The organism is Acidimicrobiia bacterium, from assembly GCA_035651955.1.
Classification (GTDB): Bacteria; Actinomycetota; Acidimicrobiia; order IMCC26256; family JAMXLJ01; genus JAMXLJ01.
In genome coordinates, this window is sequence record DASRES010000023.1 from 1 (window position 1) to 48,708 (window position 48,708).

Consider the following 48,708-nt stretch of genomic DNA (forward strand, 5'->3'; position numbering starts at 1 on the left):
ATGTTTCCGCTCCTGGCGCCTTCGGCGCCGGGTGATCCCCGTGGTCGCGCTCGCTGCTCGCGCGGGACACCCGGCTCGCCGGCGCTCGCTACTCCCGGGGCCACGCTCCCGCTCGCCTACCGGCGAGCTCGCTCAGCTCTACGGCGCCGGGACCTCGATGACGGTGGCGGAACCCATGCCGCCGCCCGCGCACATGCTCGCGACGCCGTACCCGCCGCCCCGACGCCGCAGCTCGTACAGCAGGGTGACGATCATGCGCGCGCCCGTGCACGCGACCGGGTGCCCGAGGCTGCACCCGCTGCCCGACACGTTGACGATCTCGTGCGGGAACCCGAGGATCCGGCTCGACGCGACGGCCATCGACGCGAACGCCTCGTTGATCTCGACAAGCTTCATGTCCTCGGTCGTCAGACCGGCGCGCTGCAACGCCTTCGGGATCGAGTGCACCGGCCCGAACCCGGTCTCCGCGGGCGGCACGCCTGCCGACGCCCACGAGCGGATGATCGCGAGCGGCTCCAGACCGTTCTCCTGCGCATAGTCGCCGTCGACGATGACCATCGCCGCGCTGCCGTCGTTGATCCCCGATGCGTTCCCGGCGGTGATGCTGAACCCCTCGATCTCGGGGTGTAGCGGCTTCAGCGACGCGAGCTTCTCCATCGTGGTGTCGCGGCGCGGGTGCTCGTCCACCTGGAAGATGACCGTGTCGCCGTCCCGGCGCGGCACCTCGATCGGGAAGACCTCTTCCTCGAAACGGCCCTCGTCGATCGCGCGCACGGCCCGCATGTGGGACTCGTACGCCCAGTGGTCCATCTCCTCGCGCGTGACGTTGGCCTTCTGCGCCGCGTTCCAGCCGACCGTGATCGACATGTCGAACGCGGGCGCGTCGGGCGTCTCGGGGTGCGACGGCGACATCCACTGGTGCATCTCACCCGTCGCCGGGTCGCGCAGCAACGAGGTCGGCGACGTCGAGAGCGACGCAGTTCCGCCCGCGACGACGACGCGGTCCATCCCGGCGCGGATGCTCGCGGCCGCACCCTGCACGGCGGTCATGCCGGATGCGCAGTGCCGGTTCAACGCCACGCCCGGCACGTTGGGGATCCCGAGGTCGACGGCGACGTAGCGAGCGATGTCGCCTCCGCCCTGGAGCGACTCGCCGAGTTGGATGTCGTCGACCTCGTCGGCCGGGATGCCCGACCGCTTCAGCGCCTCGTCGACGGCGTACTTGCCGAGGTCGAACGCGCTGACGTCCACGAGCGTTCCCTTGCGCGCGGTGCCGATCGCAGTGCGCGCGGCGGAGACGATGACGGCGTCGCCCATGGACGTGCTCCTTCGGAGAGATCGCAACGGACGGTCGGCGATCGTACCTGACGCTCACGTCACGGAGCCGGGCCGGAATCCGAGCCGTGGCCGACCCGCGAGCCCGGGTACGAATGGTGGGGTGACCGACAACCCGCGCCCGCGTGTCGTCGTGGTCGGCGCCGGCTTCGCCGGCCTCGCCGTGGTGAAGCGACTCATGCGCTTCGACGTCGACGTCGTGATCTTCGACCGGCACAACTACAACACGTTCCAGCCGCTGCTCTACCAGGTCGCGACCGCCGGTCTCGACGCCGGCGACGTCGCCCATCACATCCGCGGGATCGTGCGCGACCACCCACGTGCCGAGCTGCTCGTGGAGACCGTCACCGGGATCGACGCGGCCGGCAAGCGCGTCCACCTGCAGAGCGGCGAGTCGATGTCGTACGACGCGCTCGTCATCACGACGGGCGCGCGCACGAACTACTTCGGTGTCGACGGCGCGCACGAGCATGCGCTCCCGCTGTACACGCTCCCGGACGCGATTCGTCTGCGGAACCACGTCCTGTCGTGCTTCGAGGAGGCCGAGGCGCAGCCGTCACTCGTGGACGAGGGCGCGTTGACGTTCGTCGTCGTCGGTGGCGGCGCAACGGGCGTCGAGACCGCCGGCGCGATGAGCGAACTGTTCTCGAAGGTGATGCGGCACGACTTCCGGCGCATCGACGTCCGGCGTGCGCGCGTCGTCGTCGTCGAGATGGCCGACTCGCTGCTCGGGACCTTCCGCGCCCGCTCGCGTGAGCACGCGCGCACGCAGTTGCTCGACCGCGGCGTCGAGCTGCGCCTCGGCGAGCAGGTGACCGCGGTCGAACGGCACCGCGTCCTCCTCGCGTCGGGTCACGTGATCCCGACCCACACCGTCGTGTGGGCGGCGGGCGTGCAGGCGAGCGAGCTCGCGGGCTGGATCGGGTTCGAGCAGACGAAGGGCGGACGCATCACCGTCGAACCGGACCTGTCGGTGCCGGGCCATCCCGACGTCTTCGTCGCGGGTGATCTCGCGGCGGCGAAGGGCGACCACGGCGACCTGCTGCCCCAGGTCGCGCAGGTCGCGATGCAGGAAGGTCATCACGCCGCCCGCATGGTGATGCGCCGGATCGACGGGGAGCAGACGCGTCCGTTCCGCTACCGCGACCCGGGGAGCATGGCGACGATCGGCCGCCGCGCGGCCGTCGCGGACCTCCCGTTCGGGATCACGCTGACGGGCGGCGTGGCGTGGCTCGCCTGGCTGTTCTTGCACCTGCTCTACATCGTCGGCTTCCGCCGGCGCACCGAGGTGCTGCTCCGGTGGGCGTGGAACTACACGCGTTGGGAGTGGGGACCGCTGCTGATCCTGCGCCCGAGCCCCGACCCGGACGTGTCCGCGCTCGCGCCGGCGGCGGAGCCGAGCGCGGAGCCCACATCCGGAGCGCTTTGACGCTGACACGCGTGTCAGGCATCCTGCACGCGCCATGGCCGTCACCGACCCCGGTTTCCTGCTCGTCGACCAGTTGCGCTTCATGGCCGCGCGCCACGGCGACGAGCCCGCGTACCGCGACCTCGCGACCGACCGGGCGCTCACGTTCTCGGAGTGGGACGCCGAGTCGAACCGCGTCGCGCGCGGGCTCCAGCGCTTCGGTGTCGCGAAGGGCGACCGCGTGTCGGTGTACCTCCCGAACGAAGAGGTGCTGCGCTGGATCGTGGTGTACGCGGCAGTCCACAAGGCGGGCGCCGTCGCCGTGCCCACGAACACGCGGCTGTCGGAGCAGGAGCTCGTCAACATCCTCGGCCATGCCGAGGTCCGCGCGATCGTGACCTGCGACGCGCTGCTCGACACCGCGGTCGCCGTCCGTGATGCGCTGGCGAGCCCGCCGGTCGTCGTGAGCGCCGGGAGCTCGACCGCGCCGGACGTCGTCCCTTTCGACGACGTGCTGGGCGACGACCCGAGCTTCGTGCAGGTGCCGGTCGGCGAGGAGGACCTCGCCGACATCATGTACACGTCGGGCACCACCGGCCTGCCGAAGGGTGTCGCGGTCCGTCACCGAAACGTCGCGATGATCCCGAACAGCGAGCCGGTGTGGAGCGCGGCCGGTTGGTTGCACGGCGCGCCGCTGTTCACGTTCGCCGGCATCTCGTTCATCTACAACCCGATGAAGATGGGCCTCGTCGGCCTGTACCTGCCGCGCTTCGACGCCGGCCGCTGGCTCGAGATCGTCGAGCGCGACCGGCCGATGATGGCGTTCCTCGTCCCCGCGATGGCCGAGCTCCTCGTCGCGCACCCCGAGTTCGCGACGCGGGACCTGTCGAGCCTCGTCGCCGTGTCGGTCGGCAGCGCGCCGCTCGCACCGGCGACGCTGCTCGCGCTCCAGGAGCGCCTGCCGAACGCGGGCGTGTCGAACTCCTACGGCATGACCGAGGCCGGCCCCGCGTTCATCGTGATGCCCAAGGAGGAGGTCACGCGCCGCGTCGGATCGGTCGGCAAGCCGCTCCCTCCGATGGAGCTGAAGATCGTCGACGAGCACGATCACGAGGTACCGACCGGCACCGTCGGCGAGCTCCTCACCCGTCTCCCGGGCCGTCAGCGGGAGTACTACAAGGACGACGCCGCGACGTCCGCGACCTGGACGGTGGACGGGTGGTTGCGGAGCGGTGACCTCGCGTACGTCGACGACGATGGGTTCCTCTACATCGTCGGCCGCAAGAAGGACGTGATCATCCGGGGCGGCAACAACATCTACGCGACGGACGTCGAGGCGATCGTGCTCGAGCACCCGGACGTGCGCGAGGTCGCGGTGGTCGGCGTTCCGCACGCCGTGCTCGGTGAGGACGTCGCCGCGTACGTCGTGCTGCGCGACGGGGCCACGTGCGCGCCCGACGACATCAAGGAGTTCTGCGCGACGCGCCTCGCGGACTACAAGCGTCCGCGGCACGTGACGATCGTCGACGAGCTCCCGCGCAACGCGACCGGCAAGGTCATGAAGCACGTCCTGAGGGAACGAGTAGCGTCGCCCGCCGGCTGACCGAGACAGGAGACGAACGTTCGTGGCACTGACCGAGCTGAAGGGCCAGCAGACCGGTACGCAGCGCGTCGTCATCGAGCGCGGTCCCGTGCGCGTGTTCGCCGAGGCGCTCGGCGACTCGGACGCGGTGTACCGGCAGGACCACGCTCCGGTCCCGCCGACGTACCCGTTCGTCATGTCGTACTGGGGCTCGCTGGGCGAGGGCGGTGCCGCGGGCCTGCCGATCGAGAAGCTGCGCGGTCCCGGGCGGGCGATCCTGCACGGCGAGCAGGAGTTCGAGTACCTGAGCTGGCCGCACGTCGGAGACGTCCTCGAGGGCACGACGACGATCACCGACGTGTACGAGAAGGACCGCGGTGAGGGCCGGAAGATGGAGTTCTACGTCACCGAGACGGCGTGGAAGAACGTCGAGACGGGTGAGCCCGTCGTGAAGACGCGCTTCACGATGCTGATCATGGTGCGGCCGCAGAAGTAGCAACCCCATGTGCGTGGTCGCGGGCGTCGACGGATGCCGCGGCGGCTGGGTCGGCGTCGTCCTCGCCGACGACGGAACGGTGCGCGACGCGCGCGTCGCTCACACGTTCGACGCGTTGACGGCCGCGTTCGGACGGGTCGACGTCGTCGGCGTCGACATGCCCGTCGGGTTGGTGGAGACCGGCGTGCGGGAGTGCGAGCGCCTCGCGCGCAGGCTGCTCGCCGCACGCGCCTCGACCGTTTTCCCGATGCCACCCCGGGGCGCGCTGGCGGCCCCGACCCACGCGCAGGCCGTTGCGCGCTGTCGTGAGCTCGGCGTACCCGGCGTGTCGGCACAGGGCTACGCGCTCCGTCGGAAGGTGTTCGAGGTCGAGCAGGTCGCGGCCGCGTCGCGCGCCGTACCGGTCGTCGAGATCCATCCCGAGCTCTCGTTCCGAGCGATGACCGGGGACGTGCTGCCGAGCAAGCGGAGCGCGGACGGGATCGCACGCCGCGAGGAGGCGCTGCGGCGTCACGGCATCGCGGTTCCCGGCGTGCGAGGTGCCGAGCGGGACGACGTGCTCGACGCGGCCGCGGTCGCGTGGAGCGCGTCGCGCTACGCGCATGGTGAGGCCGTCTCGCTCCCCGACCCGCCCCAGCGGGGGCCGGGCGGCGAGGCGATCGCGATCTGGTACTAGCGCGACGTGTCGGCGCGAAGGAGGAACGCGACGTTGCCGCCGAAGAACGCGGGATCGTCGGCCGGTGCGCCGGCGCGCGGGCACATCGCCCGGTAGTCCTCGAGCGGCGTCGCGGTCCCCTCGCCGTGCGGGTAGTCGCTGCACGCCATGAAGATGTCCCCGGCGCGCTCGCGCAGGAGGTCGGGTCGCTCGTACGCGAACGCGGCGATGCGCGCCTGCCGGCGGATGTACGCGCTCGGCGGCTCGTCGAGCTCGGTGAGCGGCCGGCCGTTCTGGCGGCGGTGGAAGTCGAACGTCCCGTCCAGGCTGGGCAGGAAGTGCGCGGCCCACGACGCGGACAGCTCCATCACCCCGATGCGCAGATCGGGATGGCGGGCAAGCACACCGTGGATCGCGAGGTCGGCGAGCGCGAGCGCGGCCGGGACCCAGATGAACGCGGTCTGCAACACCGGGTCGACCGGGTCGAAGTCACCCTCGTACCACGGCTCCGCGAACGGCCGGTCGAAGTTCGAGACGTGGAAGACGGGCGTGATCCCGTGCTCGACGAACGACGCCCACGCGCGATCGAGATCGGGATGGTGCAGCGGCTTCCCGTCGACGAGCGCGGGACCGAGCATCGCGAGGCGCACACCGCCGGCATCCAGCGCGCGGAGCTGCGCGGCGAGCCAGTCGAGGTCGCGCAGCGTCACGTGCGCGACGGGATGGAGCCGGCCGCGCCCCTGTTGCGCGACGTCGATCGCCCACGAGTTCCACGCCGCCATGTTCGTCGTCAACGCGTGCAGGTCTCGCTCGACCGCGCGCTCCCAGACGAGTCCCGCGTTGGGGAACAGCACCGCCGCGTCGAGCCCGAGGGCGTCGAGCCGGGCGATGCGCGCATCGGGGTCGTGGTAGTCGGCGGGCGCGTCGTCGTAGTTCACGTCGGCACGCTCGCCGGCCCGGTTCGCGGCCCGGCCCGCGCCGGTACCGTCGACGTCGCCCGGCCGGAACACCTCGGCCGGATAGATCCGTCGGCCGCGCCACGTGACCCAGCCGAACCCGAGGTCGTCGTCGACGATGCGGACGCAGTCGTCGCGATCGCGCGCCGGCGACCGTTCGGCCCACAGCTCGCGCGCCTCGAACAGGTGCTGGTCGGCGTCGATCACCGTCGTCATCGCGGCACCTCCCCCGTGACGTCCGCCCTCGTTCGCGATTGTGACACCGGTGTCACGTGCGCGCGACCATGCGCCGCCGTGAAGCCGTTCACCGAGGGCTCGTACCGCCGCCGCATCCGGCTCGTCGCGCCGGACGACGGCACGGTCGACGGCGAGCTCGAGGACGACTTCCACCACTTCGGCGTGCTCCTGCGTCACGACGGCGCGAACGTCGTCGCCGTCGACGGCCGCGCCATCCGATGGCCGTGGACGACCTGCCCGGACGCCGTCGGCCCGTTGCACGCGCTCGAAGGCATGCCGCTCTCGCGACGCTGCACCGCGATCGCGTCGTACGCCGAGCCGCGCGCCAACTGCACGCACCTGTTCGACCTCGCCGGCTTGTGCGTGACGCACGCGGCGCGTGGTGGGGCGGAGCGCGTCTACGACGCCGAGATCCCGCGGCCCGTCGACGGCCGGTCGCGCGTCCGGCTGTGGCGCGACGGCGACCTTGTCCTGGACTGGCAGCTGGTCGACGGGCGCGTCGTCGACGCGCCGCCGTACTCCGACGTCCCGTGGGGCGGCGGGTTCATGCGCTGGGCGGACGAGACGCTCGATCCCGAGACCGCCGAGGCGGCGATCGTGCTGCGCCGCGCGTGCACGATCGGGTCGGGTCGAGGCATGGACCTCGACCGCATCGACCGCGCTTCGGAGCTCGAGAAGCTCATGGCCGGTGTGTGCTACACGATGCAGCCGCAGCAGATCCGCGTCGCGCTGCGCAACAAGGACAGCATGCGCGACTTCGCCGACCACCCGGAACGCCTGCTCGCGAGCGGGGAGTCAGCGGGGTAGCTCGACGAGGTCCGCGAAGCGGCGCATCCCGTCGATCGCCTCCCGCGACCGTCGCCACGGCGACACGATCATCCGTGTCACGCCCGCGTCCTCCCAGCGCTCGACGTCGTCACGCGAGGTGACGGGTCCGCCGAGGCAGATCTCCAACGGCTCGCCGGCGCGGCCGTGCTCCTCGCGCAGCTCGTGGAGCCGCGCGATGGGTCGCTTCGCGGACTGGAGCGTGTGCGCCATCCCGATCCAGCCGTCGGCGATGCGCGCCGCGCGCCGCAGCGCGGCGTCGCTCTCACCGCCGATCAGCAACGGCGGGTGCGGTCGCTGGACCGGCTTCGGTTGGAACGCGACCGGGGCGAAGTCGAAGAACTCGCCGTGGTGCTCGATGACGTCGTCGTCCCAGAGCCGCTTGCACACGGTGATGGCCTCGTCGAGACGGCGGCCGCGCGACGGGAAGTCGAGCCCGGCCGCCTCCCACTCCTCCTCGAGCCAGCCCGCGCCGATCCCGACCTCGGCCCGGCCGTCGGACACGACGTCGAGCGTCGTGATCGCCCGTGCCGCGACGAACGGGTGCCGCAACGCGAGGTTGTAGACGTGTGTGCCGAGCCGGACGCGCTCCGTCTTGCCCGCGAGGAAGCTGAGGTACGCGAAGCAGTCGAACACCGGCGTCGTCGGCGGGACCGGCGGGACGTCCTCGCCCGGGTGCGGCGAGCGGCTCATCTGCATCGGGAAGACGAGGTGCTCCGGGAGCCAGACCGACTCGTAGCCGAGCCGTTCGGCCTCGAGCGTGGCGTCGACGAAGAACGCAGGGTTGAGCGCGCCGAGCGCGACGCCGAACTTCACCTGACCGTCCTCACGTCGTGTACGAGCCGTCGTCCGCCCGGTGCCATCCCGCCGCCGCTAGGTTGCCGCCGTCGACGTGGAGTGTCGTGCCGGTGACGAACGACGACAGGTCACCCGCGAGGTACACGATCGCCGCCGCGACGTCGTCGACATGGCCGGCGCGCGGCAGCGGCGTGTGGACGGGGACGTCGCCGATGCCGGGCGTTGGGATCACGTCGGGCGCCACGGCGTTGACGCGGATGTTGCGCGACCCGAGCTCGAGCGCGAGCGACTTCGTGAGATTGGCCACCGCAGCCTTCATCGCGCTGTACACGGCGAACCCGGGCGCGGCGCGGTGCGCCTCGATGGAGGTGACGTTGACGATGGAGCCTTGGCGCCCGTCGCGGGCCATGTGCGGGACGGCCGCGCGCACGAAGTTCGTGACGCTCAGGAAGTTCTCGCGCACGAGCGCGTCCTGACCCTTGTCGTTGACGTCGACGAAGTCCGCACGGAAGCCACCACCCGCGTTGTTCACGAGGACGTCGACGCCGTTGCCGAGCCCGTCGACGAACGCACGCACCGCGTCGGTGTCGCGCACGTCGAGCACTTCGCTGTGCGCACGCCGCCCGCTCTGCTCGATCTCCTTCGCCGCGGTGGCCAGGTTGTCGGCGTCGCGGTCGCAGATCGCGACGTCCGCACCGAAGCGGGCGAGCGCGAGGGCCGTCGCGCGACCGATGCCGACGGCCGCGCCCGTGACGACCGCGACGCGGTCCGTCAGCAACGCGGTCTCGGGGGTGAGCGGCGCGCGCTCCGGCGGCGTCATGGTCGGCGGAGGCTAGCGGGACGTACGCTGACGGTCACGTCAGGTACGCGCGGAGGCGCGCGCGAGGCGCGCGGGGAGGATGGTCGCCGTGGGCTACGAGATCGAGGGCAAGCACGTGCTCGTCACGGGCGCGTCGACCGGCATCGGCGCCGCGCTCGCCGAGGGCTTCGCGCGTCGCGGCGCAGTGGTCGGCATCTGCGCGCGCCGGTCCGACCGTCTCGCCGGCGTGCTGGACCAGTTGCAGCAGGTGTCGCCGTCGTCGCGGTCGTGGACCGTCGACCTGTCCGACCTCGACGGCATCGCGACGTTCGCTCGGCGCGCGAGCGACGAGCTCGGCGGCATCGACGTATTGGTCAACAACGCCGGCGCGCCGAAGCGCCGGCGCGTGCAGGAGCTGACGCCCGAGGTCGTCGAGTCGATCATGGCGCTCAACTACTTCTCACCCGTCCGCCTGACGCTCGCGCTCCTCCCCGACCTGCTCTCGCGCGGTGGCCGGATCGTGAACATCGGGTCGATCGCGGCGCGTCTCGGCCCGCCCGGCGAGGCCGCGTACGCGGCGACGAAGGCCGCGTTGACCGCGTGGTCGGAATCGATGGCGGTGGACCTCGCCGACACCGGGGTCGGCGTGCACGTGATCGCGCCGGCGGTCATCGACACCGAGCTGTTCCACCTGCCCGACAACGACCCCGCGATGACGGAGGGTGTCGAGGCGCTCCCCGTCGACGCGATCGTCGACCCCGTCCTCGAGCTCGTCGAGACGGGTGGCTTCGAGCGCTACGTGCCCGAGTACTTCGCCGACATCGTCGTCGGCAAGTTCCAGAACCCGCAGGGCTTCATGGAAGGCACGATCGAGTTCGCGAAGCAACGCCACGGCTGAGCATCGTCCATGCGTCGTTGAATGTTGCTCTACGACGACGAGCGACGCATGGACCTCAGGCCGCGCCCTGTAGCAGGGCTCGGACCGCGCGGCACGCGTCGGCAGCCCCGGCGCGCAGGGCCGGTCCCGTCACGGAGATGACGTGCCAGCCGAGGGCCGCCATGCGGTTGCGACGCTCGAGATCACGGGCATGCTTCGCGCGTCCGCCGTGGTGCAGGTAGCTGTCGTACTCGAGAGCGACGCGGGCATGCGGGTACGCGGCATCCACACGAGCAACGAAGGTCCCCGATCGGTCGCGGATCTCTTGCTGCAGGACCGGCCGGGGCAGGTTCGCAGCAACGAGCGCGTCGACTAAGAGCGTCTCGCGGACGCTCTCCGAGAGGTCGGCATCGGGGTGGCGCGCCGCGAGGAACGCGCGAAGGTGAGCAGTCCCAGCCCGGCCACGACCACCCAACTCCGCCACGCGCGTCCACAGTGCATCGAACGTCACGAGGTCGCGACGCAGCGCTTCGTCGACGGCGATGTCCAATGTGGAGGGGTGGAGAACCGCGGCGGCGTCGACCAAGGTCCGCGCCGGAGTGGTCACCGGGATCCCGTCGACACCGGTCACGTCATCCGCTGAGAGCACGGTCGTCTCGTGAACGACGACGCCGTCGTGGCGCGCCCGTCGCCAGCGCGGCGTCACGATCTCGGGGACGTTCCTCCGACCACCCGGTAGGTTCATGAGCGCGAGCGCCGAGCGATGCGATGCAGCAGCGCGAAACCCACCGGCCCAGCACGCGGCGAGGAGGTCACCCTTCCAGAGTCTCGGCGCTCCTGCGACCCGGTACGCATTGTCGTGCACGGACTGCCATCGCCCCGACTCGAGCCGCTCGCGTCGCTCGGCCTCGGTGAAGCGCAGCTCCGTCACGTCCCGCAGACTGAAGATCCCGTATTGCCGCTCGGCGCGCCGCGCCAACTCCGCATACTTGCGCATGTGGCAAGCACATCACGGAGGTGTGACACCCAACGTCCATGCGTCGCTCGACGTTGCGCTACGACGACGAGCGACGCATGAACGATGAACCTCAGTCGAAGAGGTCGGGTTGCTCCCGCGTGATCTTGGCGTAGAGCGGCTGGAAGCTGAACCAGCCCGCGACGTGTGAGCCGACCTGGGTCGAGGTCAGCTTGGCGTGGTCCGGGTCGATCAGCACCGGCTTCCCCGCGGCCTCCGCGAGCAGCTGGGCCTGGCACGAGCGTTCCATCGTGATGAACCACCACACGGCCTCGTCGACGGAATGCCCGACCGTCAGCAGCCCGTGGTTCCGCAGGATGACGGCCTTGCTGTCGCCCAGCGCGGCGGCGATCCGCTTGCCCTCCTCGACGTCGAGCACGACGCCCGTGTAGTCGTCGAACACCTCGTGGTCGTCGTAGAACGCGCAGACGTCCTGGGTGATCGGGTCGAGCTTGCGGCCGAGCGCCGACCACGACTTCCCGTAGATCGAGTGCGAGTGCGCGGCCGCCATGACGTCCGGACGGGCCGCGTGCACCTGCGAGTGGATCGCGAACGCAGCCGTGTTCACGCTCGCGTTCCCCTCGACGACCTCGCCGCGGTCGTTGACCAGGATCAGGTCCGACACGCGGATGTGGCTGAAGCTCATCCCGAACGGGTTGACCCAGAAGTGGTCGGTGAGCTCGGGATCGCGCGCGGTGATGTGACCGGCCACGCCCTCGTCGAACCCGAACCGCCCGAAGAGCCGGAACCCGGCTGCGAGCCGCTGCTTGCGGTGCAGCCGCTCCTCCTCGACCGAGTCGAACTTCGGCAGGTACCCGCCCTGGATCAGCTCGCGGACCTCGACATCGCTCTGTGCCATGCCCATCAGTCTACGACCGCGCCCGCCGCCGCCCGCTCCGCCGCGGCGACGAGTCGGCGGCGCTCCGCGGCCGTGTTCGCGGGCAAGCGCTGCCACTCGTCCCGCACCTTCAGGTCGGCGAAGAGCCGGTCCCCGTCGACGTGGAAGTGCAGGAACCCGCTGCCGCGCCGGTAGAACGACCCGACCGTGCGCTCGCGCAGGCCCCGGATCGCGCGCAACGACGCGAGCAGGTCCTCGTGCGCCACGAGGTCGTCGGCGCGCGCGTGCCGCACGATGGCCGTCCGGGCGCTCGCGCTACTCGGCGGGCAGTCCGATCGTCTTCGTCTCCAGGTACTCCTCGAAGCCCTCGACACCGTGCTCGCGGCCCACGCCGCTCTGGCGGTAGCCGCCGAACGGCGAGTCGGGCCCGAACCACGCGCCGCCGTTCACCGAGACGGTTCCCGTCCGCATGCGCCGTGCGACGGCCATCGCGCGCTCCTCGGACGCCGAGCTGACCGAGCCGGACAACCCGTACGTAGAGTGGTTCGCGATGCGCACGGCGTCGTCGTCGTCCTCGAACGGGATCACGACGAGCACGGGGCCGAAGATCTCCTCCTGCGCGATCGTCATGTCGGGCTTCACGTCGACGAAGACCGTCGGCTCGACGTAGTAGCCCTTCTCGAAGCGGTCGGACCGCTTCCCGCCGACGAGCAGCCGCGCGCCCTCGGCCTTCCCCTTCTCGATGTAGCCGAGCACCCGTTCCATCTGCCGCTTGTTGATCAGCGGACCCTGGATGTTCGCCATGTCGTTCGGGTCGCCGTACGCCACGTTCTCGAACGACGTCTTCAGGAGCTCGACGCCCTCCTCGTAGCGCGAGCGCGGGAGCAGCATCCGTGTGGTGATCGCGCAGCCCTGCCCGGCGTGCACGCAGATCATCGAGCCCATGCCGACGGTCGACGCGAAGTCGGCGTCGTCGAGGATGATGTTCGCCGACTTCCCGCCGAGCTCGAGGAACACCTTCTTCACGGTGTCGGCGCCGTTGCGCATGATGCGCTTCCCGGTGGCGGTCGAGCCCGTGAAGCTGATCATGTCGACGCGCGGATCCGTCGTCAGCACCTCACCGACGGCGGCCGGGTCGCCCGACGTCACGACGTTCAGCACGCCGGGCGGGATGTCCGTCTGCTCGAGCGCGACCTTGCCGATGAACGTCGCGCTCCACGGCGTGTCGGGCGCGGGCTTCAGCACGACCGTGTTGCCCGCCGCGAGCGCGGGGCCGAGCTTCGACAGGTTGAGCATGAACGGGAAGTTCCACGGCGTGATCGCGCCGACCACACCGACGGCCTCGCGCGTCACCACGCGGCGGCTCCGCATCCCGAAGAACTCGTGCACGCCGAGCTCACGGTCCCACTCGACGCGGTCGATCTGGTCGATGTCCCACTGCAGGTCCTCGATGCAGGTGTCCTGTTGGATCGCGTACGTCAACCCGATCGGCGTGCCGACCTCGGCGACGATCTGCGGGCGCAGCGTCTCCTTCTCGCGGTCGAGGGCGTCACGCAGCTGCTGGAGACACCGCTTCCGGAACGCGCGGTTCGTCGACCAGTCGGTCTCGTCGAACGCGCGCCGCGCCGCCTCGATGGCCGTGCGCATGTCCTGCTCGGTGCCGTCGGCAACCTGGCCGATGACCTCTTCGGTCGCCGGGTTGACGTTGTCGAACGTCGTGCCCGACGACGCGTCGGTCAGCTTGCCGTCGATCAGCATCCGGGACTCGCCCTGCACCGCCATGGCTCCGTCTCCTCGCGGTCGCTCCGGGAACTGCGTGCCGAGCGTAGCGCCCGACCTGACGCCGGCGTCAGCGAGCCAGCGAGTCAGCGAGCCAGCGAGTCAGCGAGTCAGCGAGTCTTCGCGATGACGTCGGTCGCGAACGCTTCGGTCGCGGCGATCTTGGCGTCGAGGTCCGAGCGGGCGTCCGTGTTCACGCCGCCACCGGCCCCGGTGAACATCCACGGCGCGCAGATCGTGTCCGTCATGCCGAGGTCCTCGAAGCGCTTGTAGACGTCCGGCTCCGGCATGACCGCGAGCGCCATGTAGATCGCGAACCCGTCGGTGCTGCGCCCCTCGTCCGCGAGGTAGCGCTTCATCTGCTCGAGGTAGTGGCGACCGTCCTCCTCGGAGTAGGGCCCGGCACCGATCCACCCGTCGCACAGCCGCGCGGCGCGCCGCATCGCGACCTCGCTGTGGCCGCCGCCGTAGATCGGGACCTGCTTCTCGGGTGTGGGGTTCATCTGCAGCGCGTCGAAGTCGTAGAACGGCCCGTGGTACTCGACCCAGCCGCCGCTCCAGAGGGCGCGCAGCGCGGGGATCATGTCGTCGAGCCGCTTGCCCCGGTTGTGGAAGTCCTGGCCGGTCGCGTCGAACTCCTCCTTGCACCACCCGACGCCGACACCGAGACGAACGCGGTCGTGCGAGATGTACGCCGCGGTGCCGACCGACTTCGCGACCGTGAACAGGTCACGCGCCGGCGCGATGTACACGCCGGTCGTGAACTCGAGGTGCTCGGTGATCGCCGCCATCGCGGAGATGAGGCACCAGCAGTCGGGCCAGTTCGTCTCCGGCGCCCAGATCGGCGATCCGTCCTCGTGCGGTGAGTACGTGTAGCGGGACTTCAGCTGCTTGGGGAAGAAGATGTGGTCCGACAGGTACACGCCCGCGTAGCCGAGCGTGTCGGTCGCGCGGCACAGGTCGAGCAGTTGGTCCGTCTCCATGAACGCGACGGCCTGGTGGAACCGCATGCGCACCTCCGCACGAGAAATGGAACCTGTTGCAGCGGTTGGAGGGCGACGGTAGCGTCCGCCGTCCCGGGCACGAAAGCGACGCCGACGGAGAGGAGCGAGCGCGATGGCCGACGGTCCCCGCTTCTCGGTGCAGGAGATCTCCGACCGGCTCGAGATCGACGACCTGCTGTCGCGCTACACGTTCGCGATCGACGCCAAGGACTTCGACGCGCTCGACGACGTGTTCACCTCCGACGCGCAGATCGACTACACGACCTCGGGTGGGATCAAGGGCGCGTACCCCGAGGTGAAGGCGTGGCTCGCGAAGGCGCTGGCGATGTTCCCGACCACGCAGCACCTTCTGGGCAACAAGCGCGTGACGATCGACGGCGACACGGCAACCAGCCGCACGTACTTCTACAACCCGATGGGTGCGCCGAAGAAGGACGGCGGGCTGCAGATGTTCTTCGTCGGCGGGTACTACAACGACCGTCTGGTGCGGACGCCGGACGGCTGGCGCATCGCGGAGCGCTTCGAGGAGACCGCCTGGATGGACGGGCAGCTCCCGACCGACCTGCAGATCCCGACGTAGGTGTACGCGCTCTCGCGCGCGCTGCGCGAGCGGATCGCGACGCGGCTGCAGGCGCTCGACCGGCGCGCGATCCCGTGCGGTGCCGGGGTGCGCGCCGCAGCCGTCGCCATCGCGATCACGGATGGCGACGACTCGGGGGACGCGTCCTTCGTGCTGACGGCGCGCGCCGCCGGGCTCCGTGCCCACGCGCGCCAGTACGCCCTGCCCGGCGGGAGGATCGACGGTGGTGAGGACGCGGTGGCCGCCGCGTTGCGCGAGCTGCACGAGGAGGTCGGCCTCGCGGTCGCACGCGACGACGTCCTCGGCCTGCTCGACGACTACGAGACGCGCTCGGGGTTCGTCATGACGCCGGTGGTCGTGTGGGCCGCCGATGCACCGCCGCCGGTCGCGAACCCCGACGAGGTGGCGGCGCTGTACGTGATCCCGTTCGACGACCTCGACCACGAGGGTTCGCCCCGCTTCCTCGCGATCCCCGAGAGCGACGCGCCCGTCGTCCAGCTGTGGATGCGCGGTGAGTGGCTGCACGCTCCGACGGCGGCGATCCTCTACCAGTTCCGCGAGGTCGCGCTGCACGGCCGCACGACGCGCGTCTCACACCTCGAGCAACCGGTCTGGGCCTGGAGGTAGGGGTTGCGCACGGTCGGCGAGCTGCTCGGTTGGTGTCTGCGCGACGCCGGGGTCACGCGCGTGTACGGCTACGCCGTACCCGGGCTCGAGCAGTTCCCGACGGCCGACGACCGGCTCGCCGCGCTCCTGGCCGACGCGGACGGGCGGCTCGGGCCGGCACCCGGCGTCGCGCTCACGAGCGAGCGCGCGCTGCGCATCACGTCGCGCCCCGGCGGGTCGGAGAGCGGCGACGTCGCGCTCGACGACGCGCGCGAGGTCGGTCCGGCGATCGCGCGCGCGGCCGCGGCAGCTCGCTTCCGGTCCGCGACGACGACGCTGCGCCTGCAGCTCGACCTCGACGCGCCTGCCCCGACGGACGCGCAGCCCGCCCGTCTCGCGATCCTGCCGCTCGACCTGCGCGTCGACCTCCCGCGCGGCCCGGTCGTCGTGATCGCCGGGCCCGGCGTCGTCCGCGCCGGTTCGTTCGCGTGGGGCGACGCGGTCGACGGGCTGCGCTCGTTCGCGGCGGCATCGGGTCTCGGCGTCGTCAACACGTGGGGCGCGAAGGGCGTCTTCCCGTGGGACAGCCCCCACCATCTCGGCACCGCAGGCCTGCAGGCCGAGGACTTCTCGCTCCTCGGCTTCCGCGACGTCGAGCTGATCGTGGCGACGGGTCTCGACCCCGACGAGTCCGCTCCCGAGCGCTACGAGCTCGCGCCGGCGGTCCACCTCAGCCCGATCCACCTCGGGCCGCTCGCCGACCACGTCACCGCACGACCGATCGAGTCACCGGTCAACGAGCTGTACGCGCGCATGTCGTCGATCGCGCAGCCGGGTTACGTCGACGCGTCCGTGCCCCTGCACCCGGCGCGCGCCGTCGCGGACGTGCGCGCCGCGCTCCCGCCGGGTGGGCTCGTCGCCGCGGACCCTGGCGTCGCCGGACTGTGGTTCGCACGCACGTTCCCGACGAGCGTGCTCGGCAGCGTCGTCGTGCCCGCGACACGCGCACCCGGCATCGCGGCCGCGCTCGCGTTCGTCGGCGAGACCCGCGGGCGCACCGCGATCGCCGTCACGACGGACCCCGTCGACGACATGACGCAGCGCGTCGTCGAGCTCGCGCACGCGCGTGGAGTCACGCTCACGGTCGAGTCGTGGTCCGCCGACGGCGAGCTCGACGGCGTCGACGCGCACGAGGCCGGCTTGCGCGCCGGTCTCGCGCTCCCCGCCGTCCACCAGCTCCGCACCCCCGTCGACCTCGGCCGCACGCGCGATCTCGTCGACGCGGCCGGTCCGGTGGTCGCGTGGGGTGGCCTCGACGCAGCTCCCTAGCCGGGCGCGTCACCCGTCGGCGAGGAGGAACTCCCGGATCGCGGCGTCGTGCTCGTCGGGACGGTCCATCGTCACCGTGTGGCTCGCGCCCCGGATGGTGACGAGCCGGGCACGAGGTTGCTCGGCCAGCATGCGATCGGCGGTCTCGACGGACAACAGGTCGCTCTCGGAGCCGCGCAGCAGCAACGTCGGGCAGCGCAGCGCGCGCCAGCGGTCCCACTGCTCGTCGCGCCCGATCTCCGTGCGCGCCACGGTCCGGTCCCGGGCGCCGAGCGCGGGATCCCACTTCCACGTCAGCCGCCCGTCGGGAAGCGCGCGGAGGTTGTGCTCCACGCGATGGCGCAACATGGCGGGGTCGGCGAGCGGGTTCTCGTCCCGCATGCGGGCGTACGCCTCGTCGACGGTCGTGAACGTCGCGCCCGCCTGTGTGTTCGCCATGATCCGCTCGATGCCACGCCGGTCGATCTCGGGCCCGATGTCGACGACCACGAGTCGCTCGACCCGCCCGGGATGCGCGCCTGCGAAGCAGTACGCGTTGATGCCGCCCATCGACGCGCCGACGAGCGCGACGCGCTCGAGCGCGAGCGCGTCGAGGAACGCGAGCACGTCGTCGACCATCGGCCCACTGCCGTATCCACGGGTCGATGCCGCTCCGGCCTCCCGGTCATCCGACCAGGCGTCCGCTCCATCTCCGTACTCGTGCGCCCACTCGGTGTCGCCGTGACCGCGCTGGTCGAGGGCGAGCACGTGGAACCGGTCCCGGAGCGAGCGGGCGGCGTGGTCCCACGTACGGGCGTGCCCGCTGAAGCCGTGGAGGAACACCAGTGGCGGCGCGCTGTCGTTCCCCCAGTCCACGTAGTGGAACTGCAACCCGTCGAGGCTGAGCGTGCGCGAGGCCGGCAGGTCCGTCATGCCGGCAGTATCACCGCCGCCGTTCCCTCGGGCCACCAGCCGATCCGGCAGTACGCTGACGGTGACGTCAGCCAGCGGATGTGCGGAGGCGGCCATGAACACCGACGACATGATCATCGTCAGCGTCGACGACCACGTCGTGGAGCCGCCCGACCTGTTCACGCGTCACCTGCCCGCGAAGTACCAGGACATCGCGCCGCACGTCGTCCGCATGGAGGACGGCAGCGACGTCTGGCAGTTCCACGGCATCCACGTGCCGAACGTCGGGCTCAACGCGGTCGCCGGCCGCCCGCCCGAGGAGTACGGGATCGACCCGACGAGCTTCGACGAGATGCGTCCGGGCTGCTTCGAGATCGAGAAGCGCGTCCTCGACATGAACGCGAACGGCGTGCTCGGCTCGTTGTGCTTCCCCTCGCTCCCGGGGTTCGCGGGCCGCCTGTTCGCCGCGATCGAGGACAAGGACGCCGCGCGCGTCCTCGCGCAGGCCTACAACGACTGGCACATCGACGAGTGGTGCGGCACGTATCCGGGCCGGTTCATCCCGCTCAGCATCCCGCTGATCTGGGATCCCCAGGCGATGGCCGACGAGATCCACCGCGTCGCGAAGAAGGGCTGTCACGCGGTCACGTTCGCCGAGAACCCCGAGCCGCTCGGCCTCCCGAGCCTGCACAGCGACCACTGGGACCCGTTCTGGAAGGCGTGCTCCGACGAGGGGACCGTCGTGTGCATGCACATCGGATCGTCGTCGAAGCTCGTGACGACCGCGGTCGACGCGCCGATCGACGTGCTGATCGTGCTGCAGCCGATGAACATCGTGCAGTGCGCGGCGGACCTGATCCACTCGCCCGTCTTCAAGAAGTTCCCCGACCTCACCGTCGCGCTCTCCGAGGGCGGGATCGGGTGGATCCCGTACTTCCTCGAGCGGCTCGACCACAGCTACCGCGTGCACAAGGCGTGGACGGGCGCTGACTTCGGCTCGAAGATGCCGAGCGAGGTGTTCATGGAGCACATCATCCTGTGCTTCATCTCCGACCCCGTCGGCGTGCAGCTCGCGCGCCGCATCGGCATCGACCGCATCACGGTGGAGATCGACTACCCGCACTCCGACAGCACGTGGCCGCGCGCGCCGGAGAAGCTCGCCGCCGAGTTCGCGTCGACGGATCTCACAGACGACGAGATCGACAGGATCACCTACAAGAACGCGATGGGCTTCTTCCAGTACGACCCGTTCGCGCACCGGCCGAGGGAGCAGTGCACGGTCGGCGCGCTGCGGACGGAGGCCATCGGCGTCGACGTCGAGCCGAAGAGCGTGACGGGCGCAGCACGCAAGTCCGAGCGTGAGGGCCGTGTGACGATCACCGACCTCGCGGCACGCGCACGCTGAGTAGGGCCAGCTGAGGACCTCGGACGAGCGGCACAACCGCGCGTTCTGGGACCGCGACGCGGACGCGTATCAGGCGGCGCACGGCGAGGAGCTGCGCGAAGCGCCGCGCGCGTGGGGTGTCTGGCGCGTCCCCGAGGACGAGGTGCACGCGCTCGGCGACGTACGCGGCCGCGACGTCCTCGAGCTGGGCTGCGGCGCCGCGCAGTGGTCGATCGCGCTCGCGGGTGACGCGGCGCGGGCGGTCGGCCTCGACGTGTCGATCGGCCAGCTCCGCCACGCACGCGCGAACGGCGACGTCCCGCTCGTGCTCGGGAGCGCCGAGGCCGTGCCGCTGCGAGACGCGTCCTTCGACGTCGTGTTCTGCGACCACGGCGCGATGAGCTTCTGCCCGCCGGAGCGGACAGTCGCCGAATGCGCGCGGTTGTTGCGCCCGGGTGGGCGGCTCGTGTTCTGCAAGACGACCGCGCTCGTGTACCTCACGTGGGACGCGACCCGGGAGCGCCAGACCCGCACCCTGCGCGTCCCGTACTTCGGGATCGGCCGCTTCGCGTTCGACGAGGGGACCGTCGACCACCAGGTCCCCTACGGAGAGTGGATCCGGTTGTTCCGGCGCAACGGCCTCGTCGTCGAGGACCTGATCGAGCTGCAGGCGCCCGCGGGCGCGACGACGACGTACGTCGACTTCGTCCCGCGCGCGTGGGCCCGCAAGTGGCCGGCCGAGGAGATCTGGGTCGTGAGGAAGAGCTAGCGACGGTCGAAGGTGAAGCCGGCGGCCTCGCGGTCCCACGTCTTCGGCGTCACGCCGTCCTCGCGCAGCTGGTACTTGAGCACACGCCCCACCGGGTTGCGCGGGAGGTCCTCACGGAACTCGATGTACCGGGGCAGCGCGAAGTACGGGACGCGCTCGACGGCCCACGCACAGAGCTCCTCCTCGGTGAGGCTCGCGCCGTCGACGAGCACCGCAGTGACCTTCACGTCGTCCTCGCCCTGCTCGCTCGGCACCGCGTGGACCGCGACGTCCTTGATCGCCTCGTGCGCGATGAACGTGCGCTCCATCTCGAAGCTCGAGATGTTCTCGCCCCGCCGCCGCAGGTAGTCCTTCTTGCGGTCGACGAAGAAGAGGAAGCCGTCGTCGTCCATGCGGCCGAGGTCGCCGGTGTGGAACCAGAGATTGCCGAACACCGCGAGCGTCTCGGCCGGCCGCCGCCAGTAACCGGCGAACATGAGGTTGGGCCCGCGCGGTCGGCACACGATCTCGCCGATCTCGCCGGCGGCGACGGGCATGTCGTCGTCGTCGACGAGCAGCACGTCGAACTCGACACCGTTGGGCTTGCCCATCGCGCCCGGCTTGTTCTCCTCGCCGGCCGGCAGCGATCCGATGAGCGACGCCTCCGTGAGCCCGTAGCCGCCGCTGAACGTCTTGCACCCGAACCGCTCGCGCCAGATGCGGTCGGTGTCGGGCGGCATCGGTGCCGCCGCGCACAGCCGGAGGTTGTGGCCGGCCTGGTCGGGATGGTCCTCCGGCGCGTTGGCGACGAGGATCGCGAGCGAGCCGAGCATCGAGAGCATCGTCGCGCCCGTCCTCCGTACCTCGGGCCAGAAGCGCGACACGGAGAACCTGCGCGCGATGCTCGCCCGCCCGCCGGAGAGCAACGTGCCGACGACGCACACCGAGATCGCGTTGAAGTGGAACAGCGGCAGCGGGGTGAGCACGACGTCGTCGGCGCGCCGACCCCACAGCCGCGCGATCTGCTCCGCGAGCGACACGACGTAGTTGTGCGAGAGCATGCAGCCCTTCGACGGACCGGTCGTGCCGGCCGTGTAGATGAAGCACGCCAGGTCGGACGGCGTCACGCCGCGATCGTCGAGGGCCGCCTCGGACGCGCTGTCGACGAGCGCGCGCCAGTCGTGTGCGGGCAGCGCGGTGATGGGCTCGCCCGGCTCGCCGACCACGACGACGGCCTCGAGCTCGTCGAGCCCGTCCGCGACGAGCGAGACGCGTGACGCGAAGTCACCCTGCACGACAAGCACGCGCGCACCGCAGTCGGTGAGGACGTGACGAAGGAACTCACCCTTGTACGCGGTGTTGACCGGTACCTGGATCGCACCGAGCTTGAGCGCGGCGAAGAACGACACGACCTGCTCCGGGCTGTTCTCGAGCAGCGTCGCGACCCGGTCGCCGCGCTGGACGCCGAGACCCGCGAGGGCGTGCGCGAGGCGGTTCGACGTGGCGTCCATCTCGCGGGCTGTGAAGCCGACGCCCTCGAAGTCGAGGTACGGGCCGTCGGGGTCGCGCGCGAGCCGTCCGGCCAGGGCCGCGAGGACCGTCGTCTGCGGAGGCAACGTCATGGACCCTGACACTAGCGTCACCTTTCTCGTCCGTTCCGTGACGCGACACCGGCACCACGACTGCGCGACCCAGTCGCGAAACGCGGGTCATACCCTCGTGCTCGTGTTCCGTCTGACGTCGGACGTCGACCCCGCGTTCCTCGCGCGCATGCTCGCCGTCGCGGTCTCGTGGGATCCCGACCGGCCGCGGACGTCGGTCGACGCCCTCCGCTCGGATCCCGTGCTCGTCCGGTACATCGAGGGCTGGGGACGGGCCGGCGACGACGGCCTCGTCGCGCTCGCGCTCGACGACGTCGCGGCCGGCGCGGTGTGGATCCGCCAGTTCTCCCCCGACGCGCCGGGCTACGGCTTCGTCGACGCGGACACGCCCGAGCTCTCGATCGCGGTGGACCGCGACCACCGCGGACGGGGAGCAGGAAGCCTCCTGCTCGCCGGCATCCTCGGACGGGCGCGGGCGCGCGGCGTGCGCCGCATCAGCCTCTCGGTCGAGCGCGAGAACGCGGCGCGGTCGCTCTACGAGCGGTTCGGCTTCGTGAAGGTCGACGAGCGCGACGACGCCTGGACGATGGTCAACGAGCTCGGCGGGTAGCGCGCACGAGCCGCTACCCGCAGGTCGTACCGTTGACCGGCGCGCGCAGGTCGACGAGGTAGTCGATCACCGCGCCGTCGAGACAGGCGTTGCCGGCCGGGAACGCGGTGTGCCCCTCGCCGCGGTAGACGAGCAACCGGCCCGACCCGAGCTCGGACGCGAGACCGCGGGCCCACTCGACCGGTGTCGCGGGGTCGCCCGTCGTGCCGATCACGACGATCGGCGCGGCGCCCGGTGCGCTGATCGCGCCGGGCCGCCCGACCGAGGGCACGGGCCAGAACGCGCACGGCATCCCGAGCCCGACGTTCGCCTCGCCGAAGTGCGGCGCGCGCTCGGCGGCGGTGTGCTCGAGCGCGCGCAGCGTCGCGACGTCGCCGATGCTCGGCCCGTCGAGACAGCTGATCGCGAGGAACGCGGGGTACTGGTTACTGTAGCTGCCGCCGGTGTTGCGGTCGACCTGCTCGTCGAACAGCCGCAGCAGGTCCGACGCGTCGCCGTCGCGCGCGTGTGCGAGCGCGTCGGCGAGGATCGGCCACGCCGGACGGCCGCCGTACAGGGGCGTCGAGACCGCGAGGTCGAACTGGGTCGGCCCGAGCACGCGCCGCTCGCCGTCGACCCGGCTGACGATCGGTCGGGCGTCGATGCTGCGTGCGAGCGCGTCGTACGCGGCCGCCGGGTCGCCCCCGGACCGGAACGCGCAGGAGCTGGTCCCGGCGCACCACGTGAAGAAGTCCTCGAGCGCGAGCTCGAACCCCTGGGCCTGCTCGATCGTGCTCTCACCGGGCGGCACCGCGGGGTCGATCGCGCCGTCGAGCACGAGCGCGCGCACGTTCGCGGGGAAGTCGTGCGCGTACAGCGTCCCGAGATAGGTGCCGTAGGAGTAGCCGAGGTACGTGAGCTTGCGGTCGCCGAGCGCCTCGCGGATCCGGTCCATGTCGTGCGCGGTCGCGTCGGACGAGATGTACGGGAGGAGTGCGCCACTCCCCTGCGCGCACGCGTTCGCGAACCGCTGGCTCGCGGCCTCGAGGCCCTGCTCCTGGGCGGGCGTCTGCGGCGCAGTGTCCGCGGCGAAGAGGTAGTCGAGGTCCGTGCCGCACTGGACCGCCGTGCTCGCACCGGCGCCACGCGGGTCCCACGCGACGAGGTCGAACCGGTCGCGCAGCTCGGACGGGACGCGCGCGACGAACTCACGCAGGAAGTCGACGCCCGAGCCGCCCGGCCCGCCGGGGTTCAGCAGCAGCGATCCGATCCGTTGCGACGGGTCACGGGCCTTCACGCGCAGCAAGGCGAGGGTGACCTGACCGGCGCCCGGGTGCGCGTAGTCGAGCGGGGCGGCGAGCGTCCCGCACTCGCCACCGTCGCATTCGTGCCAAGCGACGACGGGCCGCGTGTCCGTCGTCGTCGCGGGCGCGCCCGTCGCCGCGCGCGTCGACGGGGACGGGGCCGGCCGCGCGTGACCGGAGCCGCCACCGCTGCACGCAGCGGCGATCAGCGCGATCACCACGACGACGGGCCACCATCTCCGCACGGCGGTCACGCTCGCACACCGGGCGCGTGCCGGGCTGGTCGCGCGAGGGCGTACCCTGACGACGTGCACACCTTCCTCGCCGAGATCATCGGCCCGGAGCTGCTCATCGTCATCGCGGTCGCCGTCCTGCTCTTCGGCGGCAGCCAGATCCCGAAGCTCGCGCGCTCGTTGGGCCAGGCCCAGCACGAGTTCAAGAAGGGGCTGAAGGAAGGCAAGAGCGACGACGACGCCGCCGCTGAGGACGACGAGTAGCGCAGGGGCGGGCAGGGTCGGTCGCTAGCCGGCCATGATCCCGCCGTCGACCGAGACGATCGCCCCGACCATGTACGACGCGTCGTCCGACGCGACGAACAGCACCGCGTTGGCGACGTCCTCGGGCTGGGCGTAGCCGAGCGGGCTCGAGATGTTCGCGAAGTCGTCCAGCTTGGCGCCCTCCGGGAACGTGAAGCCCTGGATCATCGGGGTGTCCATCCCGCCCGGTGCCACGGCGTTTACGCGCACACCGCTGCCCAGGTACTCGTACGCCAGCGCGCGCGTGAGGTTGACGACACCGCCCTTCGACGCGCAGTACGCGGCGGAGTACTTCTGACCCTTGAGCCCGCTGTTCGACGCGATGTTGACGATCACACCGCCGCCGTCGAGCAGGTGCGGCAGCGCCGCGCGACACATGAGGAAGGTGCCGGTGAGGTTCACGGCGATGATCGCGCTCCAGTGGTCGAACGTCTCCTCGTGCGAGTGCGCGAACCCACCGATGCCGGCCGCGTTCACGAGGATCTGCGGACGCCCGAGGTCCTCGCGGACACGGGCGACGGTCGCGACCGTCTGCTCGGGATCGCGGACGTCCAGCGCGTAGGCGCGCGCCGAGCCGCCCTGCTCCCCCACGTCCGCGGCCGTCTTCTCGGCGTTCTCTGCTGCGAGGTCCACGACGGCGACGCGTGCGCCCTCGGCCGCGAGCATCCGCGCCGTGGCGCGCCCGAGGCCCGATCCCCCACCCGTCACGATCGCGACCCGGTCCGTGAAGCGCGCCATGACACTCTCCCTCGTCTGCACGGGATGCAGCGGCGGATCTTACGCTCCGTCAGATGGCGCCGACCCGCGCCGTTTCCCGGTGGACGGGGCCGGGTACCCGCGCGGGCGTGCGGACGAAGCCGGGCCGTGCGCGGACGCGCGGTCCGGCCCGGCCAGAGGGAGCCAAGGGCATGACCCAGGACCGCGAGAAGAGTGGGCGGACGCTCGAGGAAGAGGGCGTCCCCGATCTCGAGGGCCCGCTCGTGGAGAAGGAGATCACCGGCGACCCGCAGGAGGGCGTCGCCCCACCGAACTACCGGCCCAAGGCGTCGACCGACTGGGGCACGACGGTCGACGAGCAACGCCGTCCCGAGCCGCTCGACGTCCGCATCGCGCGCGAGCAGCCCGAGGTGGGCGTGGGCGACGTGGCTCCGGATCCCGACGCGTGGGAGCGTCCTGTCCGTCTCACCGACGGGGCGGACGCGGACGTCGGCGTCCGTGACGACGAGTCGGAGATGCTCGGCACGGACGCGCCCGGCGAGCCCGACGACTACAGCGCCGAGGAGCTCGCGCTGCACGAGGAGCGTGACTGACGCACGCGCGCGTCACGCGTTGCCGGCGACGATCTCCGCGAGGCTCAGGAAGAGCGCGTCCGCGATCGGCAGGTATTGCACCTGCTGGTTCTTGCCGGTACCGGTCACCTCGAACGGCTCACCGTCGAACATGACGACGATCGCGGTCCGCGTCGACGGGTTGTAGAAGAGGTCGGTCGTGAAGCCGTTGACGATCCCGTTGTGGCCGAAGTAGCCGTACGCGCCCTCGAGCCCGAGGCCGTAACCCACCGCGACCGTGGGCGTCTTGCCGAACCCAGGGAGCGCCGGGAACTCGACGTCCGTCGCGAGGAGCTGCTCCCGCACCTTCTGCATCGACGGTGACAGCAGCTCGCCGGAGCCGAGCGCGTGTGCCCAGCGCGCCAGGTCCGGCAGCGTCGAGATCATCGCCCCGGCGCCGCCGAGCACGCTCGGGTTCACGGTGGTCGCGACCACCACGTGACCCGCGGGCAACGCGATCTGGTACGGCGTCGCGGCCGGCTGCGGCATCGACAGTGACGTCGTCGGGAAGGACGTGTGCGTGAGGTGGAGCGGGCGCAGGATGCGATCCTCGACGAGGTCCTCGAACGGGCGACCCGTCACCTCCTGCGCGATGAGCGCGAGCAACTGGTAGTTCGTGTCCGAGTAGCTCCACGTCCCCGGCGGCTGCGATCCGTCCGCGATCGCGAGGTCGACGATCTGCTGCGGCGTCCACGCGCGCGCCGGGTCCGCCGCCGAGAGCTTCGACAGCGTGGAGCCCGGCCCGCCCTCGTCGAAGATCCCGCTGTGCATGTCGAGCAGGTCGCGGATGGTGATCTGCTCCGCGTACGGCAGCCGCGGCTCCCATCGGTCGACGTCCTCGTCGAGGTGCAGCCGGTGCTCCTGGACGAGCTGGAGGATCACGGTCGCGGTGAACGTCTTCGTGACGCTGCCGATGCGGAAGTGCGTCGCCGGGTTGACGGGCTGCGGCGGCTGGATCGTCCGCAGCCCGGTCGTCGACGTGAAGGTTCCGACGCCCGGTTCGTCGACCGTCACCGCGATGCCGGGGATGTCGTAGCGGGAGTGCGCGAGCGCGACCGCGCCCGCGAGCTCGCTCGCCACCGCGGCCGGAAAGGCGCGAGCGCGACGGTGCTCGTGCTCAGGCGCCGCACGGCGCCCGCCGTCTGCCGCGCCCGCGGTCGCGGGAACCAGGACGAGCGACGCCGCGCACGCGAGCGTCACGAGACCGACCGTCACCCGCCCGCGCATCCGCCCCTCCCCGAGTCCCCCGGAACGCCTCTGCGCCGGCACCGATCGTCACATCACCGCCGCGAGCCGCGCAAACACGCCACTCAGTCGGGTCAGTCGGGATCGTGCCCCGCGTCGACGTCGCGCACGTCGGAGAACGAGAGCTGTGCGACGTCGCGAGTGACGATCCCACCGGCCAGCGGGTCGAGCACGTGGCAGACGTGATCCCCCGTGTCGAGGCGCGCCGTGACCCGTCCCGCGAACCAGTCGCAACCGTCGAGGACCGGTACTCCGGCGGGACCCGGCTGCCACGAGCAACGGGCGAACTTGTCGACGTCGTCGCCGGTGCGCGCGCCGAACAGCTCGGCGAGCGGGTGGTCGCCCTGCCGGAGCGCGTGGACGGCGAGCACCGCGCTCGTCGTCGCGATGCGGTACGTGTGGTTCGCCTTCGAGATCCACACCGCGAACGCGAGCGGCTCGATGCTGCACTGCGACGCGAACCCCACCAGGCAGCCGGACCGCTCGTTCGCGTTCGCAGCGGTGACGATCCACATCGGGTAGTCGATCGTCGCGGCGATGTGCTGCAGGGCGGCGACGCCGCCGATGTCTGCGCCCGTCACGTCGCGCGCAGTGTAGGCCTGCATGTCGGAGCCGCCGGGTACCCTCCCTGCGTCCGTCGGAGAGAGGTGCCGTGTCCGACCCCGCTCCCGCGTCGAAGCCCGCGGATCCCGCCGTCGTCGGTCTCGTCCCGCGACCGCCCGACCGCTGGACCGAGATCCTCGACTCGCTCGACGACGCGGCGAACCTCGTGCACGTAGCCCCCGACGTCGTGAAGCGCCTGCGCGTCCCGCGGCGCGTGCTCGAAGTCGCGGTGCCGCTGCGGCGTGACGACGGCACGATCGATGTCTACACGGGCTGGCGCATCCATCACGACACGAGCCGCGGCCCGGGGAAGGGCGGGATCCGCTTTCACCCCGCGCTCGATCGGTGGGAGGTCGCCGCGCTCGCCGCCGCGATGACGTTCAAGACCGCGCTCGTCGACCTCCCGTTCGGTGGCGCGAAGGGCGGCGTCCGCTGCGACCCGACCACGCTCTCGCTCGGCGAGCTCGAGCGCCTCACCCGCCGGTACGCATGGGAGATCCTCCCGATGCTCGGGCCCGACAAGGACGTGCCCGCGCCCGACGTGAACACGGACGGGCGCGTCATGGGCTGGCTCATGGACACGATCTCGCTCGCGCGCGGCGAGGTGTCGCCGAGCTCCGTGACCGGGAAGCCGACCGTGATCGGCGGGACCGACGAGCATGCGGGCTCGACGGCCAACGGCGTCGTGCACACGGTTCGGTCCGTGTTCGATGCGCTCCGCATGCCCGTCGCCGGGAGCCGCGCCGTGGTGCAGGGTTTCGGGAAGGTCGGCGCGCCGCTCGTCTTCCTGCTCCACTCGGCGGGCATGCGCGTCGTCGCCGTCAGCGACGTGCGGGGCGCGGTGCACAACCCCGGCGGGCTCGACGTCCCGAGCCTTTCGGAGCACGCGACGCGCGCGGGTTCGGTCGCCGGCTTCGCGGGTGGCGACGACCTCGATACGCTCGATCTGTTCGCGGTGCCGAGCGACGTCGCGATCCCAGCCGCGCTTGCGGGCACGATCGACGACACGGTCGCCGCGCGTGTCGCGGCGCGGGTCGTGGTCGAGGCGGCGAACGGCCCGACGACCGCCGCCGGCGACCGCGTGCTGCGGGAGCGGGACGTCGTCGTCGTCCCCGACATCCTCGCCAACGCGGGCGGCGTCACCGACTCGTACTTCGAGTGGGCACAGAACCGTCAGGGCGTCGCGTGGGAGGACGGCGTCGCCGCCGGGCTGCTGCAGCGGATGATGCGCGCGGCGTTCGTCGAGGTGTGGGAGCGCGCCGCGACGCTCGGGGTGACGTTGCGGCGCGCCGCCTACGCGGTTGCCGTCGAGCGCGTCGGCGCCGCGATCAACGCCCGCGGCCTGTTCCCGTAGACGGCGCTCGCCGCTCGCCGTCAGGCGCGGGCCGCCCGTCTCAGGCGCATCGCGCCGCCGACGAGGATCACGCCGAGGTAGATCAGGAAGAACCCGAACAGGAGTGCGAGCGCGAGGACCGTGACGTGCGGCCAGACGAGCGTCACGATGCCGATCAGCATCGCCACGACCCCCTGGCCGACATACCAGCCCCGCTGGCCCCGCGAGGCGCGCGCGTGGAACGCCGCGCCGATCTCGAACCCACCGACGAGGAGGAGCTCGATGCCGAAGATCAGCGCGAGCACCGTCACGGTGATGCCGGGCCAGACCAGCGTGATCACGCCGAGGACGAGATCCGCGACGCCCCGCAGGAGCAGGAGCCACCACTCGCGCGTGTGACCGCGCAGCGCGATCCCATGCGCGATCTGGGTCGGTCCCTCGATGACGAGGTAGACGCCGAGGATCACGGCGATCGCGAGGACGGTCCCGCCCGGCCACACGACGGTCAGGATCCCGGCGATCACGGCCCACACGCCGGCGAGCAGCGGGAGCCACGCGAACCGTCGAAGCACGTGCGTGACGTCGGGTGGCGTGCCCGGGGCCGTCACCGGCGGCGGTTGCGCGTCCGTCATGGGGCTCATGATCCCCTGGCGGGACGGCTCGCGCGCGCATGCCGGCGCGCGCGGCGTTCCGCCGGGCAGCACCCGGGGGAACATCTCTCGGCATGAAGAGCCTGCGCCGCCTGTTCGGGTCGAGCGGCCCGGCCGTCGCGTGGTGGGCCTGGGAGCACCGGGACGAGGTGCTCGACTGGGCGGGGTTCGGCGTCCGATCGACCCGGAAGCTGCTGTCGGGCGAGGGCGGCGACGCCGCGACGGAGGCCCGCATCCGCGCCGCGTTGACCACCGATTCGCGGACGCGACGCGCGCCCGGGCTCCACGTCGAGGTCCACGACGGCGTGGCCCGGTTGGACGGCGCCGTGGCCGAGGACGTGCGCGACGTCGCGTGCAACATCGCGGCGCGGACAGCCGGGGTGCGGCGGGTCGAGGACCGGCTCGAGGTCCTCGGACGCCGTCGTCGCCTCGCCTTCTGACGCAACCCCTGCCGCGCTTGAGCGCGAGCGGGTCGCGTGCCGATGAACGGATGTGTCCCGACGTGTGTCGTCGCTGCTGCTGGCGGTCGGCCTCGCCGCTGCCGTCGTGGCCGCGGCCGCGTTCTCGATCGAGAGCGTCGTCCTCGATCCCGGCCGCGTCCGTGCGGCCGGTCCCGCCGTGCTCGCGACCGCGCCCGTCCGCCGGGAGCTCGTCCCGCGCGTCGCGAGCGAGATCCGCGACCAGGCGCCGGGCGCGGGCGCGCTGACACCGGGCCAGCTCGACGACGTCGCGCGCGCGACGCTCGCCGAGCCCACGTTCATCCATGCGTTCTCCGGCGCACTGGTCGCGGTCCGGGGTCACGTGTTCGCGAGTGAGCAGCGCGCCGTCGTCCTCGATCCCGGCGACGTCGCCACCGCGATCACGCGTGCGTCCGACGGCATCCCCGCGCTCGCCGGGACCGGCACCGGGACGGCGCTCGCGCCGCACGTCACCATCGACGTCGGCTCGGCACCCGACCTGCACATCGTGTCGAGCGCGATCCGGACCTCGGGCCGCATCGCGCTCGTCGTGGCGGTGCTGGCGCTCGCGATCGCGGTACCGACGGCGGTGCGCCCCCGGCGGGCGCTCGCCCGGGTGGCGCGATGGGCGGTCGTGGTCGGCGTCGTGCAGATCGTCGTGCTGTGGCTGCTGCCGCGGTTCCTCCTCGCCGCGTTCGGCGCGTGGCCCGACGTCGCGGCCGCGCTGATGCGCACCGCGGGCGCACCGGTCGTGCTGCTCGCCGGCGCGATCGTCGGCGTCGCGTGCGCCGTGCTCGCGGCGATCGGTCGCATCGAAGCGGGCGCGCGACGTCGGGTCCGCGACGCGGAGCTGGATGACCTCCGCCGCCGGACGCAATGGTCACCGCCGCCGGCGGCTCCCGTGCCGCAGGCACCGAGACCCCGGCCGCGCTCCGGCGTCTGACGACGCCGCCGCGGCGCGATCCCGTGCGGCTGGGCGAGCGCGGTGGATCAGCGCGTCCGCTTGGTGGAGCGGCGTGTCGACTTGCGCGCCGTCGACTTGCGGGCCGCCGTGTTGCGGCCGCCCGTGGACTTGCGGCCCGACGCGCGGGTCGACTTCTTCGTGCCGGTCGTCTTCCGCCGGGTCGTCTTGCGGGCTGCGCTCTTGCGCCCCGTCGACTTCCGGGTCGACTTCTTCGTCGACGTGCGCGGACTCGTCCTCTTCGCGCCCGTCGACTTGCGGGTTGTCGCCTTCCGCCCCGTGGACTTCCGTCCGGTCGTCTTCCGGCCCGCGGTCTTCCGTGCCGTCGACTTGCGGGCGGTCGACTTGCGCGTTGTCGACTTGCGCGCGCCCGTCGACGTGCGGGTCGCCTTCTTGGCACCCGCCTTCTTCCCGGCGGCCTTGCGGGTTGTCGACTTCCGGCCCGTCGCCTTCTGGCCGCCCGACTTTCGTGCAGTCGACTTGCGGCCGGTCGCCTTGCGCGCACCGGTCCGCTTCGTCGTCCGGCGCGTGCCGGGCTCGGGTGCCGGAACGGGTGGCGGCATCGGCATCGCGCTGGCGAAGTCGTCGACCGACGACCGAACCTCGGTGCCGGCGAGCGCGCCGAGCTCGTCGTCGATGCCTTGCAGGCGGTCGTGGGATGCACTGTCGGAATGCATCGCCCCCTCCTCGTCCACGTGGTTCGCGGTCCCGTGTTCGCGCCGTCATCGCGCCGTGGTCGCGGCCGGCGTCCGTGCACGTGGTGTGCCGACCGGATCCCGCAGTGCGTACCCCGTCACGATGCGCTCGAATCGCGCGACACGCAAGCGCGCGCGTGCGCACGCGATCGGGGTACACGTGTCGGCACGCGCACGCCGACGACGGGAGGTCCGGTGAGCGACGCGAATGCCGTGACCGTCGACGTCCGCCGGGCGCCGCAGCGCTTCCACACGCGACTTCCGTGGCTCGACTCGTGGCACTCGTTCAGCTTCGGCGAGCACTACGACCCCGACAACACGCACCACGGGCTCCTGCTCGTGAACAACGACGACACGGTCGAGCCGCGGTCGGGGTTCGGCACGCACTCGCACCGCGACATGGAGATCGTCACGTGGGTGCTCTCCGGCGAGCTCGAGCACCGCGACAGCGCCGGGCATCACGGCGTGATCCGCCCGGGCGTCGCGCAGCGCATGAGCGCGGGGCGCGGCGTCGCGCACTCCGAACAGAACCCGAGCCCGGACGAAGCCGTCCACTTCGTCCAGATGTGGGTGCTTCCCGACACGCGCGGGCTCGACCCGTCCTACGAGCAACGCGACATCGGCCCGTCGATCGCACGCGGTGTGCTCACGCCGGTCGCGTCAGGCCGCGCACACGACGGCGCCGTCTCGATCCACCAGCGCGACGCGGTGCTCTGGTGCGCGCACCTGGAACCCGGCGACACGGTCCGACTCCCCGGAGCCCTTCACGTGCACGTCTTCGTCACACGCGGTGGCGCCGCGCTCGACGGAACGGAGCTCTCGGCCGGCGACGCCGTGCGCCTGACGCACGCGGGCGAGCAGTCGCTGTCCGGGACGCGCGACGGCACGGAGATCCTCGTCTGGGAGACGGCGTGAGCGCGCCCGCCGCGTAGCTCAGACGTCCGGCGCGAACGCCGGGCCCATCTCGTCGTCCACGAGCGCGGACGCCTGCTCGAAGCCGGCGCGACGCAACCGCCGCTTCGTTGCTCCGTAGACCCGTGTCGGGAGCTCGACGAGCTGCTCGGCGAACTCGTCGACCCGTGCACCGAGGCGCTCTCCGCCGACGATCTCGTGGACGAACCGGCGCTCGGCCGCCTCGCGCGGCGACATCACGGCCGCGCTCAGGATCGCCTCCTGCGCACCGACGGGCCCGAGCGCGGACTGCACGATCACCGTCGCCCACGTCGGCATGACGAGCGAGATGGCCGTCTCCGTCAGGCCGATGCTCGCGTCGACGTCGGCCGCGATCCGCCAGTCGCACGCGAGCGCGAGCACCGCACCACCCGCAACGGCGTGACCGGTGATCGCGGCGATCGTCGGGAACGGCGCGTTCCAGACCGCGAGCAAGCCGCGTGCGATCCGTCGGAGCGTCGCCGTGCGCGCGACCGGGTCGTCGGAGCGCACGAGGTTCAGGTCGATCCCGCCCGAGAAGCACCGTTCGCGCCCCCACAGCACGAGCGCGCCTGCGCGGTCGGCCTCGGTGCGCGCGAGCACGTCCTCGAGACCGGCGAGCGACTCGTCGTTCAGCGCATTCGCCTTGCCGTCGTCCATCCGGGCGTGCGCGACCCGGCCCCTGAGCTCGTACGTCACTGACACGGGCCGATCGTGTCACACCGGGATGTCTTGCACGCGGTGTGAAAGCTCCTTACCCTTCCCGCGGTGGCGACGGAGACCGCCTCGGACGCGGGCACCGACGGTCGCACGGCTCGAGCGGCACGCACGCGCGACGCGGTCGTCGAGGCGCTCCTGTCCCTCATCGACGAGGGGGACGTGCGGCCACCAGCTCGGCGGGTCGCGGAGCGTGCGGGCGTGTCGCTGCGGTCCGTCTACGTCCACTTCGACGACCTCGAGGACCTCTACTGCGCGGCCGCGAAGCGCCAGTACCGGCGCATCTCGGCGCTCGTCGTCACGCTCCCGACGGACGGCCCCCTCGACGCACGGCTGCGCGCATTCGTCGACCAGCGCGCCCGCGTCCTCGAAGCCGGTGCGCCCGTCCGGCGCGCCGGACTGTTCCACGCGGTCACGTCACCGACCCTCGCGCGCGTCATGCACGTCAGCCGGAAGGCAGGCCGCGCCGAGGTCGAGAAGGTCTTCGGCACCGAGCTCGACACCTACGCACGTGACGCCACCGAACGGCGCCATCTCCTCGCCGCGCTCACGACGGCAGCCAGCGCGGCGACGTGGGAGACGTTGCGCGAGCACGAGCAGCTCGGGATCGACGACGCGGCCGCGGTGATGCACGACATGCTCGCCGCGATCCTCGCGTCGCGCCGTCCGAGAACCGCCGCGCGGCGCGGCGGACCACGCGCCCGCGCGGCGCCAAGGCGAGCGCGGGGTTAGCTTCCGCAGGCCACCGGACCGAGGGGGAGTCGGGTTGCCGGTCGCGACGAACGAAGCGGGGACGTCCGCCATTCGGAGTGTCGGCGCGGGTCTTCGTGCGCACGACATCGACCCCGGGCGCGCGAGCGCGTTCCTCGTCATGCCGGTCATCGCGCTCGTGCTCCGGCAGGTCTGGAACGTGCCGTGGGGCGTCGTCGTGCAGGGCCTCATCATCGGCGGCCTGACCGCGCTCGTCGCGCTCGGCATCGCGCTCGTCTACCGCGCGAACCGCATCATCAACTTCGCCCAGGGCGACCTCGGCGCGGTCCCGGCGACCCTCGCCGTCCTGCTGATCATGAGCCTGGGCGTGCCGTACGTCGTCGGCTTCGCGACGGGGCTCGTCGCCGCGATCGTGCTCGGCATCCTCGTCGAGACGCTCATCATCCGCCGCTTCTTCCGAGCCCCGCGGCTGATCCTGACCGTCGCGACGATCGGTCTCGCGCAGGTGCTCGCGGCGTGCGGGCTCCTGCTGCCCAACCTCTTCGACTCGTCGACGTTCGCGCCCCGGCTCGAGCCGCCCTTCCACCTGACGTTCACGGTCAACCCGATCCGGTTCGAGGCCACCGACATCCTGACGTTGTTGACCGTGCCGCTGGCGTTCCTCGCGCTCGCGCTGTTCCTGCGCCGCTCGAGCGTCGGCATCGCGATCCGCGCCGCGGCGGAGCGCGCGGACCGGGCGTCCACGCTCGGCATCCCGGTGAGGCGCATCCACACCGTCGTGTGGGTGATCGCGACGGTGCTCGCGTTCGTCGCGATGTTCCTGCGCGCCGGAGTCGTCGGCCCGCAGATCGGCTCCGTGCTCGGGCCCGACATCCTCCTGCGCGTGCTCGCCGCGGCCGTGATCGGGCGGATGGAGCGGTTCCCGACGATCGCGTCGGCCGCGCTCGGCCTCGGCATCGTCGAGCAGGACATCTTCTGGCACTGGCACGAGGCGTCCTACATCGACCCCGCGCTGTTCGTGGTCATCCTCGGCGCGCTGCTGCTCATCCGTCAGTCGCGTCGCACGTCGCGCATCGACAGCGACGAGACGTCGACCTGGCAGGCGGCGCGCGAGGTGCGGCCCGTCCCCCGCGAGCTCGTGCGCCTCCCCGAGGTCCGCTACGCGCGCTGGGGACTCGGCCTCGCGGTGTGCGCGTTCCTGCTCACGCTCCCCGCGTGGCTCGACCAGAGCCGCGTCAACCTCGCGGCGGCGATCGTGATCTTCGGCATCATCGGCCTCTCGCTCGTCGTGCTGACGGGCTGGGCCGGCCAGGTGAGCCTGGGCCAGATGGCGTTCGTGGGGATCGGCGCGGCGGTGGGCGGCTCGCTCACGTCGCGCCTCGGCTGGGACCTGTCGATCGCGCTCGTGGTCGCCGGGCTCGCGGGCGCGGTCATCGCGGTCGTCATCGGCTTCCCGGCCATCAGACGCGGTGGGTTGACCCTCGCGGTGATGACGCTCGCGTTCGCGCTCGCCGCGTCGTCGTACTTCCTCAACCGTCAGTTCTTCTCGAACTGGCTGCCCGCGCTGCGCATCGACCGACCGCCGATCTTCGGCAGCGTGGACGTCGCCAGCGAGACGCGCTTCTACTACCTGACGCTCGCGTGTCTCGTCATCGCGCTCGCGATGGTGCGAGGCGTCCGTCGCAGCCGCACCGGCCGCGTGCTGATCGGCATCCGCGAGAACGAGCGCGCCGCGCGCTCGTTCGGTGTCGACGCGACGCGCACGAAGCTCGCGGCGTTCGCCTTCTCCGGGTTCCTCGCCGCGTTCGCGGGCGCGCTGTTCGTGCACCACCAGACCGGCCTCGGCACGGCGCCGTACCAGCCCGAGGAGAGCCTCACGGTCTTCACCATGGTCGTGATCGGCGGGCTCGGCTCCGTGCCGGGCGCGCTGCTCGGCGCGACGTACGTCCGCGGCGTGGACTGGTTCGTGCCGTCCGACTACCGGTTCCTGGCGACGGGTGCCGGGCTCCTCCTCGTCCTGATGATCGCCCCCGGCGGTCTCGGTGCGGTGATGTACGACGTGCGCGACTGGTACCTGCGCAAGGTCGCCCACCGGCGCGGCGTGGTCGTCCCGAGCCTCGTCGCCGACGTGCGACAACCCGAGCCCGTCCCACGGGCCGACCAGGCGGCCGCCGAGGCCGAGGCCGAGGAGACAGCCGACGCGATCAGTCAGGGGTTGCACTCGTGAACCGCGTGCGCACCTGGTTCTCGACGCTCGGCGGCGGCGCGGCGCTGTACCCGCTCGTCGTGCTGTTCGGACTGGCGACGGTGGAGCAGTTCGACCAGCGCGCGTTCGACGTGTTGCTCCCGAACATCCGCGACGCGTTCGGCCTGAACACCCAGGCGATCCTCGCGGTCGTCGGGTTGACGGGCGCGGCCGCGCTCGTCATCGCGGTGCCGATCGGGTTCTACGCGGACCGGTGGTCGCGTGTCCGGATCGCGACCTGGGGCGCGCTCGCGTGGGGTGTCTTCTCGGTGCTGACGGGCTTCGCGCCGGTCCTCTGGGTGCTCGGCCTCGCTCGGGCCGGCTCCGGGCTCGGCGGCGCCACGATCGTCCCGACGCACAACTCGCTGCTGTCCGACTACTACGACATCCCCGCGCGTCCGAACGTCTACGCGGCACACCGCGCCGCGTACGCGGTCGGTGCGTGCATCGGCCCGCTCTTCGCCGGCCTGCTCGCGTACTACTTCGGCTGGCGGACGCCCTTCGTCGTCTACGGCCTGCCGACGCTCGTGTTCGTCATCCTCGCGCTGCGCCTGCGCGAGCCCCTGCGTGGTCACTTCGAGCGCGCCGCGATGGGCGTGAGCGACGAGGTCCGCGACACCGAGGACATCCCGCCGTCGATGGCCGAGTCGTGGCGGATCGTGTGGAGCGTGGGCACGCTGCGCCGCGTCTTCTACGCGCTGCCGTTCCTCGCCGTCGCGTTCCTCGGGCTGCTCAGCCTCGGGTCGCTCTTCTACTCGCAGACGTTCCATCTCGACGAGCGGGCCCGCGGGTACATCGCGGCTGCCGTGGAGCCGGCCCAGCTCGTCGGACTGTTCGTGGGCATCCCGATCGCGACGCGCCTGCTCGCGCGCGACGCCGCGCTCGTGCTGCGGTTCCTCGCCATCGTCGGCTTCGTCGTGGCGGCCGCGTGGACGGGGTTCGCGTTGAGCCCGACGCTGCCTGTCGCGATCGCCATGAACGTGATCGTCTCGGGCATCGTCGTCATCCTGATCCCGGGCATCTTCGCGGCGCTCTCGCTCGCGATGCCCCCGAAGGCCCGCTCGTTCGGGTTCGCCGTCGCGGGGCTGTGGATCCTGCCCGGGCTCGTGCTCCTGCCGATCATCGGCAGCGCGGCCGACGCGTGGGGCATCCGGGGCGGGCTGCTGCTGATGGTCCCCGTCTTCGTGATCGGCTCGCTGATCATCGCCTCGGCGGGCAGCGAGGTGAACGACGACATCCGCAAGGTGTGGACCGCGGCGGCCGCCCAGGCGGAGGTGCTGTACGAGCGCCGGCAGGGCCGCGTGAAGCTGCTGCTCGCGCGCGGCGTCGAGGTGGAGTACGACGGCGTCCAGGTGCTGTTCGGCGTCGATCTCGAGGTCGACGAGGGCGAGATCGTCGCGCTGCTCGGCACCAACGGGGCCGGGAAGTCGACGCTGCTGAAGGCGATCTCCGGCCTGGTCGAGGCGAGCGCGGGCGCGATCGTGTTCGACGGCCGTGACATGACGCACACGCCGCCGGACGAGATCGCCCAGCGCGGCGTCGTCCAGGTGCCGGGCGGTCAGGGCGTGTTCCCGTCACTGACCGTCGCCGAGAACCTCCAGCTCGCCGGCTGGCTGCGCCGCCACGACGCCACGCACGTACGCGACGCGACCGAGCGCGTGCTGGGGATCTTCCCGGTGTTGCGCGACCGGCTCGACGAGCCGGCCGGCAACCTCTCGGGCGGTCAGCAGCAGATGCTGACGCTGGGCATGGCGTTCATCGAACGGCCGCGCCTGCTGATGATCGACGAGCTGTCACTCGGGCTCGCGCCCGCGGTCGTCGAGCAGTTGCTCGAGATCGTCCGCACGCTGCGCGAGGCGGGAACGACGATCATCCTCGTCGAGCAGTCGGTGAACGTCGCGCTCACGGTCGCCGAGACCGCGTACTTCATGGAGAAGGGCGAGATCCGCTTCCACGGCCCGACCGCCGAGCTCCTCGACCGTCCCGACATCCTGCGGTCCGTGTTCCTGGAGGGAGCGGCGAGCGTCCGCGAGGCGGGTATCCCGTCGAGCAGCGAGCGCGACCATGGGGATCGCGCGGCGAGCGTGACGGGCGACGCCGAGCCACCGTCGATGGAGCCGCTGCGCGTGCCTGCGGCGCCGGCGCGCAACGGCAACGGTCGCAGGAACGGGCACGCGACCGTGCCGGCGGGCGAGGCGCGCCTGTCCGTGCGTGACGTGACGAAGCGCTTCGGCGGGATCACCGCGCTGCGCGACGTGGGGTTCGACGTCGCGCCCGGCGAGGTGCTCGGCTTCATCGGGCCGAACGGTGCCGGCAAGACGACGCTCTTCGACGTCGTGTCGGGCTTCCTGCCCGCGGACCTCGGCACCGTGACGCTGACGGTCGACGGCGAGGCACTCGACATCACCCGCACGTCGCCGCAGCGGCGCGCGCGGCTCGGTCTCGGCCGGTCGTTCCAGGACGGGCGGCTGTTCCCGGCACTCACGGTCGCCGAGACGATCGCGGTCGCGCTCGAGACGCACGTCGAGGTGCGTGACCCGATCGCCGCGGCGCTGAACCTCCCCGCGGTGACCGACTCCGAGGCCGACGTCGCCGAGCGCGTCGAGGAGCTGATCGCGCTCATGGGCCTCGACGCGTTCCGCGACAAGTTCGTGCGCGAGCTGTCCACCGGGAGCCGGCGGATCGTCGACCTCGCGTGCGTGCTCGCACACGGACCGTCGGTGCTCCTCCTCGACGAGCCGTCATCGGGCATCGCGCAGCGCGAGGCCGAGGCGCTCGGGCCGCTGCTCCTGCGGATCCGCGAGGCGCTCGGCGCGAGCATCCTCGTCATCGAGCACGACGTCACGCTCCTGACGTCGATGTCGGACCGGATCGTCGCGCTCGACCTCGGCGAGGTGATCGCGACGGGTCCGCCGGACGAGGTCGTCCAGGACCCGCGCGTCGTCGCGTCGTACCTGGGAACCACCGAATCCGTCGTCGCGCGCTCGGGCAGCCGTCCGGGCACAGGAGGTGCAGACGAGTGAGCATGCAGTCGCGACCCTCTGGCCCCCGGCGCGCCAGCGCGCTGCGTCGCTACGGCCCGATCGTGGCCGTCGTGGCCGTCATCGCGATCGTCGTCGCGGTGTTCGGCGCGACGAGCGGCGGCGGCGGAGGCAAGAAGAACAACGCGGCGTCCGTAAGCGCGTCGGGCAACGGTCCCGTGATGTTCGACAAGTCGCTGAAGGTGGACTGGGGCCCGAACTGCGACACGACCACTGGCAAGGTGAAGATCCCGTCCATCTACGCGCCACCGTGCGTCGAGCCCTTCAAGGGCAACAACGGGGGCGCGACGGCGCCGGGTGTCACCGCTGACACCATCACGGTCGCCGTCTACGTCGGGCAGAACGACCCGCTCCAGGGCGCGTTCCTCACCGGCGCGGGTGCGAACATCACGCCGGACACCAACGCCGACCAGATCATCGACTTCGGCAAGCTGTACGAGTCGCACTTCGAGATGTACGGCCGCAAGGTCGACTTCGTGAAGTACCACGCGACCGGCGGCCCGGCCGACGAGGCGGCGGCGAAGGCCGACGCGATCAAGATCGCCACCGACATCAAGCCGTTCGCGGTGTTCGGCGGTCCGGCCGAGACGAGCGCGTTCGCCGATCAGCTCGCAGCCGAGCACATCGTGTGCGTCGGCAACTGCGCGGGCACGTATCCGACCAGCTTCGTGAAGGCGCGCGAGCCGTACCTATGGGAGTTCGGCCCGCTGACCGACCAGGCGGCGCAGCTCTCGGGCGAGATGATCGGCAAGCAGCTCGGCGGGAAGAAGGCCGTGCACGGCGGCGACGCGGTGAAGGACAAGGACCGAGTGTTCGGGATCCTCCACTACAACACGCCCGACGGGCAGTACACGGAGCTCTTCCACAACCTGCAGGACGCGCTCGCGAAGTACCACGTCAAGGCGGCGACCGACGTCAGCTACCCGCTCGACCTGACCCAGGCGAGCGAGCTCGCGCGCACGACGATCGCCAAGTTCAAGAGCGCCGGCGTGACGACCATCATCATGATGGGTGACCCAATCATGCCCAAGTACTTCACCGACGAGGCGACGAAGCAGAACTACTTCCCGGAGTGGGTGATCGGGCCGAACGTCTTCATCGACACCGCGATCTTCGGACGGACGTACGACCAGAAGCAGTGGGTCCACGCGTTCGGGTTCTCGCTCACGCCGGCGCGCGGCGAGCAGCAGACCGACAACGCGTTCAACCTCTACGAGTGGCAGTACGGCAAGAAGCCGCCGTCGAACATCTACGACGTCACGAACTACGACCCGTCGATCTTCTTCACGGGCGTCCATCTCGCGGGGCCGAACCTGACACCCCAGACGTTCGAGGCCGGGCTGTTCCGCGCGCCGATCGTCGGCGGCGGCCCGACGACGGTGACGATCTCGCGCGGCCATCACGGCCTGTGGCCGGGAACCGATCTCGGCGGGATCGACGACGCGACGGAGATCTGGTGGAACCCGACGGCATCGGGCGTCGACGAGGTCGGTCACAACGGGACCGGGCTGTGGGAGTACGTCGACGGCGGGAAGCGGTACCGCCTCGGGCAGTTCCCGAGCCAGGATCCCGGCTTCTTCGACCCGAACGGCGCGGTCACGATCTACAAGACGCTGCCCGCGTCGGACACACCGCCGTCGTACCCGTCTCCGGCGGGCACCGGCGGGTAAAGGGATCGTCAAGTAGCAGCGGCGTGCGGGCCGCGCGCGTAGCGTGTCGGCCCGCATGCAGCCGACCCCGCCGACCCCCAACCGTTCCCGCAGCCGCGCGTGGCGCCGCTACGTCCCGGTGCTCGCCGTCGTCGTCGTCATCGCGGTCGTCGCCGCGGTCGTCGCCACGATGGGCGGCGGCAGCAGCAAGAAGTCGTCCACGGTGAACGCGACCGCGCAACGCAACGGCGAGCCGCCGCTCTTCTCGCGTGACGCGAAGATCGATTGGGGTCCCAACTGCGACACCCGCACCGGCAAGGTGAAGGTGCCGCTGTCGTACGCGCCGCCGTGCGTCCCGCCGTTCCACGGCAACAACGGCGGCGCGACCGCCAACGGTGTCACCGGCGACACGATCACCGTCGCCGTCTACGAGCAGCAGCCCGACCTGTTGCAGCAGGTCTTCTTCGAGCGCAGCGGCGCCGACGAGACCGTCAAGGCGGAGGAGGCCACGCAGCAGGCGTACGTGAACTTCTTCGAGTCGCACTACGAGATGTACGGACGCAAGGTGAAGCTCGTGTTCGTCAAGGCGAGCGGCTCGGACGACGACGACGCGGCCGCGAAGGCCGACGCGATCAGGGTCGCGACGCAGATCCACGCGTTCGCGTCATGGGGCGGCCCGCAGATGACGAGCGCGTACGCGGACGAGCTCGCCGCGCACGGCGTGCTGTGCGTCGGCGACTGCACGCTCGCGCAGCCCCAGAGCTTCGTGGACCAGCGCGCGCCGTACATCTGGCCCACGGAGCCGTCCTTCGAGCAGGCCGCCGTCCACTGGGCGGAGTTCATCAGCAAGGAGGTCGCGGGCCGGAAGGCCACGCACGCGGGCGACCCGGCGATGCGGAACGAGACGCGCAAGTTCGGGCTCATCCGCTACGACGACGACAGCGGGACGTTCGCGGCGAGCGCGGCGCACTTCACGTCGCTGCTCGCGAAGAGCCACGTGAAGCTCGCGGCCGACGTCGCCTACCCGTTCGACCTCACGAAGGCCCAGGAGACGGCGCGCACCGTCGTCAGCCAGATGAAGGCCGCGGGCGTGACGTCGGTGATCCTCGGTGCCGACCCCGTCATGCCGTCGTACTTCACGAGCGAGGCGACACGGCAGGGCTACTTCCCCGAGTGGATCGTGCTCGGCACCGTCTACACGGACACGACGTTGTTCGGCCGGACGTACGACCAGAAGCAGTGGTCGCACGCGTTCGGCGTGTCGCTGCTGCCCGCCCGGGGCGACGAGGCGAACGACCAGCTCGCCCAGATCCTCACGTGGCAGACGGGTCACCCGCCGGCCGCGAAGACGTACCCCGAGCTCGTCCAGTCACCGCTCATCTTCTTCACTGGCGTGCACCTCGCCGGCCCGCACCTGACCGCGCAGACGTTCCGCGACGGCCTGTTCCGGTATCCGAGCGGCCCGACCCATCCCACGTTGCTGCACGTGTCGTGGGGCAACCACGGCATCTGGCCGACGACCGACTACTTCGGCGGCGACGACGCGACGCTCATCTGGTGGAACCCCGACGCGACGGGCCCCGACGAGGTCGGCAACGACGGCAAGGGGATGTACGAGTACGCGCGCGGCGGCCAGCGGTACCTGCCCGGTCAGTGGCCGAGCGGCGACGCCGACGTGTTCAACCCGGCGGACGCGGTGACGATCTTCAAGACGCTGCCACCGGCCGACACGCCTCCGAGCTATCCGAGCCCCGCGGGCTGAGACGGCAACACCGGCAGGTCGTCGAGATCGGGGACCCGCACCCAGCCCTCGCCGAGCACGTAGCGGCGGATGACCCGCGCCGGGTTGCCGACCGCGACGGAGAAGTCGGGGATCTCGCCGGTGACGACCGCGCCCGCGCCGATCACCACGTGCCGGCCGATCGTCGCACCGGGCAGCACGACCGCACCGTGGCCGAGCCACGAGTCGGACCCGATCGAGACGGGTCGCGGTTCCGAGAACTGCTTGCCGATGGGCAGGGTGACGTCCTCGTACCCGTGGTTCGCGTCCGTGATGTAGACGTGGTGGCCGGTCCACACGTCGTCGCCGATGACGATCTCGCGATGGCCGACGATGCCGCTCCCCTTCCCGATCACCGTGCGGTCACCGATCTCGATCACCGGGTCGTGGTCGGGGACGTGCTCGGGTGACACGCCCGCGGACAGGCTCGAGTACGGGCCGATCATGCAGTCGTCGCCGATGCTGATCCAGCGCTCGCCGAACAGCGCGCTGGCCGGGAAGCAGATCGCGCTCCCCCGCCCGAGGTGCCCGAAGCGCCGGCCCCGACGACTGTTCGGGCCGATCGTGCCGAGCCGCATCGCGTGCTGCCAGGCCCACCGGATCGCCGCCCCGGACGCGACGCGCACCGGGTCGAGCGGCCGTTCGGGTTGCGACACGGCCGCGGAGACTACAGGGTCACTTCGCCCGGCGTGCTCCCGCGCCGAGCAGGTCGGCGGCCTTCGTCATGCCCGGGCGCTTGCCCACGCTCTTGGGCGTGATGTCGACGTCGGTGGCCTGCGCGCGCAGCGCGCCGACCGTGCACTCCTGCCGTGGCCGGGTCGCGAACGGGTCGAACCGGAAGTGGCGCGACGCGTTCCGCCACGTGATCTTGTCGATCTCGTCGTCGGGCACGCCGTCCATGCTCTTCATGAGGAACTCCGGCGACGTCGGCCACGTCGTGTCGGAGTGCGGGTAGTCGCACTCCCAGGTGATCGTGTCGATCCCGACCCGGTGACGGTTCGGGACGCCGGACGGGTCGTCGATGAAGCAGGTGACGAACCGCTCGCGGAAGAACTGGCTCGGCAGCTGGTCGCCGAAGTCCTGGCCGGTCCAGCGGTGGTGGCGCGTGTAGATCCAGTCGACGCGGTCGAAGAAGTACGGGATCCAGCCGATCCCGCCCTCCGACAACGCGATCCGCAAGTCGCGGAACTTGCGGAGCACGGGCGACCACAGCAGGTCGGCCGCGCACTGCACGATGTTCATCGGCTGCAGGCTGATGAGGACGTCGATCGGCGCGTCCTCGGCGGTCACCACGAGCGTCGAGCTCGACCCGATGTGCAGGCAGACGATCGTCCCCTCGTCGACGCAGGCCTGCCAGAACGGGTCCCAGTGGTCCGAGTGGAAGCTCGGCAGTCGCAGCTTCGCGGGATTCTCCGAGAACGAGACGGCGTGGCAGCCCTTGTCCGCGAGGCGGTGGACCTCGTCGGCCATCAGCGCCGGATCCCAGATGGGGACGAGCCCGAGCGGGATGAACCGCCCCGGGTACGCGCCGCACCACGCGTCGACGTGCCAGTCGTTGTACGCGCGGAGGATCGCGTGGCCCGCGTCGAGGTCCGACGAGCGCGAGAAGAGCTGACCGCACAGGTTCGGGAACGACGAGAAGCACATCGACGCGAGGACGCCGTTGACGTTCATGTCCCCGATCCGCTTGTGCACGTCGAAGCAGCCGTCGCGGATCTCGTCGAAGGAGGTCGGCTCCATGCCGTACTCCTCGAGCGGACGACCGGCGACCGCGTTGAGCCCGATGTTGGGGATCTCCTTGCCGTCGTACATCCACACGTCGGTGCCGTCGTCCTTGCGCACGAGGCGCGGCGCGACGTCCGCGTACTTCGCCGGAAGGCGACCCTCGAACATGTCGGGCGGCTCGACCACGTGGTCGTCGACGCTGATCAGGATCATGTCCTCGACGCGCATCGCGAGGTCCTCCTGCGGCTCGGGCTCGACCTGACGGCGACGTCAGCCTACGACCGCTGCCCCGGCAGCGCAGCCGCGACGCGGCGGGCGTCACCCTCCGGGTCGCTCGACCCGATCACGAGCCGGCCGTAGGGCGCCCCGTCGAGCTCGACGACGACCGCCGCCTGCTTCCCGACGATGCACGCGAAGTCCTTCCTGCCCGAGTAGCGACGCGTCCCGATCGCGATCCGTCCCGGCCAACCCGTCCCCGGCGCGCGGATGCCACGCAGCTCGCGGTACGCAGCGTCGGCGACGCGGACGTTCGCGACCGCGCGCAGCGGGACGCGCACGTCCCCGTGGAACGCGGCGAGCTTCTCGAGCCCGCTCATGCGCACGACGATGTCGTCGCCTTGGATCACCAGCTTCGCCATTCCCCGATGGTCGCGCCGCGCTACGCCGCGAAGACGCGACCCCTGGTGTTCGGGTCGAGGGGTGGTGGGCCGGGCGCGTACACGCGGCCGTCGGGTCGTCGGAACACGAGCCCGTCGAGACGGTTCGGATCGCCGCGTACGCGCCACCCGTGCTCGTGCACCCAACGGTGGTGGCGCGGGCACAGCATCAGCAGGTTCGCCGCCTCGGTCGGCCCACCGTGCTCGTCATGCACCATGTGATGCGCGTGCAGCCCCCACGTCCGCGCACAGCCGGGGAACCGGCACGTGCGATCCCGATGGCGCAACACGCGCGCCAGTGCGGGCGACACGGTGCGTTGCCGGGCGCCGAGCCCCACCGGGTTGCCGAACGCGTCGCGGATCAGCACCTGGAGCCACGCGTCGCAAACCAACCGGCGGCACACCTCGGGCGAGATCGGCTCGTCGTGCTCACCCACGAAGCCCGTCGCGGTGTCGTACTCCAGGTGCACGACGACACACGCGCGATCCGTGTCGCTGTCCGCCGCGATGTTCACACCGGCCAGCTCGGCGAGTGCGTCCGCGTAGCGTGCCTCCCACGACTCGACAGTGCCGTCCGGGCCGATCGGATCGCGCTCCACGATCCGCTCCAACGCACGCGTCAGCCGCTCGCCCTGCTCCGCGGTCAGCCGGCCTTTGATGCGCAACATCTTCACCCGCGCGTCGAACCACCACACCAGCGACCGCTGCCGCTGGCGCTCCACATCGTCCTGTTCACGCGCGGTGCGCTTGAGCCGGGCCCGGTACGCGAGCTGGGCGGGCGAGTAGCCGCGCCCGTGCTGCGCCCACCACTCATCGGTCTCGTCGTTCGCGATCTGTGCCAGCGGCGCGAGCTGATCCCACGACAGCTCACCCCGCGCCGCGACCTTCGCGATGTGCTGGAGCTCCTTCAGCCTCCTCGCCGTCGCGACCTGCTGCACCGCGTGCGGACGCGTCACCAACGACTGCGCCGCCACCCAACCCTCCGTGTCGAGCGCTCCGTCGTCGGCGCCGGCGTCGCGCTCGTCGAGCACCGCCAACACGTGCAGCCGTTGGACGCGCACGGCGTTCTCCAACGCGTCCAACTGCCCGAACGCGAACTTCAGCTCCTCCGTCGAACACGCACGAAGACGCGTCAAGAGCTCCGACTGCTCGGACGTCTCCGCCGCGCCGTCTCCGGGGTGTCCGACCCTGCCCTGGCCGAACATGCTGGCATCTTATCGAACACACGTTCGCCCGTCAAGGCGCAGGCCTCAGTCGCCGTTGAAGCGCTGCTCGATCGAACCGATACGAGCTTCGATCTCGCCCGTACGGACCTCAACCCGTTCGAGCCGGCGATCGAGCCGTCCGCGGAGGTCGCGAATCCCGTTGAGGATCGCAGTCTCTGCGGTCCCGATCCGGCGACGTACCTCGTCACTCAGACCGTCGATCCGACGGTGTTGCGTCTCCAGGTCCGCGGCAACGCTCGCGCGGAACTCACGAACCATGGTCTCGAGGTCATCCTCAGGCACGATCCTCCTCACCTACGGATTCCAGCGGTCGTGCACGTAGTGTTCGATCTGGAGCTCGTCGTCGACGGCCTGCGTCCTGTTGTTCAGGCGCGCGAAGAACACCGGCTTGCCCTTCTCCGCGCCCGGCAGCTCGGCCGACACCGGATGGCCGCTCGGCTCGACGTGCACGCGACAGACGTCTTTCCCGTCCACCGTCTGGATCTGCGTCGTCACGTTCGCGGCTGCAGCCAGCCCGACCGCGTTCGCGACGAGCTGGGTCAGGTGGAGCTGGAAGAGGTCGCGGTCGTCCTTGCCGTCCTTGTGCAGCGTCGCGTAGTCGGGCTCGAGGCCGACGACCGTTCCCCCGCCCGTCGACGAGTCGTCGGCCACTCCGATGAGCAGCGTGCCGCCGAACCTATCGTTGAGGAACGCGGCGATCGTCTTCAGCACCGCGCTTTCCATCACGCGGCTCTTCTTCTGCTCGCGCAGATCCCACCGCAGGGTCGACTTGTACTCGAGGTGCTGGTCCTCGCCGCGCTCCAGCAGGTCGCCGAGTGGGCAGGTCTTCTGGAACCCGACCCGCGCCCGCTCGTACACTTCGGGGAGCATCCACGCACGCACGTCACCCGCGAACTGCGCGTCATCGAGCAAGCGGTACGTGAGCTCCTCGGCGCTGTACTGACGCTCCACGACGGCGTCGGTGAACGCGTCCGCGAACGGGATGCCGAAGTTCTCCTTCGTGTTCGCGGCGGCCTGCTGCTGGAGCTTCGGATTGCTCGACATGTCGGCGACGATCCCGTGCAGGTGCAACGCGTCGGCCTCGGTGAGGTCGAGCCCGTACGTCTCGTTGAACCGGCGGATCACGTCCGACAGCGGCTCCATGCCCGGCAGATACCGCGAGCCGGTGCCATCGCCGGTGAACGTGGTCAACGGCTTCGGCTCGTCACCGCCGAGCGAGATGTTCGCGGTGCCCGTCTTCGCAACGCGAAGGTGCGTGAGGTCGAGCTCGAGGTCGAGCGCGACCGCTTCCTCCCGTGGCAACCGCAGCCGGAGCATCCGGCAGTAGACGTAGCGCTTCTCCAGCGACGTGTCCGCGAGCGAGAGCACCTGCGCGAGGAACGCGTACAGGTTGACGAACCGCTCCAACGCCCGACGGAACTCGTGCTGATCGTCCTCGTCGAGCTCGGTGAAGCGTCCCCGGGCCGGATCGAGCTGCTCGTAGAGCTTCGCGTGCAGGGTGGCGTCGTTGCGCGTGCCGCCGAACCACAGCGCCGCGAACGCCTCGATCTCGTCGTCACGCAGCACACCGAAGACGTCCAGCGCGGCGCGCGCGTCGAACAACGTGTTCGGATCCGTAGGCGTGGCGAGCGTGCACTCGTAGAACGGCGCGAACGCGCGCTCGATCTCGTCGGCCTCGTTCGCGAAGTCGAGGACGAACGTCGAGTTCTTCTCGGGATGGATGCGGTTAAGGCGTGACAGCGTCTGCACGGCGTTGACGCCCGACAGGCGCTTGTCGACGAACATCGTGTGCAGCAGTGGCTGGTCGAACCCGGTCTGGAACTTCTCGGCGACGACGAGCAGGTGGTGCCCGGGCAGGGCGAATCGCTCGGCCGTCTCCCGCTCGGGGAAGCGGTTCATCTTGGGCTCGGTGAACTCGGTGCCCGTCGACGGGTCCGTCACGGTTCCCGAGAAAGCGACGAGCGCCGAAACGTCGCCGATGCCCTGCTCGGCGAGGTTGCCGTCGATCGCGAGCTTCATGCGGACCGCGTGGAGTCGCGATCGGCACACGACCATCGCCTTCGCCTTCCCGCCGATCTCGTGACGGGTGTGCGCCCGGTAGTGGTCGACGACGATCTTCGCCCGCTGCTTCATGTTGTCGGGATGCAGCGACACGAACGCGGCGATCTTGGCCGACGCCTTGCGTGACTCGACCTCGGGATCGTCGGCGATCGCGTCCTGGAGCCGGAAATACGTGCTGTAGGTCGTGTAGTTGGCGAGGACGTCGAGGATGAAGCCCTCCTCGATCGCCTGGCGCATCGAGTAGAGGTGGAACGGCCGGTACGTGCCGTCCGGCCCGTCGCGCTCGCCGAAGAGCTCGAGCGTCTTGCCCTTCGGCGTCGCGGTGAACGCGAACATCGACAGGTTCGCGTGACGGCCACGCGCCCGGGCCGCCCGCTCGACGGTCGCAGCGACGACGTCCTGCGGGTCGGGCTCGGCGTCGTCGTTGTCGTCGTCGCCGTTCGCGGCCGGCTCGGTCGACGGGATCGCGCCGAGGACCGCCTTCATCTCCTTCGCGGCGTCACCGGTCTGCGACGAATGGGC

47 protein-coding genes are annotated in these 48,708 nt (G+C 71.2%); 23 read left to right on the forward strand and 24 right to left on the reverse strand.

Annotated elements, in window-relative coordinates:
• Positions 1–138: 138 nt before the first annotated feature.
• Positions 139–1,317: a thiolase family protein gene (locus VFC33_05850; protein HZR12756.1), complete on the reverse strand. Its 1,179-nt coding sequence runs from the start codon at positions 1,315–1,317 to the stop codon at positions 139–141.
• A gap of 121 nt (positions 1,318–1,438) precedes the next feature.
• Here VFC33_05850 and VFC33_05855 point away from each other — a divergent pair, with 121 nt between their 5' ends.
• From VFC33_05855 to VFC33_05870, 4 genes are read left to right on the forward strand one after another with little or no spacing between them, the layout of a single operon-like run.
• The gene (locus tag VFC33_05855) at positions 1,439–2,764 is read left to right on the forward strand and encodes an NAD(P)/FAD-dependent oxidoreductase (GenBank protein ID HZR12757.1); all 1,326 of its coding nucleotides are present in this window, start codon (positions 1,439–1,441) and stop codon (positions 2,762–2,764) included.
• A 34-nt stretch (positions 2,765–2,798) separates the two neighbouring features.
• Positions 2,799–4,346 carry a class I adenylate-forming enzyme family protein gene (locus VFC33_05860; GenBank protein HZR12758.1) on the forward strand — a complete coding sequence of 516 codons (1,548 nt, stop codon included), beginning with the start codon at positions 2,799–2,801 and terminating at the stop codon, positions 4,344–4,346.
• A gap of 22 nt (positions 4,347–4,368) precedes the next feature.
• Positions 4,369–4,821, forward strand: coding sequence for a MaoC family dehydratase N-terminal domain-containing protein (locus VFC33_05865; protein HZR12759.1), 453 nt, complete (start codon positions 4,369–4,371; stop codon positions 4,819–4,821).
• A gap of 7 nt (positions 4,822–4,828) precedes the next feature.
• Complete coding sequence (locus VFC33_05870) at positions 4,829–5,497, forward strand: DUF429 domain-containing protein (GenBank protein ID HZR12760.1); 669 nt, start codon at positions 4,829–4,831, stop codon at positions 5,495–5,497.
• Here VFC33_05870 and VFC33_05875 read toward each other — a convergent pair.
• Positions 5,494–6,648, reverse strand: a complete 1,155-nt coding sequence (locus VFC33_05875; GenBank protein HZR12761.1) for a hypothetical protein — start codon at positions 6,646–6,648, stop codon at positions 5,494–5,496. The two genes, VFC33_05870 and VFC33_05875, sit on opposite strands and share 4 nt — an antisense overlap.
• Before the next feature lie 78 nt (positions 6,649–6,726).
• On the opposite strand from VFC33_05875, the gene VFC33_05880 reads away from it, so the two are divergent.
• Complete coding sequence (locus tag VFC33_05880; GenBank protein ID HZR12762.1) at positions 6,727–7,476, forward strand: hypothetical protein; 750 nt, start codon at positions 6,727–6,729, stop codon at positions 7,474–7,476.
• Here VFC33_05880 and VFC33_05885 read toward each other — a convergent pair.
• Positions 7,465–8,310, reverse strand: a complete 846-nt coding sequence (locus VFC33_05885) for a TIGR03619 family F420-dependent LLM class oxidoreductase (protein ID HZR12763.1) — start codon at positions 8,308–8,310, stop codon at positions 7,465–7,467. The two genes, VFC33_05880 and VFC33_05885, sit on opposite strands and share 12 nt — an antisense overlap.
• 10 nt (positions 8,311–8,320) lie before the next feature.
• Positions 8,321–9,112, reverse strand: a complete 792-nt coding sequence (locus VFC33_05890) for an SDR family NAD(P)-dependent oxidoreductase (protein HZR12764.1) — start codon at positions 9,110–9,112, stop codon at positions 8,321–8,323.
• Positions 9,113–9,200: 88 nt separating this feature from the next.
• Between VFC33_05890 and VFC33_05895 the strand changes: the two genes are divergently transcribed.
• The gene (locus VFC33_05895; protein HZR12765.1) at positions 9,201–9,989 is read left to right on the forward strand and encodes an SDR family NAD(P)-dependent oxidoreductase; all 789 of its coding nucleotides are present in this window, start codon (positions 9,201–9,203) and stop codon (positions 9,987–9,989) included.
• 55 nt (positions 9,990–10,044) lie between these two features.
• Here VFC33_05895 and VFC33_05900 read toward each other — a convergent pair whose 3' ends face one another.
• The 5 genes from VFC33_05900 to VFC33_05920 all read right to left on the reverse strand — a co-directional run bounded on the left by VFC33_05900 (position 10,045) and on the right by VFC33_05920 (position 14,610).
• Complete coding sequence (locus VFC33_05900) at positions 10,045–10,554, reverse strand: hypothetical protein (protein HZR12766.1); 510 nt, start codon at positions 10,552–10,554, stop codon at positions 10,045–10,047.
• Between the two features lie 502 nt (positions 10,555–11,056).
• Entirely contained in the window at positions 11,057–11,842 is a 786-nt protein-coding gene (locus VFC33_05905) for a class II aldolase/adducin family protein (GenBank protein HZR12767.1), read from the reverse strand.
• A gap of 5 nt (positions 11,843–11,847) precedes the next feature.
• Positions 11,848–12,114 carry a hypothetical protein gene (locus VFC33_05910; protein ID HZR12768.1) on the reverse strand — a complete coding sequence of 89 codons (267 nt, stop codon included), beginning with the start codon at positions 12,112–12,114 and terminating at the stop codon, positions 11,848–11,850.
• A gap of 22 nt (positions 12,115–12,136) precedes the next feature.
• Positions 12,137–13,603, reverse strand: coding sequence for an aldehyde dehydrogenase family protein (locus VFC33_05915; GenBank protein ID HZR12769.1), 1,467 nt, complete (start codon positions 13,601–13,603; stop codon positions 12,137–12,139).
• 107 nt (positions 13,604–13,710) lie between these two features.
• Positions 13,711–14,610 carry a TIGR03619 family F420-dependent LLM class oxidoreductase gene (locus VFC33_05920; protein HZR12770.1) on the reverse strand — a complete coding sequence of 300 codons (900 nt, stop codon included), beginning with the start codon at positions 14,608–14,610 and terminating at the stop codon, positions 13,711–13,713.
• Between the two features lie 106 nt (positions 14,611–14,716).
• On the opposite strand from VFC33_05920, the gene VFC33_05925 reads away from it, so the two are divergent.
• Genes VFC33_05925 through VFC33_05935 form a run of 3 tightly spaced genes read left to right on the forward strand, consistent with a single transcriptional unit; the run spans position 14,717 to position 17,119 of the window.
• Positions 14,717–15,184: a nuclear transport factor 2 family protein gene (locus tag VFC33_05925; GenBank protein ID HZR12771.1), complete on the forward strand. Its 468-nt coding sequence runs from the start codon at positions 14,717–14,719 to the stop codon at positions 15,182–15,184.
• Positions 15,185–15,811, forward strand: a complete 627-nt coding sequence (locus VFC33_05930; protein ID HZR12772.1) for a CoA pyrophosphatase — start codon at positions 15,185–15,187, stop codon at positions 15,809–15,811.
• A gap of 3 nt (positions 15,812–15,814) precedes the next feature.
• Positions 15,815–17,119, forward strand: a complete 1,305-nt coding sequence (locus VFC33_05935) for a hypothetical protein (protein ID HZR12773.1) — start codon at positions 15,815–15,817, stop codon at positions 17,117–17,119.
• A gap of 9 nt (positions 17,120–17,128) precedes the next feature.
• Here the strand turns inward: VFC33_05935 and VFC33_05940 are convergent, their stop codons facing one another.
• Positions 17,129–18,031, reverse strand: a complete 903-nt coding sequence (locus VFC33_05940; GenBank protein HZR12774.1) for an alpha/beta hydrolase — start codon at positions 18,029–18,031, stop codon at positions 17,129–17,131.
• Between the two features lie 94 nt (positions 18,032–18,125).
• On the opposite strand from VFC33_05940, the gene VFC33_05945 reads away from it, so the two are divergent.
• Both VFC33_05945 and VFC33_05950 read left to right on the forward strand, forming a co-directional pair.
• Positions 18,126–19,415 (forward strand): amidohydrolase family protein, encoded by a 1,290-nt coding sequence (locus tag VFC33_05945; protein ID HZR12775.1) that lies wholly within the window; start codon positions 18,126–18,128, stop codon positions 19,413–19,415.
• A gap of 142 nt (positions 19,416–19,557) precedes the next feature.
• On the forward strand, positions 19,558–20,163 hold the full coding sequence (locus tag VFC33_05950) for a class I SAM-dependent methyltransferase (protein HZR12776.1): 606 nt from the start codon (positions 19,558–19,560) through the stop codon (positions 20,161–20,163).
• On the opposite strand, the gene VFC33_05955 is transcribed toward VFC33_05950, so the two are convergent.
• Entirely contained in the window at positions 20,160–21,764 is a 1,605-nt protein-coding gene (locus VFC33_05955; GenBank protein HZR12777.1) for an AMP-binding protein, read from the reverse strand. The two genes, VFC33_05950 and VFC33_05955, sit on opposite strands and share 4 nt — an antisense overlap.
• Positions 21,765–21,867: 103 nt before the next feature.
• Between VFC33_05955 and VFC33_05960 the strand changes: the two genes are divergently transcribed.
• Positions 21,868–22,353, forward strand: a complete 486-nt coding sequence (locus VFC33_05960) for a GNAT family N-acetyltransferase (GenBank protein ID HZR12778.1) — start codon at positions 21,868–21,870, stop codon at positions 22,351–22,353.
• A 13-nt stretch (positions 22,354–22,366) separates the two neighbouring features.
• Here the strand turns inward: VFC33_05960 and VFC33_05965 are convergent, their stop codons facing one another.
• Positions 22,367–23,881, reverse strand: a complete 1,515-nt coding sequence (locus VFC33_05965) for an alpha/beta hydrolase (GenBank protein ID HZR12779.1) — start codon at positions 23,879–23,881, stop codon at positions 22,367–22,369.
• Between the two features lie 87 nt (positions 23,882–23,968).
• Here VFC33_05965 and VFC33_05970 point away from each other — a divergent pair, with 87 nt between their 5' ends.
• The gene (locus VFC33_05970) at positions 23,969–24,133 is read left to right on the forward strand and encodes a twin-arginine translocase TatA/TatE family subunit (GenBank protein ID HZR12780.1); all 165 of its coding nucleotides are present in this window, start codon (positions 23,969–23,971) and stop codon (positions 24,131–24,133) included.
• Between the two features lie 24 nt (positions 24,134–24,157).
• On the opposite strand, the gene VFC33_05975 is transcribed toward VFC33_05970, so the two are convergent.
• The gene (locus tag VFC33_05975) at positions 24,158–24,910 is read right to left on the reverse strand and encodes an SDR family oxidoreductase (protein ID HZR12781.1); all 753 of its coding nucleotides are present in this window, start codon (positions 24,908–24,910) and stop codon (positions 24,158–24,160) included.
• 170 nt (positions 24,911–25,080) lie between these two features.
• Between VFC33_05975 and VFC33_05980 the strand changes: the two genes are divergently transcribed.
• Complete coding sequence (locus tag VFC33_05980; GenBank protein HZR12782.1) at positions 25,081–25,482, forward strand: hypothetical protein; 402 nt, start codon at positions 25,081–25,083, stop codon at positions 25,480–25,482.
• 12 nt (positions 25,483–25,494) lie between these two features.
• On the opposite strand, the gene VFC33_05985 is transcribed toward VFC33_05980, so the two are convergent.
• Positions 25,495–26,727, reverse strand: coding sequence for a serine hydrolase domain-containing protein (locus VFC33_05985; GenBank protein ID HZR12783.1), 1,233 nt, complete (start codon positions 26,725–26,727; stop codon positions 25,495–25,497).
• A 92-nt stretch (positions 26,728–26,819) separates the two neighbouring features.
• The gene (locus VFC33_05990; protein ID HZR12784.1) at positions 26,820–27,326 is read right to left on the reverse strand and encodes a flavin reductase family protein; all 507 of its coding nucleotides are present in this window, start codon (positions 27,324–27,326) and stop codon (positions 26,820–26,822) included.
• Between the two features lie 71 nt (positions 27,327–27,397).
• Here VFC33_05990 and VFC33_05995 point away from each other — a divergent pair, with 71 nt between their 5' ends.
• A complete protein-coding gene (locus VFC33_05995; GenBank protein ID HZR12785.1) occupies positions 27,398–28,702 on the forward strand; it encodes a Glu/Leu/Phe/Val dehydrogenase in 1,305 nt (434 codons plus the stop codon).
• Positions 28,703–28,722: 20 nt separating this feature from the next.
• On the opposite strand, the gene VFC33_06000 is transcribed toward VFC33_05995, so the two are convergent.
• Complete coding sequence (locus VFC33_06000) at positions 28,723–29,313, reverse strand: DUF308 domain-containing protein (GenBank protein ID HZR12786.1); 591 nt, start codon at positions 29,311–29,313, stop codon at positions 28,723–28,725.
• A gap of 92 nt (positions 29,314–29,405) precedes the next feature.
• On the opposite strand from VFC33_06000, the gene VFC33_06005 reads away from it, so the two are divergent.
• Together VFC33_06005 and VFC33_06010 are read left to right on the forward strand one after the other, a co-directional pair.
• A complete protein-coding gene (locus VFC33_06005; GenBank protein HZR12787.1) occupies positions 29,406–29,771 on the forward strand; it encodes a BON domain-containing protein in 366 nt (121 codons plus the stop codon).
• A 64-nt stretch (positions 29,772–29,835) separates the two neighbouring features.
• Positions 29,836–30,732, forward strand: coding sequence for a hypothetical protein (locus VFC33_06010; GenBank protein HZR12788.1), 897 nt, complete (start codon positions 29,836–29,838; stop codon positions 30,730–30,732).
• A gap of 47 nt (positions 30,733–30,779) precedes the next feature.
• Here the strand turns inward: VFC33_06010 and VFC33_06015 are convergent, their stop codons facing one another.
• A complete protein-coding gene (locus VFC33_06015) occupies positions 30,780–31,427 on the reverse strand; it encodes a hypothetical protein (GenBank protein HZR12789.1) in 648 nt (215 codons plus the stop codon).
• Positions 31,428–31,640: 213 nt separating this feature from the next.
• Here VFC33_06015 and VFC33_06020 point away from each other — a divergent pair, with 213 nt between their 5' ends.
• A complete protein-coding gene (locus VFC33_06020; GenBank protein HZR12790.1) occupies positions 31,641–32,360 on the forward strand; it encodes a pirin family protein in 720 nt (239 codons plus the stop codon).
• Positions 32,361–32,378: 18 nt separating this feature from the next.
• Here the strand turns inward: VFC33_06020 and VFC33_06025 are convergent, their stop codons facing one another.
• The gene (locus tag VFC33_06025) at positions 32,379–33,080 is read right to left on the reverse strand and encodes an enoyl-CoA hydratase/isomerase family protein (protein HZR12791.1); all 702 of its coding nucleotides are present in this window, start codon (positions 33,078–33,080) and stop codon (positions 32,379–32,381) included.
• 63 nt (positions 33,081–33,143) lie between these two features.
• Here VFC33_06025 and VFC33_06030 point away from each other — a divergent pair, with 63 nt between their 5' ends.
• The 5 genes from VFC33_06030 (at position 33,144) to VFC33_06050 (ending at position 42,500) form a co-directional block, all read left to right on the forward strand.
• Positions 33,144–33,824 (forward strand): TetR/AcrR family transcriptional regulator, encoded by a 681-nt coding sequence (locus tag VFC33_06030; protein ID HZR12792.1) that lies wholly within the window; start codon positions 33,144–33,146, stop codon positions 33,822–33,824.
• Between the two features lie 34 nt (positions 33,825–33,858).
• Complete coding sequence (locus VFC33_06035; protein HZR12793.1) at positions 33,859–36,030, forward strand: ABC transporter permease; 2,172 nt, start codon at positions 33,859–33,861, stop codon at positions 36,028–36,030.
• Positions 36,027–39,071: an MFS transporter gene (locus VFC33_06040; protein HZR12794.1), complete on the forward strand. Its 3,045-nt coding sequence runs from the start codon at positions 36,027–36,029 to the stop codon at positions 39,069–39,071. Before VFC33_06035 ends, VFC33_06040 begins: the two co-directional genes overlap by 4 nt.
• Positions 39,072–39,133: 62 nt before the next feature.
• Complete coding sequence (locus VFC33_06045) at positions 39,134–40,759, forward strand: hypothetical protein (GenBank protein HZR12795.1); 1,626 nt, start codon at positions 39,134–39,136, stop codon at positions 40,757–40,759.
• A 55-nt stretch (positions 40,760–40,814) separates the two neighbouring features.
• A complete protein-coding gene (locus VFC33_06050; GenBank protein HZR12796.1) occupies positions 40,815–42,500 on the forward strand; it encodes a hypothetical protein in 1,686 nt (561 codons plus the stop codon).
• Here the strand turns inward: VFC33_06050 and VFC33_06055 are convergent.
• The 6 genes from VFC33_06055 to VFC33_06080 form a co-directional block, all read right to left on the reverse strand.
• On the reverse strand, positions 42,479–43,174 hold the full coding sequence (locus tag VFC33_06055; GenBank protein HZR12797.1) for an acyltransferase: 696 nt from the start codon (positions 43,172–43,174) through the stop codon (positions 42,479–42,481). The two genes, VFC33_06050 and VFC33_06055, sit on opposite strands and share 22 nt — an antisense overlap.
• Positions 43,175–43,193: 19 nt before the next feature.
• Positions 43,194–44,471 (reverse strand): amidohydrolase family protein, encoded by a 1,278-nt coding sequence (locus tag VFC33_06060; GenBank protein ID HZR12798.1) that lies wholly within the window; start codon positions 44,469–44,471, stop codon positions 43,194–43,196.
• Between the two features lie 47 nt (positions 44,472–44,518).
• On the reverse strand, positions 44,519–44,881 hold the full coding sequence (locus VFC33_06065) for a hypothetical protein (protein ID HZR12799.1): 363 nt from the start codon (positions 44,879–44,881) through the stop codon (positions 44,519–44,521).
• A gap of 20 nt (positions 44,882–44,901) precedes the next feature.
• Positions 44,902–46,104 carry a DUF222 domain-containing protein gene (locus tag VFC33_06070; GenBank protein ID HZR12800.1) on the reverse strand — a complete coding sequence of 401 codons (1,203 nt, stop codon included), beginning with the start codon at positions 46,102–46,104 and terminating at the stop codon, positions 44,902–44,904.
• A gap of 45 nt (positions 46,105–46,149) precedes the next feature.
• A complete protein-coding gene (locus VFC33_06075) occupies positions 46,150–46,419 on the reverse strand; it encodes a hypothetical protein (GenBank protein ID HZR12801.1) in 270 nt (89 codons plus the stop codon).
• Positions 46,420–48,708, reverse strand: a 2,289-nt coding sequence (locus VFC33_06080) for an RNA-binding domain-containing protein (GenBank protein HZR12802.1), incomplete at its 5' end; no start/stop codon positions are given.

Coding starts and splice junctions, on each gene's coding strand:
- VFC33_05850 (HZR12756.1), bottom strand. CDS start 1,317: ATGGGCGACGCCGTCATCGTCTCCGCCGCGCGCACTGCGATCGGCACC.
- VFC33_05860 (HZR12758.1), top strand. CDS start 2,799: ATGGCCGTCACCGACCCCGGTTTCCTGCTCGTCGACCAGTTGCGCTTC.
- VFC33_05870 (HZR12760.1), top strand. CDS start 4,829: ATGTGCGTGGTCGCGGGCGTCGACGGATGCCGCGGCGGCTGGGTCGGC.
- VFC33_05875 (HZR12761.1), bottom strand. CDS start 6,648: ATGACGACGGTGATCGACGCCGACCAGCACCTGTTCGAGGCGCGCGAG.
- VFC33_05890 (HZR12764.1), bottom strand. CDS start 9,112: ATGACGCCGCCGGAGCGCGCGCCGCTCACCCCCGAGACCGCGTTGCTG.
- VFC33_05905 (HZR12767.1), bottom strand. CDS start 11,842: ATGGCACAGAGCGATGTCGAGGTCCGCGAGCTGATCCAGGGCGGGTAC.
- VFC33_05915 (HZR12769.1), bottom strand. CDS start 13,603: ATGGCGGTGCAGGGCGAGTCCCGGATGCTGATCGACGGCAAGCTGACC.
- VFC33_05920 (HZR12770.1), bottom strand. CDS start 14,610: ATGCGGTTCCACCAGGCCGTCGCGTTCATGGAGACGGACCAACTGCTC.
- VFC33_05925 (HZR12771.1), top strand. CDS start 14,717: ATGGCCGACGGTCCCCGCTTCTCGGTGCAGGAGATCTCCGACCGGCTC.
- VFC33_05940 (HZR12774.1), bottom strand. CDS start 18,031: ATGACGGACCTGCCGGCCTCGCGCACGCTCAGCCTCGACGGGTTGCAG.
- VFC33_05945 (HZR12775.1), top strand. CDS start 18,126: ATGAACACCGACGACATGATCATCGTCAGCGTCGACGACCACGTCGTG.
- VFC33_05955 (HZR12777.1), bottom strand. CDS start 21,764: ATGACGTTGCCTCCGCAGACGACGGTCCTCGCGGCCCTGGCCGGACGG.
- VFC33_05975 (HZR12781.1), bottom strand. CDS start 24,910: ATGGCGCGCTTCACGGACCGGGTCGCGATCGTGACGGGTGGGGGATCG.
- VFC33_05980 (HZR12782.1), top strand. CDS start 25,081: ATGACCCAGGACCGCGAGAAGAGTGGGCGGACGCTCGAGGAAGAGGGC.
- VFC33_05985 (HZR12783.1), bottom strand. CDS start 26,727: ATGCGCGGGCGGGTGACGGTCGGTCTCGTGACGCTCGCGTGCGCGGCG.
- VFC33_06000 (HZR12786.1), bottom strand. CDS start 29,313: ATGACGGACGCGCAACCGCCGCCGGTGACGGCCCCGGGCACGCCACCC.
- VFC33_06005 (HZR12787.1), top strand. CDS start 29,406: ATGAAGAGCCTGCGCCGCCTGTTCGGGTCGAGCGGCCCGGCCGTCGCG.
- VFC33_06015 (HZR12789.1), bottom strand. CDS start 31,427: ATGCATTCCGACAGTGCATCCCACGACCGCCTGCAAGGCATCGACGAC.
- VFC33_06050 (HZR12796.1), top strand. CDS start 40,815: ATGCAGCCGACCCCGCCGACCCCCAACCGTTCCCGCAGCCGCGCGTGG.
- VFC33_06060 (HZR12798.1), bottom strand. CDS start 44,471: ATGCGCGTCGAGGACATGATCCTGATCAGCGTCGACGACCACGTGGTC.
- VFC33_06065 (HZR12799.1), bottom strand. CDS start 44,881: ATGGCGAAGCTGGTGATCCAAGGCGACGACATCGTCGTGCGCATGAGC.
- VFC33_06070 (HZR12800.1), bottom strand. CDS start 46,104: ATGTTCGGCCAGGGCAGGGTCGGACACCCCGGAGACGGCGCGGCGGAG.